Source organism: Hydrogenobaculum acidophilum (assembly GCF_054656715.1).
This window is the reverse complement of sequence record NZ_BAAHXP010000003.1, coordinates 1-56,134: the sequence shown is the minus strand read 5'-3', so window position 1 is coordinate 56,134 and position 56,134 is coordinate 1. Positions and strand designations below refer to the sequence as shown.

The 56,134-nt window shown below is 36.1% G+C and carries 63 protein-coding genes and 4 tRNA genes (1 of these 67 cut by a window edge); 15 read left to right on the top strand and 52 right to left on the bottom strand.

The genetic code is table 11. The features are described 5' to 3' along the window. Positions 1-383, top strand: partial view of a chromosomal replication initiator protein DnaA gene (gene dnaA, locus ACYQZV_RS02620; RefSeq protein ID WP_459892902.1) — the final stretch only. 1,045 nt of this gene lie to the left of the window's left edge; the window shows 383 of its 1,428 coding nt (coding positions 1,046-1,428); its start codon lies off the left edge, out of view; its stop codon occupies positions 381-383. Here the strand turns inward: dnaA and ACYQZV_RS02615 are convergent. Continuing rightward, positions 376-1,179, bottom strand: coding sequence for a sulfite exporter TauE/SafE family protein (locus ACYQZV_RS02615; RefSeq protein ID WP_459892900.1), 804 nt, complete (start codon positions 1,177-1,179; stop codon positions 376-378). The two genes, dnaA and ACYQZV_RS02615, sit on opposite strands and share 8 nt — an antisense overlap. Then, positions 1,176-1,511 (bottom strand): methionine--tRNA ligase subunit beta, encoded by a 336-nt coding sequence (gene metG, locus ACYQZV_RS02610; RefSeq protein ID WP_459892899.1) that lies wholly within the window; start codon positions 1,509-1,511, stop codon positions 1,176-1,178. The genes ACYQZV_RS02615 and metG overlap by 4 nt, the downstream gene beginning before the upstream one ends. Before the next feature lie 56 nt (positions 1,512-1,567). On the opposite strand from metG, the gene glgA reads away from it, so the two are divergent. From glgA to cdaA, 3 genes are read left to right on the top strand one after another with little or no spacing between them, the layout of a single operon-like run. Next, on the top strand, positions 1,568-3,016 hold the full coding sequence (gene glgA / locus ACYQZV_RS02605) for a glycogen synthase GlgA (protein ID WP_459892897.1): 1,449 nt from the start codon (positions 1,568-1,570) through the stop codon (positions 3,014-3,016). Beyond that, positions 3,016-4,203, top strand: a complete 1,188-nt coding sequence (gene folP, locus ACYQZV_RS02600; RefSeq protein ID WP_459892895.1) for a dihydropteroate synthase — start codon at positions 3,016-3,018, stop codon at positions 4,201-4,203. Before glgA ends, folP begins: the two co-directional genes overlap by 1 nt. Beyond that, positions 4,196-4,942 carry a diadenylate cyclase CdaA gene (cdaA, locus tag ACYQZV_RS02595; protein ID WP_459892893.1) on the top strand — a complete coding sequence of 249 codons (747 nt, stop codon included), beginning with the start codon at positions 4,196-4,198 and terminating at the stop codon, positions 4,940-4,942. The genes folP and cdaA overlap by 8 nt, the downstream gene beginning before the upstream one ends. Here the strand turns inward: cdaA and ACYQZV_RS02590 are convergent. The 7 genes from ACYQZV_RS02590 to ACYQZV_RS02560 form a co-directional block, all read right to left on the bottom strand. Further along, positions 4,939-6,321: a TolC family protein gene (locus tag ACYQZV_RS02590; RefSeq protein ID WP_459892891.1), complete on the bottom strand. Its 1,383-nt coding sequence runs from the start codon at positions 6,319-6,321 to the stop codon at positions 4,939-4,941. The two genes, cdaA and ACYQZV_RS02590, sit on opposite strands and share 4 nt — an antisense overlap. 1 nt (position 6,322) lies before the next feature. Continuing rightward, on the bottom strand, positions 6,323-7,408 hold the full coding sequence (locus tag ACYQZV_RS02585) for an HlyD family secretion protein (RefSeq protein WP_459892889.1): 1,086 nt from the start codon (positions 7,406-7,408) through the stop codon (positions 6,323-6,325). Positions 7,409-7,417: 9 nt separating this feature from the next. Next, a complete protein-coding gene (locus ACYQZV_RS02580; RefSeq protein WP_459892887.1) occupies positions 7,418-8,125 on the bottom strand; it encodes an ABC transporter ATP-binding protein in 708 nt (235 codons plus the stop codon). 1 nt (position 8,126) lies between these two features. Beyond that, entirely contained in the window at positions 8,127-9,269 is a 1,143-nt protein-coding gene (locus ACYQZV_RS02575; protein WP_459892884.1) for an ABC transporter permease, read from the bottom strand. Between the two features lie 81 nt (positions 9,270-9,350). Next, positions 9,351-9,423, bottom strand: a tRNA-Ala gene (locus ACYQZV_RS02570). Positions 9,424-9,428: 5 nt separating this feature from the next. Next, a tRNA-Pro gene (locus tag ACYQZV_RS02565) sits at positions 9,429-9,501 on the bottom strand. 188 nt (positions 9,502-9,689) lie between these two features. Further along, entirely contained in the window at positions 9,690-10,175 is a 486-nt protein-coding gene (locus ACYQZV_RS02560) for a septal ring lytic transglycosylase RlpA family protein (protein ID WP_459892882.1), read from the bottom strand. Between the two features lie 272 nt (positions 10,176-10,447). On the opposite strand from ACYQZV_RS02560, the gene phoU reads away from it, so the two are divergent. Both phoU and ACYQZV_RS02550 read left to right on the top strand, forming a co-directional pair. Then, positions 10,448-11,110 carry a phosphate signaling complex protein PhoU gene (gene phoU, locus ACYQZV_RS02555; RefSeq protein ID WP_459892880.1) on the top strand — a complete coding sequence of 221 codons (663 nt, stop codon included), beginning with the start codon at positions 10,448-10,450 and terminating at the stop codon, positions 11,108-11,110. A gap of 235 nt (positions 11,111-11,345) precedes the next feature. After that, on the top strand, positions 11,346-12,866 hold the full coding sequence (locus ACYQZV_RS02550) for a sensor histidine kinase (RefSeq protein WP_459892878.1): 1,521 nt from the start codon (positions 11,346-11,348) through the stop codon (positions 12,864-12,866). A 67-nt stretch (positions 12,867-12,933) separates the two neighbouring features. Here the strand turns inward: ACYQZV_RS02550 and ACYQZV_RS02545 are convergent, their stop codons facing one another. From ACYQZV_RS02545 to nadA, 6 genes are all read right to left on the bottom strand, one after another. Next, positions 12,934-14,676 carry a pilus assembly PilX family protein gene (locus ACYQZV_RS02545; RefSeq protein WP_459892876.1) on the bottom strand — a complete coding sequence of 581 codons (1,743 nt, stop codon included), beginning with the start codon at positions 14,674-14,676 and terminating at the stop codon, positions 12,934-12,936. Between the two features lie 3 nt (positions 14,677-14,679). Next, on the bottom strand, positions 14,680-15,609 hold the full coding sequence (locus tag ACYQZV_RS02540) for a PilW family protein (protein WP_459892875.1): 930 nt from the start codon (positions 15,607-15,609) through the stop codon (positions 14,680-14,682). Between the two features lie 3 nt (positions 15,610-15,612). Next, entirely contained in the window at positions 15,613-16,008 is a 396-nt protein-coding gene (locus ACYQZV_RS02535; protein ID WP_459892873.1) for a prepilin-type N-terminal cleavage/methylation domain-containing protein, read from the bottom strand. A gap of 202 nt (positions 16,009-16,210) precedes the next feature. Beyond that, positions 16,211-16,465: a pilus assembly FimT family protein gene (locus tag ACYQZV_RS02530; protein ID WP_459892871.1), complete on the bottom strand. Its 255-nt coding sequence runs from the start codon at positions 16,463-16,465 to the stop codon at positions 16,211-16,213. A gap of 74 nt (positions 16,466-16,539) precedes the next feature. After that, on the bottom strand, positions 16,540-17,682 hold the full coding sequence (locus ACYQZV_RS02525; protein WP_459892869.1) for an MFS transporter: 1,143 nt from the start codon (positions 17,680-17,682) through the stop codon (positions 16,540-16,542). Then, on the bottom strand, positions 17,679-18,650 hold the full coding sequence (gene nadA / locus ACYQZV_RS02520) for a quinolinate synthase NadA (RefSeq protein ID WP_459892867.1): 972 nt from the start codon (positions 18,648-18,650) through the stop codon (positions 17,679-17,681). Before nadA ends, ACYQZV_RS02525 begins: the two co-directional genes overlap by 4 nt. Positions 18,651-18,760: 110 nt before the next feature. Between nadA and ACYQZV_RS02515 the strand changes: the two genes are divergently transcribed. Together ACYQZV_RS02515 and ACYQZV_RS02510 are read left to right on the top strand one after the other, a co-directional pair. Further along, complete coding sequence (locus tag ACYQZV_RS02515) at positions 18,761-19,699, top strand: ribose-phosphate diphosphokinase (protein ID WP_459892865.1); 939 nt, start codon at positions 18,761-18,763, stop codon at positions 19,697-19,699. Between the two features lie 18 nt (positions 19,700-19,717). Further along, positions 19,718-19,810 (top strand) — tRNA-Ser (locus tag ACYQZV_RS02510). A gap of 9 nt (positions 19,811-19,819) precedes the next feature. Here ACYQZV_RS02510 and ACYQZV_RS02505 read toward each other — a convergent pair. The 5 genes from ACYQZV_RS02505 to ACYQZV_RS02485 form a co-directional block, all read right to left on the bottom strand. Next, positions 19,820-20,539: a pseudouridine synthase gene (locus tag ACYQZV_RS02505; protein WP_459892863.1), complete on the bottom strand. Its 720-nt coding sequence runs from the start codon at positions 20,537-20,539 to the stop codon at positions 19,820-19,822. After that, positions 20,536-21,084, bottom strand: coding sequence for a GTP cyclohydrolase I FolE (folE, locus tag ACYQZV_RS02500; RefSeq protein ID WP_459892861.1), 549 nt, complete (start codon positions 21,082-21,084; stop codon positions 20,536-20,538). Before folE ends, ACYQZV_RS02505 begins: the two co-directional genes overlap by 4 nt. Positions 21,085-21,161: 77 nt before the next feature. Next, positions 21,162-21,959 carry a 3-methyl-2-oxobutanoate hydroxymethyltransferase gene (gene panB / locus ACYQZV_RS02495; RefSeq protein ID WP_459892858.1) on the bottom strand — a complete coding sequence of 266 codons (798 nt, stop codon included), beginning with the start codon at positions 21,957-21,959 and terminating at the stop codon, positions 21,162-21,164. Further along, on the bottom strand, positions 21,949-23,076 hold the full coding sequence (gene prfB, locus ACYQZV_RS02490) for a peptide chain release factor 2 (protein WP_459892856.1): 1,128 nt from the start codon (positions 23,074-23,076) through the stop codon (positions 21,949-21,951). Before prfB ends, panB begins: the two co-directional genes overlap by 11 nt. A gap of 1 nt (position 23,077) precedes the next feature. Further along, positions 23,078-23,290, bottom strand: coding sequence for a heavy-metal-associated domain-containing protein (locus tag ACYQZV_RS02485; protein WP_459892854.1), 213 nt, complete (start codon positions 23,288-23,290; stop codon positions 23,078-23,080). 124 nt (positions 23,291-23,414) lie between these two features. On the opposite strand from ACYQZV_RS02485, the gene dnaJ reads away from it, so the two are divergent. Further along, positions 23,415-24,572, top strand: a complete 1,158-nt coding sequence (gene dnaJ / locus ACYQZV_RS02480; RefSeq protein WP_459892852.1) for a molecular chaperone DnaJ — start codon at positions 23,415-23,417, stop codon at positions 24,570-24,572. Beyond that, positions 24,562-24,957 (top strand): MerR family transcriptional regulator, encoded by a 396-nt coding sequence (locus ACYQZV_RS02475; protein ID WP_459892850.1) that lies wholly within the window; start codon positions 24,562-24,564, stop codon positions 24,955-24,957. Before dnaJ ends, ACYQZV_RS02475 begins: the two co-directional genes overlap by 11 nt. On the opposite strand, the gene ACYQZV_RS02470 is transcribed toward ACYQZV_RS02475, so the two are convergent. From ACYQZV_RS02470 to ACYQZV_RS02445, 6 genes are read right to left on the bottom strand one after another with little or no spacing between them, the layout of a single operon-like run. Then, complete coding sequence (locus tag ACYQZV_RS02470) at positions 24,954-25,250, bottom strand: cupin domain-containing protein (protein ID WP_459892848.1); 297 nt, start codon at positions 25,248-25,250, stop codon at positions 24,954-24,956. The genes ACYQZV_RS02475 and ACYQZV_RS02470 overlap by 4 nt on opposite strands. Then, positions 25,243-26,628 (bottom strand): bifunctional UDP-N-acetylglucosamine diphosphorylase/glucosamine-1-phosphate N-acetyltransferase GlmU, encoded by a 1,386-nt coding sequence (glmU, locus tag ACYQZV_RS02465; protein WP_459892846.1) that lies wholly within the window; start codon positions 26,626-26,628, stop codon positions 25,243-25,245. The genes ACYQZV_RS02470 and glmU overlap by 8 nt, the downstream gene beginning before the upstream one ends. A gap of 9 nt (positions 26,629-26,637) precedes the next feature. Further along, the gene (locus ACYQZV_RS02460) at positions 26,638-27,543 is read right to left on the bottom strand and encodes an amino acid--tRNA ligase-related protein (protein WP_459892844.1); all 906 of its coding nucleotides are present in this window, start codon (positions 27,541-27,543) and stop codon (positions 26,638-26,640) included. Further along, positions 27,540-28,190, bottom strand: a complete 651-nt coding sequence (queC, locus tag ACYQZV_RS02455) for a 7-cyano-7-deazaguanine synthase QueC (RefSeq protein WP_459892842.1) — start codon at positions 28,188-28,190, stop codon at positions 27,540-27,542. Before queC ends, ACYQZV_RS02460 begins: the two co-directional genes overlap by 4 nt. A 1-nt stretch (position 28,191) precedes the next feature. After that, positions 28,192-29,817, bottom strand: coding sequence for a methyl-accepting chemotaxis protein (locus ACYQZV_RS02450; protein WP_459892840.1), 1,626 nt, complete (start codon positions 29,815-29,817; stop codon positions 28,192-28,194). Next, positions 29,807-30,694: a tetratricopeptide repeat protein gene (locus ACYQZV_RS02445; RefSeq protein WP_459892838.1), complete on the bottom strand. Its 888-nt coding sequence runs from the start codon at positions 30,692-30,694 to the stop codon at positions 29,807-29,809. Before ACYQZV_RS02445 ends, ACYQZV_RS02450 begins: the two co-directional genes overlap by 11 nt. An 82-nt stretch (positions 30,695-30,776) precedes the next feature. On the opposite strand from ACYQZV_RS02445, the gene ACYQZV_RS02440 reads away from it, so the two are divergent. Continuing rightward, positions 30,777-31,193, top strand: coding sequence for a putative metalloprotease CJM1_0395 family protein (locus tag ACYQZV_RS02440; RefSeq protein WP_459892836.1), 417 nt, complete (start codon positions 30,777-30,779; stop codon positions 31,191-31,193). Here ACYQZV_RS02440 and ACYQZV_RS02435 read toward each other — a convergent pair. The 23 genes from ACYQZV_RS02435 to ACYQZV_RS02325 all read right to left on the bottom strand — a co-directional run bounded on the left by ACYQZV_RS02435 (position 31,184) and on the right by ACYQZV_RS02325 (position 50,455). Continuing rightward, positions 31,184-32,008, bottom strand: a complete 825-nt coding sequence (locus ACYQZV_RS02435; RefSeq protein ID WP_459892834.1) for an alpha/beta hydrolase — start codon at positions 32,006-32,008, stop codon at positions 31,184-31,186. The genes ACYQZV_RS02440 and ACYQZV_RS02435 overlap by 10 nt on opposite strands. A gap of 1 nt (position 32,009) precedes the next feature. After that, positions 32,010-33,371 (bottom strand): aspartate aminotransferase family protein, encoded by a 1,362-nt coding sequence (locus ACYQZV_RS02430; protein WP_459892832.1) that lies wholly within the window; start codon positions 33,369-33,371, stop codon positions 32,010-32,012. After that, positions 33,319-34,011, bottom strand: coding sequence for an MtnX-like HAD-IB family phosphatase (locus ACYQZV_RS02425; protein WP_459893110.1), 693 nt, complete (start codon positions 34,009-34,011; stop codon positions 33,319-33,321). The genes ACYQZV_RS02430 and ACYQZV_RS02425 overlap by 53 nt, the downstream gene beginning before the upstream one ends. Beyond that, positions 34,008-34,514 (bottom strand): thiol peroxidase, encoded by a 507-nt coding sequence (tpx, locus tag ACYQZV_RS02420; RefSeq protein ID WP_459892830.1) that lies wholly within the window; start codon positions 34,512-34,514, stop codon positions 34,008-34,010. Before tpx ends, ACYQZV_RS02425 begins: the two co-directional genes overlap by 4 nt. A gap of 76 nt (positions 34,515-34,590) precedes the next feature. Further along, complete coding sequence (locus ACYQZV_RS02415; protein WP_459892828.1) at positions 34,591-35,490, bottom strand: 5'-3' exonuclease; 900 nt, start codon at positions 35,488-35,490, stop codon at positions 34,591-34,593. Continuing rightward, positions 35,490-35,984, bottom strand: a complete 495-nt coding sequence (locus ACYQZV_RS02410) for a bifunctional nuclease family protein (protein ID WP_459892826.1) — start codon at positions 35,982-35,984, stop codon at positions 35,490-35,492. The genes ACYQZV_RS02415 and ACYQZV_RS02410 overlap by 1 nt, the downstream gene beginning before the upstream one ends. A gap of 131 nt (positions 35,985-36,115) precedes the next feature. Beyond that, entirely contained in the window at positions 36,116-36,385 is a 270-nt protein-coding gene (locus ACYQZV_RS02405; protein ID WP_459892824.1) for a hypothetical protein, read from the bottom strand. Between the two features lie 3 nt (positions 36,386-36,388). Next, entirely contained in the window at positions 36,389-36,613 is a 225-nt protein-coding gene (locus ACYQZV_RS02400; protein WP_459892823.1) for a ferredoxin oxidoreductase, read from the bottom strand. Between the two features lie 9 nt (positions 36,614-36,622). Next, positions 36,623-37,303 (bottom strand): 2-oxoacid:ferredoxin oxidoreductase subunit gamma family protein, encoded by a 681-nt coding sequence (locus ACYQZV_RS02395; protein WP_459892821.1) that lies wholly within the window; start codon positions 37,301-37,303, stop codon positions 36,623-36,625. 9 nt (positions 37,304-37,312) lie between these two features. After that, the gene (locus tag ACYQZV_RS02390; protein ID WP_459892819.1) at positions 37,313-38,179 is read right to left on the bottom strand and encodes a thiamine pyrophosphate-dependent enzyme; all 867 of its coding nucleotides are present in this window, start codon (positions 38,177-38,179) and stop codon (positions 37,313-37,315) included. Positions 38,180-38,213: 34 nt separating this feature from the next. Continuing rightward, positions 38,214-39,383: a ferredoxin oxidoreductase gene (locus ACYQZV_RS02385; RefSeq protein WP_459892817.1), complete on the bottom strand. Its 1,170-nt coding sequence runs from the start codon at positions 39,381-39,383 to the stop codon at positions 38,214-38,216. An 18-nt stretch (positions 39,384-39,401) separates the two neighbouring features. After that, a complete protein-coding gene (locus ACYQZV_RS02380; RefSeq protein ID WP_459892815.1) occupies positions 39,402-40,115 on the bottom strand; it encodes a carbon monoxide dehydrogenase beta subunit family protein in 714 nt (237 codons plus the stop codon). A 193-nt stretch (positions 40,116-40,308) separates the two neighbouring features. Continuing rightward, on the bottom strand, positions 40,309-41,058 hold the full coding sequence (gene hypB / locus ACYQZV_RS02375) for a hydrogenase nickel incorporation protein HypB (RefSeq protein ID WP_459892814.1): 750 nt from the start codon (positions 41,056-41,058) through the stop codon (positions 40,309-40,311). Continuing rightward, positions 41,051-41,437, bottom strand: a complete 387-nt coding sequence (locus ACYQZV_RS02370) for a hydrogenase expression/formation protein (protein ID WP_459892812.1) — start codon at positions 41,435-41,437, stop codon at positions 41,051-41,053. The genes hypB and ACYQZV_RS02370 overlap by 8 nt, the downstream gene beginning before the upstream one ends. Then, the gene (hypF, locus tag ACYQZV_RS02365) at positions 41,437-43,638 is read right to left on the bottom strand and encodes a carbamoyltransferase HypF (protein WP_459892810.1); all 2,202 of its coding nucleotides are present in this window, start codon (positions 43,636-43,638) and stop codon (positions 41,437-41,439) included. The genes ACYQZV_RS02370 and hypF overlap by 1 nt, the downstream gene beginning before the upstream one ends. Next, entirely contained in the window at positions 43,635-43,979 is a 345-nt protein-coding gene (gene hypA / locus ACYQZV_RS02360) for a hydrogenase maturation nickel metallochaperone HypA (protein WP_459892808.1), read from the bottom strand. Before hypA ends, hypF begins: the two co-directional genes overlap by 4 nt. Before the next feature lies 1 nt (position 43,980). Beyond that, positions 43,981-44,967 (bottom strand): hydrogenase expression/formation protein HypE, encoded by a 987-nt coding sequence (hypE, locus tag ACYQZV_RS02355; protein ID WP_459892806.1) that lies wholly within the window; start codon positions 44,965-44,967, stop codon positions 43,981-43,983. Next, complete coding sequence (hypD, locus tag ACYQZV_RS02350; protein ID WP_459892804.1) at positions 44,958-46,052, bottom strand: hydrogenase formation protein HypD; 1,095 nt, start codon at positions 46,050-46,052, stop codon at positions 44,958-44,960. The genes hypE and hypD overlap by 10 nt, the downstream gene beginning before the upstream one ends. Further along, complete coding sequence (locus ACYQZV_RS02345) at positions 46,030-46,269, bottom strand: HypC/HybG/HupF family hydrogenase formation chaperone (RefSeq protein ID WP_459892802.1); 240 nt, start codon at positions 46,267-46,269, stop codon at positions 46,030-46,032. The genes hypD and ACYQZV_RS02345 overlap by 23 nt, the downstream gene beginning before the upstream one ends. 10 nt (positions 46,270-46,279) lie before the next feature. Then, complete coding sequence (locus tag ACYQZV_RS02340) at positions 46,280-46,783, bottom strand: HyaD/HybD family hydrogenase maturation endopeptidase (RefSeq protein WP_459892800.1); 504 nt, start codon at positions 46,781-46,783, stop codon at positions 46,280-46,282. An 8-nt stretch (positions 46,784-46,791) separates the two neighbouring features. Beyond that, positions 46,792-47,487 (bottom strand): Ni/Fe-hydrogenase, b-type cytochrome subunit, encoded by a 696-nt coding sequence (gene cybH, locus ACYQZV_RS02335; RefSeq protein ID WP_459892799.1) that lies wholly within the window; start codon positions 47,485-47,487, stop codon positions 46,792-46,794. After that, positions 47,480-49,381, bottom strand: a complete 1,902-nt coding sequence (locus tag ACYQZV_RS02330) for a nickel-dependent hydrogenase large subunit (RefSeq protein WP_459892797.1) — start codon at positions 49,379-49,381, stop codon at positions 47,480-47,482. The genes cybH and ACYQZV_RS02330 overlap by 8 nt, the downstream gene beginning before the upstream one ends. Before the next feature lie 3 nt (positions 49,382-49,384). Then, complete coding sequence (locus tag ACYQZV_RS02325; RefSeq protein WP_459892795.1) at positions 49,385-50,455, bottom strand: hydrogenase small subunit; 1,071 nt, start codon at positions 50,453-50,455, stop codon at positions 49,385-49,387. Positions 50,456-50,666: 211 nt separating this feature from the next. Here ACYQZV_RS02325 and ACYQZV_RS02320 point away from each other — a divergent pair, with 211 nt between their 5' ends. Beyond that, positions 50,667-52,046, top strand: a complete 1,380-nt coding sequence (locus tag ACYQZV_RS02320) for a porin (protein WP_459892793.1) — start codon at positions 50,667-50,669, stop codon at positions 52,044-52,046. A gap of 2 nt (positions 52,047-52,048) precedes the next feature. Here ACYQZV_RS02320 and ACYQZV_RS02315 read toward each other — a convergent pair whose 3' ends face one another. Beyond that, positions 52,049-52,579, bottom strand: coding sequence for a hypothetical protein (locus ACYQZV_RS02315; RefSeq protein WP_459892790.1), 531 nt, complete (start codon positions 52,577-52,579; stop codon positions 52,049-52,051). A 33-nt stretch (positions 52,580-52,612) separates the two neighbouring features. Here ACYQZV_RS02315 and ACYQZV_RS02310 point away from each other — a divergent pair, with 33 nt between their 5' ends. Both ACYQZV_RS02310 and lpxB read left to right on the top strand, forming a co-directional pair. Continuing rightward, positions 52,613-53,017, top strand: a complete 405-nt coding sequence (locus tag ACYQZV_RS02310; protein ID WP_459892788.1) for a hypothetical protein — start codon at positions 52,613-52,615, stop codon at positions 53,015-53,017. Beyond that, positions 53,010-54,086, top strand: coding sequence for a lipid-A-disaccharide synthase (lpxB, locus tag ACYQZV_RS02305; RefSeq protein WP_459892786.1), 1,077 nt, complete (start codon positions 53,010-53,012; stop codon positions 54,084-54,086). The genes ACYQZV_RS02310 and lpxB overlap by 8 nt, the downstream gene beginning before the upstream one ends. Here the strand turns inward: lpxB and ACYQZV_RS02300 are convergent. Then, positions 54,078-54,150 (bottom strand) — tRNA-Pro (locus tag ACYQZV_RS02300). The two genes, lpxB and ACYQZV_RS02300, sit on opposite strands and share 9 nt — an antisense overlap. A gap of 381 nt (positions 54,151-54,531) precedes the next feature. Between ACYQZV_RS02300 and ACYQZV_RS02295 the strand changes: the two genes are divergently transcribed. Beyond that, entirely contained in the window at positions 54,532-55,236 is a 705-nt protein-coding gene (locus ACYQZV_RS02295; protein ID WP_459892784.1) for an SDR family oxidoreductase, read from the top strand. Here the strand turns inward: ACYQZV_RS02295 and murI are convergent. After that, positions 55,226-56,005, bottom strand: a complete 780-nt coding sequence (gene murI / locus ACYQZV_RS02290; RefSeq protein ID WP_459892782.1) for a glutamate racemase — start codon at positions 56,003-56,005, stop codon at positions 55,226-55,228. The two genes, ACYQZV_RS02295 and murI, sit on opposite strands and share 11 nt — an antisense overlap. Positions 56,006-56,134 lie beyond the last annotated feature (129 nt).

Sequence of the window (56,134 nt, the reverse complement as noted above, 5' to 3'; positions counted from 1 at the left end):
TTCAAATAAAGGCAAAAGGCGGCTCAATACTAGAAGCTATAGATGAGCAGGGAAAAGACTTACCACAAAAACCTCTAAAAAATATAGATATTGATTTCATTAAAAAGGTCGTAGCTAGCTATTTTAACTTAAGTTTAGATGTTTTTAACAAAAGCCATAAAAACAAAAAATATGCCACCGCTAAACATATAGCCATATTCTTATCAAGAGAGTTTACTGACCTATCCCTTATGGATATAGCAAGGGCTTTTAACATAAAATCCCATTCTAGTGTAAGCCACTCCATAAAAAAAATAGAACAGGCTATAAAAGAAGATAAAACAGTCCAATATTCAGTGTCTTCCTTAAGAGAAATAGTAAAGACTAAAGCCAAAGCTATCTGATGTTTTTGTATATTATATATATGCCTACAAGTATTACCGCAAAAGCATAGAAAACTTTGAGGTTCTTAGCATTCAAACGTCGCGCTATTTTTACTCCTATAAATCCCCCAACAAATCCGCCTATCAGGTAACAAACAGCTATCAAAACACTTACCTCATTTTTCATGGCATATACAAGAGCAGTGGTAATACCAAACATACCCACAGATATCAAAGAAGTACCAATAGCCTTTATAGTGCTTAAGTTTGTGCTAAAAAGCAAAGCTGGCACTATTAAAAAACCACCACCTATACCAAAAAACCCAGATAATATACCCACAAAAAGACCAGACAAAGCTATAAGGAAAGGGTTACCGGATATGCTTTCTTTATGAAATTCCTTTTTCTCCTTTGTAGAAAGGACATAAAATGCTATAGCTATCATCATAAAACCAAAAGCCACGAGCAAATCCTTTCCCCTTAAGGAAGCTCCTGCGTAAGCCCCAAAGAATGAGCCTATTATCCCTGGAATTGCAAATATAAAACCTTCTTTTAAGCTTACGTTACCGTGTCTAAAGTGAAACAAAGAGTTTATAAAAGCGTTTATACCTACCGCCAAAGCAGTGCTACCTATGGCAAGGTGCTTAACTTTATTATCCAATTCAGGACTTAATTTTCCATTGTCAAGCCCAACAAAATAAAGAAGCAAAGGTACAGCCAATATAGAACCACCCCCACCAATAAGAGATAAAATAAGCCCCACAAACAACCCAGATACTATAGATAGTATGTACTGAAAAAGGGTTATATGTATCATCTTGCAAACGCACCATCCTTTACATCTTTATCTGGTACTATAAGAGAGAAAGACTCTCCATCTGATAAGGCTAGCACCATACCCTGGGATTCAAAGCCCATCATCTTTCTTGGTTTCAGATTATATACCACGAGGATTTTTTTGCCTACAAGTTCCTCTTTTGTATAATATTGCTTTATGCCTGCTAATATGATACGTTTTTCATCTCCTATTTTTACCTCTAATTTTAAAAGCTTATCAGACTTTGGCACTTCTTCTACATCCAACACAGTAGCCAAAGCTAACTTCACCTTTGCAAAATCTTCTATACCTATTAGCTCTACATTTTCCATAAAGATATTATATAAGATTTTTTTACCAAAGAGGTTTTGTATGGTAAAATTAAAATATGAACATATGTTTCATAGCCTCCGAATGCGATCCCTTGGTGAAAGTGGGTGGGTTGGGAGACGTTGTAAAATCCCTTGCTAAGGAGCTTATAACGCTTGGTCATCATGTTTCTATAATACTACCTTTTTACAAATCCATAAAAGTAACCAATGCAGAATTTATAAGCCAAAAGACGTTGAACCTTGGTGGAGTTTATTACAACTTTAATATATATAAAACAGTAGTAGAAAATATAGATATATTTTTGATACATCAAAAAAATTTTTTTGATAGGGAATACGTTTACGGCACACCAAAAGGCCCATACGAAGACAACTATCTTAGGTTTGCATTTTTTTCTTTAGCATCGCTGGAAACACTATCAAGCGTATGTGTAATCCCAGACATTATCCATATCCATGATTGGCATACAGCTCTGGTGGCGGTTTATAAAGACTTATATTTTAAATATCTTACCGAAACCGCTACAGTCTTCACCATACATAACATAGCTTTTCAAGGCATATTTCCAAACCACATACTACCTCAAATAGGTATACCCTGGGAACTTTTCAATCCAGAGGATTTGGAATTTTACAACCAAGTGAACTATCTAAAAGGTGGTATAGTACACTCTGATGTGATTACCACGGTGAGTAAAACACACGCAAAAGAGATTCAAACCAACATGGGATTTGGCTTAGAAGGTGTTTTAAGAGAAAAGAGATACGTTTTTGGGATTTTAAATGGAATAGATACAGAGCTTTGGAATCCAGCCACCGACAAACATTTATACCAAAACTATGATCAAAAAAGCTTTAAAGAAGGTAAAGAAAAAAATAAAATTTACATAAAAGAACTTTTTGGTCTTGAAACAAGCCACAAAAGACCGTTGGCTGTCTTTATAGCAAGACTTGCCAGACAAAAGGGTCTTGATTTAATAGAAAAAGCAATAGATGATGCTGTCAGCATAGGATACGATTTCATATTTTTAGGGTCTGGCGACTATTTTTACCAAGGACAAGTGCTTGATATGGTAAAAAGAAACATGGGACATGTGGCCGCCAGGATAGAGTACAACGACGTTTTATCAAGAAAGCTCTATGCCGGTGCCGATATGTTTCTTATGCCTTCTGAATACGAGCCTTGTGGCATAGGACAAATGATTGCCATGAGATACGGAAGCATACCGATAGTACACAAAACCGGAGGCCTTGCTGATACAGTTATTGATTATCATAAAGACAAAGAGCACGGTACAGGATTTTCTTTTGAAGATTACACCTACAAAGATTTACTTTATGCTCTTGCGAGAGCAATGATAGTTTATCAAACAAAAAATTACGAAGACAACAAAGAGTGGTATAACCTCGTTTTAAACGCCATAACCCAGGATTTTTCTTGGAGAAAAAGCGTTCAAGAGTATGTAAAAATATATAAAACTGCAAAGCTAATAAGAATGCACTAATGAAGATAACGCTTTTACAAAACTCAAAAGATGTTCATGTTTATATAAAAAGAAATATAAGATATAGCATCAAAACTGACGAAATATCAAAAATAGCACCTTCTTTAGCTATAAAGCTCGAAGGCACTTTAGAAGAGGATGTGGTAAAAAAATCAAAAGATTTTGGGGTTTTTTGCTACAACCAAGACAAATGGGCTTTTATAATAGGAAACAAATATTCTATTTTTGAGCTTTTAAAAGCCACAAAACCAAAAATATCAAAAGAAATTATAAAACATATTACAAACTTTGACAAAGAGCATAGATACAACATCTCATACAACAGCAAAGTATTGCATCTATCGGACTTAAGACCGCTTATAATGAGTGTGGTAAATTTAACAGAGGACTCTTTTTATGCACCTTCAAGAGTAAGCGAGAAAGATATATTAAAAAAAGTAGAAAAAATGATAGAAGAGGGTGCTGATATAATAGATTTAGGTCCCCAATCCACAAGACCGGGCGCAGAAGAGATATCTTCTCATAGTGAGGTTTTAAAGCTTTTAGAACCGTTAAAAGCAATAAGAAAAGAGTTTAAAAATATATGGATATCCATAGATACATACTTCTCCAACACCGCCAGAATATGCTTAGAAGAGGGTGCAGATATCATAAACGATATAAGCGGCGGGATGTTTGACGAAGACATGCTTAGGACTATAGCTATTTACAATTGCCCATATATTATAGGACATTCATCTTCTTACAAACCAAAGGATTGGCCAAAGATAGATTTTGAATATGAAGATATAACAATAGATATAATAAATCACTTTAAAAGCCAAGAAACTAAGCTTCTGGAGTTTGGATACAACCTATTCAACGGACTCATCATAGACCCATGTATTGGCTTTGCCAAAAAACCTGTTCACAACTTAGAGATTTTAAACGAGATAGAGGCTTTGAGAAGCTTAGATAGACCTATACTTATAGGCACATCGAGAAAATCTTTTATAGGCATTGTTATCAAGGAATTTTTGCAAAAAAAATCAATTCCTCCACCGGAAGATAGGCTCGTAGGAAGTTTGGGCTCTATAGCCCAAAGTATCGTTAAAAATGCTTGTAATATCGTAAGGGTACACGATGTAAAAGAGACCAAAGAATTTATAGCTATTCTAGATGCCGTAAGGAACTATCACTATGCGTGATATTTTTCAGTTTATAACTACAAAAGATTTAATAGATATAGCGTTGGTTTATTTTCTCGTATACGAAGTTATATACTATATGGCAAAATCAAGGGGAGGCCAGATATTAAAGGGCGTAATTGTAATAGCCATAATCTGGATGTTGTCTGAAGTCTTAGGACTTAAGACAATGTCTTTTATATTCGAGAAGCTCTGGACCTTAGGTATAGTAGTGCTTGTAATAATATTCCAACCTGAGATAAGAAGAGCGCTATCAAGATTGGGAGAAAGAACCAGCATCCAAAAAAATACTCAAGCCACTCAAAAAGCAATAGAGCGCATAGCCATGGCTTGCTCCTTTCTATCTCAAAGGCAAATAGGCGCTCTTATTGTAATAGAAAGAAACCAAAGCCTAGAAGATATCATAGACGGATGCTCCCACATAGACGCTATCGTATCTGTAGAACTTCTTATAACAATATTTTATCCTATGACACCCTTGCATGATGGAGCCGTTGTAATAAAAGAAGATAAGATAGTGTACGCTTCTTGTGTATTACCTTTATCAAAAAGTAAAGAGTTACCAAAAAAGTATGGTACAAGACATAGAGCTGCCGTAGGAATTACTGAAGAATCTGATGCTATAGCCATAGTGGTATCAGAAGAGACCGGAGATATATCTTTTATAAAAAGCGGGGTTATAACAAAAATGGAAAGTCCAGATATGCTAAAAGAATGCCTCGAAAAAGAATTAAGCTAATATCCCAATACGTTGTAAAGAGATGTAATATCCTGTATAAGTTTTAGTTTTTGATTTAGTATGTTTTCTTTAGATTCAATTAAATTTGTTTTATAATTTAACAAGCTTGGGTATGTTATAAGACCAGCTTTATAGTTTGCAAGAGCTATATTATATTGGTCTAGTGTATTTTTATATGTGTTTTCAAGGTTTTTATAGTTTATACTATCTATTTTATACTGAGCTATAGCGTCGTCTACTTCTTTAAAAGCATTCAAAACTGTCTGCCTATAGTTTAATATACTTTGAGCCAACTCTATCTTTGACGCTTTGTAAATACCTAAATTTTGATTCCAGTTTAGAATAGGAGTTAAGATATCAAGACCAAAATTCCATGCTATGCTTGGCTGCGTGATAAGTTCGTTCAGCTTCTGAGATTGATAACCATAGTTTGCTGTAAGGTCAAAAGATGGAAAAAAGTTTGCTAGAGCTATCTTTTTCTGATAGGCACTCGATATAACGTTATACATAGCCTCTTTCACATCGGGTCTTGTCGTCAATACCGTTGATGGAATAGCTTTTGGTATTGCAAAACTCTGAGGCATAGTACCGTATATTGAAAATTTAAAATCTTCCGGATATTCTCCCAAAAGGTACGCAAAGGCGTTTATCAACACCTTTCTTTGAGCTTTATAGGTTTCTAAAGTTTGCTCTAAGTTAAGTAGCGTATTGTTAGCTTGGTCTACGCTTTGATAAGAGGTAAGACCTGCCTTGTAGTTTGCTTTGGCAATCTCTAAATTCTTTTTGGCTACAGCTATTTCTTTTTCTAAAAGCCTGATGTAATGAGCATTTTCTACAATCTGGTAGTAGTTGTTTACGGTATTCATTACAAGGGCGTTTTTTATAGCCTTTGCTTCTTCTTTTGATATTTTTACATTTTCTTTGTAGTACCTGTAAGCATTTAGAGCTTTTGCAAAAAGGTCAATCTCGTAAGAGGCATTTACAGATAAATTGTAAGTGGTATAAGGAGGCACGTTGAAAAATCTTCCGGTAGGAGTACGTTTAGACAGCTTTTGTTTTGTGGCAGAAGCGTTTAAATTGAAACTGGGAAAAAGTACAGATGAATTTTCTAAAACATAAGCCTTTGAGAGTTCTATATTTTTAAGGGCAATAAGATAGCTTGTGTTGTTTTTAAGGGCTAAGTCTACGTAGTAATCCAAGGTTTTATCACCAAAGGTCTTCCACCAATCTTTGTAAAGATGTTGATTTTTTACATATTTTGAAAGCTTTTCTTTAAAAGAAGTTGGATACTTTATAGATAATGCGGTAGGTCTTGCGTAAAAAGCGCAAGAGCTAAATATAAAAGATACAAGGCTTAGCGCTAATATACCTTTTTTCATATCATTTGCCCTCTAAATATATATCCACAAGCTGCCCAGGATAGAGGTTTACGTTTTTGGGCTTTTTAAATCTAAATATTACTGGTAACACCCTTACATCTACTCTTTCGGTAGCTTGGTCTGATAACTCAATCTTTGGTGTAACATATGGCTCTACAGCCACAAACTTAAGAGGCACAGATATGTTGGTACCTCTTATAAACATAACTGCTTTTAAATCTTTTATAGGCGGAAGCTTTGCAAGGAGTATCTCATCTATGAAAGCTCTAACTTGAAGCTCGCCGTTTGAAGCTGCTCCAAGCCTTACTGGTGTATCATAAGATTTTGTATATGTATAATACACTCCGTTTGGAGAAACATAATCACCGTCAGCTACATTTAGTTCTAACACCGTACCGTCCACGGGTGCTTTTACAGTATATCTATGAAGAAGAGCCAACGCGCTTTCATAGGCATGCTTATCAGCTTTATAGAGTTGGTATTGGGTTTTTATGTCATAACTCCAAGCCCCAGCTTTTGTAAGTTCGTAGTTTTTAATAGCTACTTTAAGGTTTTCTTTTGCCTCTTTTAAGGCGTTTTTTGCATTGTCTAAATCTTGTTTAGATACTGATTTTGGATTTAGCTTGTAAGAGTTTAGGAGCTTTTCATAGTTTGATTTTGCATAATCTACTTGAGCCTTTGCATAATCCACTTGAGCCTTTGATACAGCTAAAACTTGAGGTCTTGGTTCGTGCAAAAGCTCTTGATATTTTATATAGTCTGCTTGCATTTGATGGTACAACTGTTTTACTGTTTGAGCTTGTACTTTATCATCTACTTGGAAAAGAGGCTGACCCTTTTTTACAAACTCCCCGTATTTTACGTACACAGCTGTAACATTACCAGATACTTCTGGATATACGTTTATACTCTCACCGCTAGCTTGCACTGGCTCGATGATACCATTGGCGTAAACACCATTTTTGAAAGGGTCTTTTGTCATATACACCGGCGGAGGAGGCTTTGGTGCAGAACCGTATACATGCGCACTTATAAGCCCGGCTATTATACCAAGGATTGCCAAAGCTATCAAAAGTTTTACTTTCATAACTCCTCCTTAATGAACTTCATCTAAAGAAGTTTCTTTTATCACACCATCTTCCATATGAACTATGCGTGTAGCATCTTCAAATATCCTACTGTCATGAGTTATCACCAATATGGTCCTATTTGGCGTAAGCATTCTCTCTTTTATAAGCTGCATAACTCTTTTACCAGTATCACCATCTAATGCAGCGGTAGGTTCATCTAAAGCAAGTATAGCTGGGTCTCCAGCTAAAGCTCTCGCTATGGCTACTCTTTGTTGTTCACCGCCTGAGAGCTTGTAAGCTGGAAGCTCATATTTTGACTCTGGCAATTGTGCCATTTGAAGTTTTTCTTTTGCTATTTCTAGGGCTTTGTTCCAGTTTTCACCCTTTAGAATAAGAGGTATAGCTACGTTTTCCACCACTTTTAACCTAGGGAAAAGGTGATAATCTTGAAACACAAAACCTATGTTATCCAATCTAAACCTTGCCAGTTGGTCTGTGTTTAAAGACCATATATCGGTATCTTTTACTATAACTTTACCCTCAGTTGGTCTTAAAACACCTGATATGAGACTTAAAAATGTAGTTTTACCAGACCCAGAAGGCCCTACTATATAAAGCATCTCACCGTAGTATATATCCAAACTTACATTTTTTACAGCACACACCTTTGTTTCACCCTCTCCAAAGCACTTTGTAAGGTTTTGAACTCTTATTGATATCCTTTTATCTTCCATTTTATCCCCTAAACACTTCAAAGGCCTCTACTTTTAATACCTTCCTTACTCCTAAAAAACTTGCAAACGCTGTGATGAAGACTACCATTACAAGAGCTGCAAGCATATTGCCATATCCAAGCATAGCTGCGTAGTTTGGAATTTTAAGATGCCCTAAAGCTATCATGGTAGAGGATAAAAGCACACCAACTCCGTATCCTATAAATCCCACAGTGATAGCTTGTAGCACTATTATATATACAAGTTCTTTTCTGGTAGCCCCTATTGCTTTTAAAGCTCCAAACTTTTCAAGATTTTCAAGTACAAACGTATAAAATGTTTGACCTGCTATAGAAAGCCCTACTATAAAACTTACAAGTGTCATAATAAGTACGTTCATACCAAAACCTGTTTTAAACATATAAAAATTAGAGTTAACCTTTGTAAACTCCTTGGAAGTAAGGGCCCTATAACCAATTTTGGCAATGGCTTTTTTTATATCAGGTATGTATTTTGGGCTTTTAATTTTAAGGAGCACATAAGATATTGTAAATCTTGTAGTAGGCAAATCCTCAGTAGCTCTTGTATATGTAGTATACAAAGTAGGATTTCCAAAAAGCCCGGACATAGGATTTTTAGCAAGTCCCACTATGACCCCTTTGTGGTCGTTTATTTCAAAGGTAGAACCAATATGCACATTGCCAAGTTTTTTAAGGTCAGCATCTTCTATGGCTATAAAAGCATAGCTTGAATATATATCGTTTATATTGCCTTTTATCATAATAGGTCTTCCCATCAAAGATACATCGTCAAGACCAACAATGTCAACGGCCTGATATCTTCCATTTGGAAGCTTAACAGTGCCAGCTCCTACATATATAGGAGCAGCGTAGAGAACACCTGGCAAACTTCTTGCATAATCAAGCACATAATCTGGAAGCGGTATGTTGTCTTTAGAGTTGTCTACACTTCTATCCATAACCCACATATCGGCACCAGTATCGTATATGGTAGAGCCTGATTTTGCTATAACACCAAAAAATACAGAGGTCATTTGAAGCATGAGAAACACTGCAAAACCAACGCCCATAATAAGGGTAAAAAATTTACCAGAATCCCCCGTTAGAAGTTTTATGGCTATGTTAGCAAGCCCTCTAAAGTTCATATTAGCTAAATTATATCATTGTTTATCTATTTTTCTATGATATATGACTGACGATTCAGTTAAAAATCTTCAAAATCTATTTGGAGATGAGGGGAGTCGAACCCCCGGCCTACGCCTTGCGATGGCGTCGCTCTCCCAACTGAGCTACATCCCCTAATATCGGGGTGACAGGACTTGAACCTGCGACCCCAGGCTCCCGAAGCCTGTGCTCTACCACCTGAGCTACACCCCGTAGAATATAATTATAAGCTATTATTGGATTAAGAAAATGCTAGGATTTCATAAAAGCATCTAATCCAGACACTAAAGCTTCTGGACTTCTGACGAATGATATACTAGATTCTACCATTCTAATAGTCAGAGGGAGCCGGTTGGCAATTACAATTAACCTCATAAACAATAGCCTCAATATTGCCGGGCTTACGAGTCTCTTGATGTCCTTATAATATCTTTTATTACATCAAATCTTTTTCTATATGCATAAGAACAGCTTAAGGGCATTATCCTTACCCTTGCCACTCCCTGCGTTAGTATACCTATGGCTTTAGCTGCTCCGTAAGAAAGATCTAAAGATCTCCCTCTGACATATGGGCCTCTATCCACTATCTTGACTACTACGGCTTTGTGGTTTCTAGGATTTTCTATGAAAAGCATTGTGCCAAAGGGTAGTGTTTTAGAAGCAGCAAAGTAAAGGTCGTGGTTGTAAACCTTTCCATCGGCGGTATAAACATGTCTTGCATGTCCATACCATGATACGTAAACTGTTTTAGAATAACAGTTCCTCTGGACTGTGTTGGCTTTAACTTCTGAGCCTACGCCAAGAATCAGGAAAGCGCTAAATATTAGCGCTATATGTTTCCTCATTCCTGGAAGTAAGCTCATGAGAATACCCAAACGGTTTCTCATGATAATTACCTCCTAAAAAATTTTTAATATCGCTAACTCATGGGTATAAGGTTAACATTTTTTAATTGTACTTGTCAAGAGCAATGCTATTTTTTAGTATTTAAGATTATATCAACACATAGTTTTTTATATAATTATTAAACTACTTTTATACTATACTTCAACATATATTACACAATACAATGTTTAATTAAAGTTTTATTTTATGTTTTATTAAAAGCCAAATACAAAAATTAACGAAATCTTAACAAAAAGGTTATAATATTTAATGTATGAAGTTTTTTGAAGAACTAGAGGAGACGAAAAAAGAACTCATAAATATGGCTTCTATGGTGCAAAACGCCATAGAAAAAGCTATGAAATCTTTGTTAGACCAAAACGTAGATTTGGCAGAAGAGGTTATCAAAGGAGATGACGATATAGATTTAATGGAAGTTAAAATAGAGCAAGATTGCATAAGGATGGTAGCCCTTTATCAGCCAGAAGCCAGCGACCTTAGGTTTGTGATGGGAGTGTATAAGATAGTATCAGACCTTGAGCGTATGGCAGATGAAGCTGAAAATGTAGCTCAGCGCTCTATACTTCTTTCTCAAGAACCACCTTTAAAACCTTATATAAACCTTACTATGATGTCTGATATAGCAAAAGAAATGGTGAGCGATAGCGTTATAAGCTTTTTACAAAAAGATATAGAGCTTGCTAAAAAAGTTATTCAAAGAGATGATATGGTAGATGAGCTTTACCATCAGCTTGAAAGAGAGCTTATAACATATGTGATGGAAGACCAAAGAAATATAAAAAGAGCCATATCTTTAGAGATGGTGGCTAGACATTTTGAAAGGATAGCTGACCACGCTGAAAACGTAGCAGAAATGGCTATATATCTGGTGCAAGGTGAGATGGTTAAACATAAGCACATTCAAGAAAAAAGTTAATTTAGTTTTAGGGCTTTTAGTATTATTAATAGTCTTAGCTTCAAACATAGGCTTTGTACTAAATTTAAAGCATAATCCCGCTATAAATATATACGCCTTTTTAGCTATTATCAATATAAACCTTTTTGCTCTTTTACTAGCTATTGTTATTATCTTTAGAAAATTTATAAAACTATATTACGAAACCAAGAAAAAAACTCTACGCACAAAAATAACTACTATAATACTCCTTTACATGTTTTTGCCAATATTTCTTATGATGTTTGCCTCAAGTTTTGTAATAGTAGAAAGTGTTAAAACTTTTATAAGCGATAAAACCAAGCTTGTTTTAAGAACGTCTATAAAACTTTCCAAAGAAATTGAGCAAAGCCAATATGAAAAAGCTATTCTTTATAGAAATTTTTTGAGTAGGCTAATCTTCTATGAAGACCCTTATTCTCTTGTAAATCACTTCAACATAAGGGCAGTGCATGAAGTATCAGATTGCAACAACCCTATAGTGGAAAATCAAAAATCTTACAGCATATGTGTAATGAGAGGAGACAAAGCGTATGTATTTGTGGTAGGCAAAGATGCCAAACTTGAAAAGTCTTCGAAAGCCTTAAACCGTTTTGCCAAAGAGTTTATTGTGCTTGTAAAAACAAGAGATATCTTAAACGGAAACTATGTGGCTTTTATCGTGATATTAGCTCTTATGGTGGTGCTTTTTACCGTTTGGTTTGGGATATTTTTAGCCCGTCATATATCAGAGCCCATTGAAGAGCTATCAGAAGCTGCTAAGACTTTGGCAAAAGGTGAGCTTGATACCAAACTACCCACAGCAAAAACAAAAGACGAACTATCAGATTTGATTCAGGCTTTTCAATACATGAAAGAAAATCTTAAAAAGCTTTATCAAGACCTTATAAAAGAAAAAGACCAGTTAAACAAGCTCCTAGACAACATCCCAATAGGTGTGGCTTACGTGGATAAAGATTACAACATAATAAAAGTAAACAAAGCCTATTTGGATATGTTTGGAAACACCGACATAAAGAATTTAGATTTTAAAGATAAAAGCATAAAACAAGACATTGTAGAACTATCAGAAAATGAAAAAATCCTCATCTTTGAAGATGTAAGTCCTATGGTAAACGCTCAAAGGCTATCTGTATGGAAAGAAACCGCCCAAAGGGTAGCTCACGAGTTAAAAAATCCGCTTACTCCCATAAAATTAAACATAGAGAGGCTTTTAAGAATATCTAAAAACAATCCAGAAAAGCTTCAAGACACTATAAACGCCGTTGGAGACATAGTATTAAAAGAAATAGACAAAATACTAAAACTTCTTCAAGATTTTAAAGATTTTTCAAATATAGATATGCTAAACAAATCCACACAATCTATAAAAAATGCTATATTAGAAGCAGTAGAGCTATACAAACCCTACAATATAGAATTTGAAATAACAGGAGACAACACACTAGAGTTTGATAAAGAAAAAATAAAGATAGTATTCATAAACCTCATTCAAAACAGCATAGAATCTAAAAGCACAAAGATAAAGATAGAGATAAAACCCACTCAAATTATCTATCAAGACAACGGCGAAGGCATAAAAGACCTTTCAAAAATCTTTTTACCCTACTATTCTAGCAAGCCTACCGGTACCGGACTTGGACTTAGCATCGTAAAAGCCATAATACAAAAACACGGTTGGAGTATAGAAGTGCTTCCCTCAAACCAAGGAGCTTTGTTTGTGATTAGTACGCTGTAAGCTCTGTTTGTATCATCTGGGTGTAAGGTTGAGGATTATCCAAAACACATTGAACTGGTTGTACAAACTAAAACTCGTTACTAAGGGCGTTTATGGCGTTTTTGCTAAATTGAAATTTGGTGTTATTGTCAAACTTTATCTGAAGAGATAAATTGGGTGGAAAATTTCTTACTAAAAAGCCATTAACAGTAGCGCCACTACTCCAAATATAATTTACATCTTCACCAAAGTATATGCCTGTAAAAGACTCGCTACCACCCAACACCACAGAGTTGTTGTTTACAAGAAGAGAAGGTGCTTGATTGTTGTTTATATCGTTACCAAAAGACACATTTTCAGAAAATTGTTCTCCATAGTCTGTCCATCCACATTGATAAATGTTGTTGTTACAATCATTTTTAGATTGCGTACCATTTGTAGGTGGTAAATTTGCTTGAAAAGAATCAGCATAAAGATATACAAGGCTATTGGCAAAATAGTTGCTCGAGCTATCGTTAAATATAATTTGTCTTGTAAATAACTCAGTATTTTTTAGATACAAATCCACAATTTGAGAAGCATTATCTCCAACAAGACCTATTTGGGGTATATTGTTACCTTCGTTTGAGTTATCGTAGCCTTGTATAATTACATCATTTTTCAAATAAGTATATGGATCATTATAACCGTTTGGGTTTGGGTTTGGGTTTGTATATGTAGTAGTTGGCACACCGTGGTTCAATGGTGCGTTTCCATTGTATGTATATGTTATGTTACTATCAGTAATTAACCTTGTATTAAAAAGTCCATCGCTTATCGTAATAGGTGTGTTTGCGTAAATTGTAAGATTATAATTTGGTATTCCGTAGTTGTTGTTAGCGCTTGGCGTATTGCCGTTTACATTTTCTAATATTGTGCCGTTAGCATTTTGACTCAAAATGTATATAGTATATTGTACTCCTGAAGGCAATGTGCCATATATATCTACCCCAGATTGGTTTATATAACAAGATCCACTAAGGGTTAGATTGGCAAGATTTAGATTGTTATTTGCGTCTAAGGGGCAAGGTGTTGTTGCGGGCGGTGTATAAAAGGAATTTTCAACAGCGTTTGTAAGTATAACTTGATTGTATTGGTCTATAGTAAAATCTTTTATATTCGTATTTGGGTCTGTAGCAAATGTATCTTCCAAAGCGTTGTTAAGCCCGTAATCACAGTTATCTCTAATGGAGTTTTCGCAATCTACATTGAAAAACAAAGGTGTTAAATCTATAAACTTAACTCCATTTATAATAGCTGGGTTTCCGAAGATACGCTTACTTCCATTGTCCACTGGGCAAGAATAAGTGCGCGCCCCATTTAAATTTATCTTACCTGAAGCTATAAAAGCTGGGACATAACATCCTGTGCTTCTATCACATCCAGAAAGCCTCCCTCCTTTATACGTAGCGCTTACGCCCCCTCTTACAGTATAAAGCCCTAGCCCATAGTAAGACTGGATTATAGCGGTCTTTACAACTTTGGAACTCCCTACTTGTCCTGTGGACCTCACAAAACATATGTTTGAACTTCTTTGAATCTGTGTAGTATATGTGGCAAGTCCATCAGTGCCACTGTTGGTGGTGTTGTTGCAAAAACCAGAGGCTTGTATGCTATCCACAGCTTGGAGTAATCCAAACTCCGCCGCCTTGTCCGCAAGTTCATACTTTGAGGTAGCACCGGTGACTCTATTGTCTATAAGGCTTATATACATAGCGGTGGCACCTATCAAAGATATTATAAGCGTGAGTCCTAAAACCGTTACTATGGAAAAACCTCTACTATACTTCATAGGCTATCTCCCAAATATCCTTTGAGTTGTTATTACTGTATTGTTTTTACCCCTATAAGATATTTGTAATTTTACATATCCGTCTTGATAGGGGTTGTTTATTACTTGGAAAGAGTTTACTGGCATAAGGGCATATGGACCTTTATCGTTTCCACAAGGGGATTGGTCTGTGGTTTGGGCGTAAAGCCAAAGTTTTCCATCCTGAGGGTTGGTTTGGCAATAAAGATGTATCAAAGAAGGAGCCCTTATAAGCAAATCCCCATTTTGAAGCTGGGGCGTGGCGGTGGCACCATTGTTTGTTTGTACTTTTCCGTTTAAAGCTGTAACAGTTCTTGACATGTTGGCGTTGGAAAGCCCGGTAGTATTTATGCAATCAAGGTTATTTTGAGATAAGTTGGCAATTTGGAAAAACAATACAGTATTTTGATTTTGGTAATCTCTAAACCATATTCCTCCTCTTTTTACGAGATAGCAGTTGTTGTCTGATTGAGTGGTTAACCTACAACTTAAAACCGCCACAGTAGAAGGCGAGCTCACCCTTGAGACAAAACCCTCTCCTCCCATAGTCCCGTAAAAGTATACATCGTCGCATTGGGGATACTGAGTATTTTGCTGATAGCTAATACATATAGAGCTTGGTGGTGGAAACACAAAGTTACCATTTTCTTGGCAAGGTACAACCACGGTGCAATCGTTGTTGCCAGTGGGATCGTTGCAAGGAACGCCAGCACCCCACCTGTCGAAAAACCACTCTAACTGTGTCATACCAGAGTCTATGTAGTTCTTAGCATTTTGTATAGCCTCTGTATTGGCAAATACTTTATTGCTAGTAGAATACAAAAATCCCATCGCCACAAGGATAATAGCGCTAATAACTATAGCTACTAGCAACTCCGTAATAGTTAATCCTTTCTTATCTACAATAATTATCATATATTAACTCCCAAAATTACATGCTTCATCTTGTATAGAATAACTTTGACTTTGATAAGTAGCTATAGAGGTTATAGTTCCACATGCATTTTGACCAGAGCCTATAAATGGAGGTGGACTACTCGGAGGATTACCAACTATATTTACAGATACCAATAAACCGCCACAAGTGAGAGATAAACTTGTTACACTTGGATTCATCAATTTTGCTTCAAGACCGGAAGTGGCACTTTGAATAAGGCAAGAGTATATATAGTTATTCTTTGTCATAGCTGCATAAGATGTAATCATGCCAGAGATAATATAAATAGCCAAAGCAGTTATAGCTATTGAGACCAAAGCCTCCATAAGTGTAAAAGCTCTTGACTTTGCACTTACATTGAAGGACACTTTGCGCATGTTCCACCTCCTTTTTGCACAAACATCGCACCAAACTGTCCTATACATACTTCGTAGTAGTTGTTGGTTATAGTGTTATGCAAGCAATAATACCCAGGTTGATATAAAGCAAATCCTCGTGGGTCAAGTATGGTGTTGCTACCTTGCAGTTGATAGCTTGAATTTGATATATTTATCGTATCTATAGGAGTTCCACTGCAAGCTACACTTGTGCCGCTAGGTACGTGTTGCCTATGTTATATACCACAAGTTGATTAGTATTTGCACATATTCCCACATAAAAGCTATTTTCCATAGCTTGAAGCTTTGCTTGTTTTACGGTATATTCTATCCTATACGCATATTCTTGGAATTTGTATATGTTGTAAAAGTGCATAAAATTCATAATTGCTACAGCTGATAATATTAAGAATATGCCCACTACAACTATAGCTTCTAAAATAGTAAAACCCCTCATATAAAGAATTATAAACCTTTCATTAAAATAAATATTGATTTATGATTTATATTGTATTACAAATGTAATACGTTTTAAGACTTTATAGTAAATAAACGATTACTATATACATACCAAGCCATTGCAAGCAAAGCACTCAAAGCACTTTCTATCTTAAAAGCCAAATATAGGTTTATAAAATGTGATAGGATGCCTAACAAAACATTTGCAAATAAGGTAGCGTTTGCCACAGAAAATCCATATATTCCATAAGCTTTTGAGCGTTTTTTAATACCATATAGACTTACCAAACTCCTACCTATCACATCGTAGAAAGCGTTAAAAAGCCCAAATATCAAAAACCCTATATAAAAGTTCAAACTAGCGCTAAATTGAGCTAGTGAAAGTATTAAAAGCGTTATACTAAACAAAGCATGCTTATTTTTGACACTATCGTAAAGCTTTCCAACAGGTATACCAAAAAGAGTGTATATCAAGTTAAACAGCACATAACCAAAAGAGATATCAAGAAAAGATAAGTGTTTGGCTTTTCCTATTAAAATATAAAAAGCGTAGCTAAAATTTGTACTAAGGCATAAGAATATCACAAAAGAAAATATGTAAAAATCTTTTGATATTGCATCTTCTTTTTTGGTGAGCTTTAAATCTCTTTGAGGCTCAAAGACAAAAAATAGCGGTAAGATTGCTAGAAAAGCTGGTATAAGGGCTAGCATGATAAGATGTTTTATTGAGCTTTCAGTGGAACCAAACTTGTAGAAAAACCAAAGTACAAACAAACTTCCCACAAGAGCTCCAAGTGTATCGGCGGTTCTATGTATACCAAAGGCAAGACCTGTTTTTTCTTTTTGGACAGATAAAGAGAGTATAGCATCTCTTCCTGGGCTTCTTATAGCTTTTCCTACTCTATCTAAAGACCTTCCTAAAAGCACAAAAAACCATGTGTTTAAAACTATGCTTGATATGTACAAACTTTTCGATATAGCGGATGTGAGGTATCCTCCTATAATAAGGGGCTTTGCTTTTAGCTTATCCGCTAAATCTCCGCTAAAAATCCTTAAAAAGTTTGATAAAAACTCTGAAAGTCCTTCTATAAGACCTATGTCAAGGGTAGATGCTCCTAAAATTGTAAGAAGAAGGGGTAAAACTGGAAATATTATCTCAGAAGAAGCATCCGTTAGAAAACTAGTCAGGCTAAAAAGCCATATATTTTTGTTCATTTAGATAATTCTAGCATACGTTCTATAGGTTTTCTGGCTTTTATTATAATATCCTCTGGTAGTGTAACTTCATTTATCTCGTCTTTTAATGTAGTATAAAGGTTTGCAAGGGTTACCCCTTTCATGGTACAGCAATATACCGGCGAACCACAATAATGCATAGCTTCTGGAAATATGTAGGTCTTGCTTTGGTCTTTCTTTTGAAGTACGTATTTTAAGCCTACTTCTGTTATAACTATGATTTCTTTGTGAGGGGTTGTGGTAGCAAAATTTATAATCTGGCTGGTGCTTCCTATAAAATCCGCATGTTCTAAAACCTTTGGGTTGCACTCTGGGTGAGCTGCCACTACGGCGTTTGGATATTGCTCTTTTAAGGCTTTTAAATCAGATAATCCAAACTCATAATGAGGCGGGCAAAAACCTTTCCATATGATAATCTCTTTGTCTGGTACATTCTTTTTTACCCAGTTGCCAAGCCCCATATCTGGCACAAAAATTATGCGCTTTTCTTCTAATTTTGAAACTATCTTCACTGCGTTTGCAGAGGTGACACATATATCAGATATTGCTTTTACATCAGCAGATGTATTTACATAACTAACCACCGCTGCATCAGGATATTTTTCTTTTAACTCTAAAACCCCTTGGACTGTCGCCATATCAGCCATCGGGCAGCCAGACTCTGGGTTTGGATGAAGTACTTTTTTATCGGGGTTTAAAATTTTTGCAGTTTCACACATGAACCTTACACCGCAAAATACTATGATGTCTTTATCAGTTTGCTGGGCTTTTCTAGAAAGTTCCAAAGAATCCCCTACAAAATCTGCTAAGTCTTGCACCTCGGGTCTTTGATAGTAATGAGCCAATATCACAACGCTTTTTTTCGATTTTAATTCTTTAATCTTTTCTATATAATACTCGCTTGGCAGCTCTACCGTTATAGGCTTTTCAGTGGTTAAGGTATCCATAATAATAACCTACTCACATAAAAGTTTATTTACAATAACCTATCTCATAACCCTAAAATATAATTTTAGTTTATAATACTAAAATCCCAAAACTTTTATAGGAGTTTAAGATGAGCATACCTATTAAGCTTATAGCTGGTTCTTCAAATATGAAGTTAGCTCAAGAAATATCTGAGTATCTTGATATACCATTATCAAAAACGCTTTTAAGCAAATTCAGCGATGGTGAAATAAGAGTACAAATAGAAGAATCTATGAGAGGTGGAGATATATTTGTAATACAATCTTTATCAGCTCCTATAAACGACCATATCATGGAGCTTTTACTGTTGTTAGATGCTATTAAAAGAGCTTCTGCTTACAGGATAACTGCTGTAATACCTTACTTTGCCTACGCAAGACAAGACAGAAAAGATAAACCTCGTGTCCCTATAAGCGCTAGAGTTTTGGCTGATATGATAACAACAGCAGGAGCCCAAAGAGCCGTAATAGTAGACCTTCACTCTCCTCAAATCCAAGGGTTTTTCAACATTCCAGTAGATAATCTGTTAGCTCTTCCAGTATTGCATGATTATATAAAGTACAAAATAGACCCATCAAACGCGGTAGTGGTATCTCCAGACGCTGGTGGTGCCGAAAGGGCAAGACAGCTTGCCAACAAGTTAGGCTGTAACATAGCCATCATATACAAAAGAAGACCAGAGCCCAACAAAGCAGAAGTCTTTGATGTGATAGGAAATATAGAAGGTAAAGACGCCATTATAATAGATGACATTATAGACACAGCGGGTACTTTAGTGGCTGCTACAAACATGCTCATAAACAAAGGTGCAAAATCCGTTAGAGCCCTCACAACTCACGGCATATTTTCTGGACCCGCTTTAGAGCGTATAAACAACTCAATTTTAGATGAAGTAGTGGTAACAAATACCATATGCCAGCAAGGCAAAGACTCCAACAAGATAAACATGGTCAGTATAGCCCCAATAGTAGGTGAAGCTATAAAGCGTATATACGAAAACTCTTCAGTAAGTTCCTTATTTGTATGATATAATATAAAACTCTTAGGATGGGTGGCCGAGTGGTCGAAGGCGCACCGCTGGAAACGGTGTGAAGGGTGATGAGCTCTTCCGCGGGTTCGAATCCCGCCCCATCCGCCACTTAAACCATCATGCTTTATAGCCCAAGGCTTCAAATAGAAGTTTTATCTCGCTCTGCTTTAAGTGCCTCCACTTACCTTTTGGGAGATTACCAAGTGTTATAGGACCTATCGCTGTTCTTATAAGATGTTTTACGGGCTTTTTAAAAGCTAAGAAAAATCTTTTTACAAGATGGTTTTTCCCCTCGTGAAAAGTTATCTCTATATTTGCACCATTTTTAAACCTTTTTAAAAGCTTTAAACTATCAGGTTTTACAAATCCATCCTCTAATTTTACACCTCTTTTCATTTTTTCCAACATCTCGTCATCTATATCGCCTTTTACGGTGGCTATATACACTTTTGGTAGTTTGTATTTTGGATGTATTATTCTATTTGCCAATTCTCCATCGTTGGTAAGTATCAAAAGCCCTTCTACGTTGTAATCTAATCTCCCGGCTGGGTAAACTCTAACACCCACATCTTTTATAAGCTCTCTTATAGTGGGTTTTTCTTCCTTCTCCCCCAAAGACGTTAGATAACAACACGGTTTGTTCAATATTATATAAACAGGTTTTCGAGCTTTTACTATATGACCTTTAAACTCTACTATATCCTCATCTGGATTTACAACAGTACCAAGCTCTTTTACTACCTTATTGTTTACCTTGACGTAACCTTTTTGTATATATTCATCGGCCTTTCTTCTAGAGCATACCCCAGCTAAAGACAAAAATCTATTTAACCTCATCCTCTTATAAGTTTAAAAAACTCCTCCTTGGTTTTCATATCATTTAAAAAACTACCTCTCAAAGATGATGTTATGGTAGAATGTCCAGGAGACCTTACACCTCTCATAGACATACAAAGATGTTCAGCTTCTATAACTACCCCAACACCTAAAGGCTCTAGCTCTTTTTGAACTATATCCGCTATCTCTTCTGTAAGTCTTTCTTGGACCTGGGGTTTTAAAGCCATAGCCCTTACTGTTCTTACAAGTTTAGAGAGTCCACATATCTTTTTGTTTGGTATATAGGCTATATGAGCTTTGCCAAAAAATGGTAAAAGATGATGCTCGCACATACTATAAAAGGGTATATCTTTTACTATTATCATTTCAGAATAGTTGCTGTATTCTTCAAAAAGCTTAAAATCAAATGTCCTTTCTTTCTCAAATTCCTCCCACATTCTAGCAACCCTTTCTGGAGTTTCTTTTATACCCTCCCTTTCAGTATCTTCACCTATGCCTTCTAAGAAAAGTTTTATTCCTTCTATAATTTTAGCCTTGTCAATCATTTTAAAACCTCTCACTAAAATTTTTAGTAAATATATTTAATCTTAGTATCATTATCAATGGGTTTACTCATGAAATATCAATAGATATGTTCTTCTGATGGAAATACCTTCTCTTCCACCTCTTTTTTATAGCTTTTAACAGCGTCTAAAAATATTTGATAACCGTTTGTGTATCTTTTTACAAACTTTGGCTTCATAAAATCCACAAGACCAACGATGTCTTCAAAAACAAGCACCTGTCCATCGGTATCTGCACCTGCCCCTATTCCTATTGTAATTGCATTTTCTGATGTGAGCTCTCTTGCCAAAGCCCTTGGTATGCTTTCAAATACCACCATAAAAGCTCCAGCTTCTACAACGCTTTTAAAATCTTCCTTTATAATATTTTTCTCTTCTTCGGTTTTTCCCATAAATCTAAACTTTCCGATGGTGTTTATCCACTGAGGCGTAAAACCTATATGAGCGCATACTGGTATCCCTACCTTTGTAAGCTTTTCAATAAGGGGTGCAAAATAACTGCCACCTTCAATTTTTACAGCATCAGCCTTTGTCTCTTTTATTGCTAAACCACAGTTTTTTATAGCTTCTTCTACAGAGCTTTGATAACTCATAAAAGGCATATCCACTATGGTAAAAGTATTTGGCGCTCCTTTTTTTACCGCTTTAGCATGGTATATCATTTCCTCTAGTGTTACGCCCAAGGTGTTGGGTTCTCCTTTAAACACCATGCCAAGAGAATCTCCTACTAATATAGTATCAATCCCTGCTTCTTCACATATTTTAGCTGATATATAGCTACTTAGAGAAACCATCGTTATTTTTTGATGGTTTTTTTTCTTTTTAAATAAAAGCTCTATGTTTAGTTTATTGGTCATCTTCTTGGTTTTCAAAAGAAAGCTGATTTAAAGCCTTCTTTTTTAGGTAAGCTTCTATAAAGTTATCAATTTCACCATCCATAACAGCCTCTACATTGCCAGACTCTTCACCTGTTCTTAAATCTTTAACAAGCTGGGATGGTTGAAATATGTAAGAGCGTATCTTATAACCCCATCCTATATCTGTTTTTGGACCTTCTAAGCTTTTTTTCTTTTCTTCTATTTTCTGCAACTCTAATTGATACAGCCTAGCTTTTAGCATCTCCATAGCTTTTCTTCTGTTTTGAATTTGAGAACGCTCTTGTTGACAAGCCACCACTATGCCAGTGGGAATATGGGTTATCCTTACCGCGGTATCTGTCTTGTTTACATATTGACCACCAGCACCAGAAGCCCTATAGGTATCTATCCTGAGGTCTTCTTCCTTTATTTCTATATTTACATCTTCGCTCACCTCTGGGACCACAAGCACAGAGGCAAAGGACGTGTGTCTTCTGGCATTGGCATCAAAAGGCGATATTCTTACAAGCCTATGGACACCGTTTTCAGATTTTAAATAACCGTAAGCGTAAGGTCCTTTAATGTAAAGGGTGGCGCTTTTTATACCAGCTACATCGTCTGGATTTATATCTGTAAGTTGTACTTCATAACCATGTTTTTCAGCCCATCTTGTGTACATCCTAAGAAGCATGCTAGCCCAATCACAAGCTTCGGTCCCACCAGCACCAGCTTGTATGGTAAGATAAGCGTTGTTTATATCCATTTCATCAGAAAGATAAGTCTCTAGCTCAAACTTCTTTAAATCTTTTTCTACAGCTTCTAATTCTTCGCTTATTAAAAGCGTTGTGTCTAAATCTTCCTCTTTCAGTTCGCTTACCATTTCATCTAAGTCTTTTATACGGCTTTTAAGAGATATATATGTGTTTAACTTATCTTGAAGAGCTTTTCTTTTTTGGCTTATGCTTTTTGCTTTTTCTTGGTCAGACCAAAAATCTGGCGTTGACATCATTTGATCATACTTTTCTATTTCTTTTTTAATCTTTTCCTCGTCTACAGATGAAGATAGCTCTTCAAAACGCTTTTTTATATCAGAAAAATTGCTTGCTATTTCTATCATATTATTTAATATCTACTACTTTATATCCCCACTCTTCTATAGCCTTTTTGATATCTTGGTCCGAGAGCTTAGACTCATCGTATTCTACTTCAGAACACTTTTCATTTAACTTGGTATCATAGCTATTTACACCTTCCAAAGATCCAATAGCTCTATTTACTGTGCTTACGCAATGCATACATGTCATGCCTTCTATATAAAAAATTTTCCTCATATATATATATTATAATCTCAAAAGCCCAACAAGTATATAAAAATTATCATGGTTTTAAGATTTTATTATAAACATTGATATAAAGCACTTGACAATAATACACTAATATTTTATAATAATAAGTATGAAGAAAGACTACTACGAAATATTAGGGGTTAGTAGAAACGCAACGCAAGAGGAGATTAAAAAAGCCTACCGTAGACTGGCAAGAAAGTACCATCCAGACTTTAACAAAGAGCCAGGCGCTGAAGAGAAGTTTAAAGAAATAAATCAAGCTTACCAAGTGCTTTCCGATGAAAACAAGAGGAAAATTTACGACCAGTTTGGAGAAGAAGGATTATCAGCCAGCATGGGTCAACAAGGTGCCCAAGACTTCTGGACAAGAACAACCACAGACTTTAGCAACTTGGAAGATATACTAAAAGACTTCTTTGGTTTTGGGGATGTTTTCTCAGAGGATATATTTACAGGTGGTAAAAAATCAAGAACTTCTTCAAGGCAACAAAGACCCATAAACGGCGAAGATATAGTAAAAACCGTAGAGCTAACTTTAGAAGAAGCTTACACTGGCAAAAAAATAAATTTAGAGATAGAAAAAGGAGTCCCTTGTGATGTATGTGGTGGATATGGATACGACAAAAACACAGAAAAAGTATGTCCCACATGCAAGGGTACTGGCAGCATAAACCAAAGGGCCATGTTTTTCTCTATATCCACCACTTGCCCTCAGTGCGGTGGTAGTGGCTACGTAAGGGAAGCTTGTAAAAAATGCAAAGGGCAATCTTATATCTTTAGAAAAGAAGTCATTCCCGTAAATATACCACCGGGCGTTGATAATGGCTCAAAGTTGGTGGTAGATGGGCAAGGACACGCAGGATTGTTTGGTGGAAAACCGGGAAACTTATACGTCATAACCAAAATACTACCCCATGAAATATTTAAAAGAAAGGGTGATGATTTGTATGCGGATATAAATATAACATATCCAGAAGCTGTAATGGGTACTACTTTAGAAATAAAAGGCCTAAAAGGAGATACCATAACGGTAGAAATACCACCTGGTACAAAAGAAGGAGAAAAGATAACGATACCTGGAAAAGGCATGCCAAGACTAAAGGGTAGTGACTACGGCAACTTATATGTAATACCTCACATAGATGTACCGAAATTCAATATGCTTTCTAAGCTAATGGGAGATGGTAAAAAAGCAGAGAAACTCCTTAAGGATTTAGATAAGATTTTACCAAAACCTGAAAGGGTGGTGAAAAGCTATGAGCGCTGATAGAAGAGCTAAAGCTGTGTTTACAATAGGCACTGTAGCTAAGATGTACAAAATACATCCTCAAACACTTAGACTCTACGAAAGGGAAGGTCTTTTAAAACCCTCAAGGACAGAAGGCAACACAAGGCTCTATACAGAAGAGGACCTTGAGCAACTGGAATTTATACTTATGTTGGCAAGGGATTTGGGCGTAAATATAGCCGGCATAGACGTCATCCTCAATATGAAAAGACAAATGGAAGAGATGCAAAAAGGTATAGAGCTTTTAATAGATATAATAAAGAGATTAAGAACTGAAAACGTAAAACAAGAAGACGTAGATAAAGCGATAGTGCTTATGAGCGGTTTAAACAAAGGGGTAATCCAGATTACTAAAAAAACTTAACCCTTACTTCCACAAACGTATCTTACACCTTTTTCTGTCTTAGCCCAATGTGGAGTATCTGGTGCCAAAATTATTTTATCTCCTGGCAAAAGCTTGAAAACTTTATCTTTTACCCCTATTTCCACTTCACCAGACACCACCCATCTAACCTCTTCATGTTCGTGGGTATGCCAAGGATAGTATGTGCCTTTAGCATCTTCCCATGAATACACATCGTAGCCCTCTTCTTTAAGAGTATCTTTTATGGCTTGTTCGTCCTTTATATCGGTTCTTTCAAAGATAACTTCACTCATCCTTTACTTTTGATTTATCTTCAAGTATTTTTAAATCTGCCCTTTCTACAGCCAAAGCTTTTGGTGGCACATCCTTTGTAATGACAGAACCACCTGCTATAAAAGCGTAATCGCCTATATTTCTTGGAGCTATTATAAGGGAGTTGCTTCCTATAAAAGCATGATGTCCTATGTAAGTCTGATGCTTTTGTTTACCATCGAAGTTTGCTATGACAGTACCAGCTCCTACGTTTGTTTTTTTACCTATGTTTACATCTCCCAAGTAAGAAAGGTGCTTTGCCATCACATTTTCTTGAAGTTTTGCGTTTTTAAGCTCTACAAAGCTTCCCACGTGAGAGCCTTTACCTACAACAGAGTTATCTCTTATATGACACATGGGTCCCACAATGGCCCCTTCTTCTACAGTAGCGTTTTTTATATAGCTCATGGGTAGCACAGTGGCTCCTTCTTTCACGATAGCATTTTCCAAATAGCTACCGTTCATAACCTTAGCCTTTTTATGAACAACGGTATTGCCTTTTAAAACAACATTTGGAAATATCTCTACATCCAATTCTACTTTTACATCTGGTTCTATGTATACAGATTCCGGTGAATGTATGGTAACACCAGCCCTTGCCAAATTTTCCAATATCCTCATCTTCATCACGCTTTCTGCAAAGCTAAGCTCCCATCTGTCGTTCACACCAAAAATCTCCGTTATCTCGGAAGCCATGAAACTTCTACAAACAAAGCCAAGTTTCGTCATAATCTCTACAATGTCTGTAATGTAAAGTTCGTTGGTTTTTTCGCTAGGTCTTAGATGTTTTACAGCCTCTTTTAAATAAGGTACATAAAACATATAAAGACCGCCGTTTACTTCGTTTATTTGTTTTTCCTCATAAGTAGCTTCTTTTTCTTCTACTATTTTTATCACATCGCCCTTGCCATCTTTTACTATCCTTCCATAACCAGTAGGGTCTGGTAAAAAAGAAGACAACACCAAAGCCCCTACTTTTATCTTTTCATACTCTTCTACCATGTGCAAGAATCTTTGCATACCCTTTAGGGTGTCTGGTTTTACCAAAGGAGCGTCACCGTTTGCCACGAGGATGTAATCGCCCATATCTTCGAAAAATGCTTTAGCCGATAGCAAAGCATCCGCCGTCCCACCCTTTGGATTTGCCTGCTCGAAAAAAGATACGTTTTCACCCTTTAAAGCTTCCAAAACCGCTTCTTTCTTGTGGGATATAACAACACCTATATCCACTATATTAGCTTGCTTTATATACTCTAAAACATACCATATGATAGGCTTTCCGAGCATCTCATGCAACACTTTGTGTTTATCGCTTTTAAACCTAGTACCCAAACCAGCTGCTAATATTATCGCTTTCATAACTATATTTTAACCTAGTACACCCTTGCTTGTAGCGTAAAAGTAAAATAGCCTTTCTATGCCTATCGAATACCCTGCATAGGGAAAATCGTTGTGATAATCTTCTACAAGCTTTTCTTTATCGTTTATGGGCTTGTAGGAAGCGGCTTGCTCTACTATATATCTTATTTTATCCTTGCTTGTCTCTTCTATCCAGCCGTTGGCTATTTCAATGCCATCTATAAAAAGCTCAAAACGTTTTGATATATCACCATCACATCTTGAAAGTATGCCCATTTTACAGGGAAAATCCACCAAAAACTCTATCTGGCTTTTGCCAAGATGCTCTTGCATTTGCACCATTATCTTATCCACTAAATCTTCCCATGTGTCTTTATCATCAAAGTCATAACCAAAAGATATAAGGTTGTTTTTAAATATATCTTCATCCTCTGAAAATATAACCCCTATATACTCTTCAAAGGCTTTCTCAAAAGAAGTTAGCTTTGGTGTGGTAGAGATATGTTTTATCTTTTCTCCTAAAAGCTCAAAAACAAGCTCTGATATCTCTTTTATAATGTCTATATTTTCTACATTATAGCACTCTAGCATCGTAAACTCTATATTGTTTAAATGCCCACACTCGTTGTCTCTAAACACTTTTGCTATTTGAAATATATTTGATTTATAGGTTTTTAAAAGGGCTTTCATAAATCTTTCTGGGGATGTGTGAAGATATGCTTTTTCTTTTTTGCCACAGTAAGTTATATCTATTTCCACAGGTTTTATATATTTCTCTAAATTTGGCTCGTCTTGAATGTATGGTGTAAAAACCTCTGTATAGCCTCTTTTTTTGTAAAAGCCTCTTATTTTATCTATAAATTCTTCATAGAGTTTTGGGGCTTTTAACGGTAAAGAAAAAATATCTTCTATCATAAAACACCATCTAAAGCTTCTTTTCTTTGAATACAAGTGGCACACTTTCCACAAGGGGGTTCCGTGCCTTCGTAGCAGCTGTAAGTTTTATCAAAAGGTACACCAAGAGATTTACCAAGTATAGCTATATCTTTTTTAGAAAAGCCTAAAAACGGGGCATAAACATGAATTCTTTTCTTGGTTTTCACCACGAAAGAAGACCCAGCATTTATGGCAGCTTCGGCAGACGATATAAACTCAGGCCTACAATCTGGATACGGAGCATCTACAGCGTGGACTGCTATACCTATGTTTTCTATACCAACCTCATCGGCAATACCAGAGGCAATAGCTAAAAACGTTAGATTTCTCATTGGCACATACGTTATAGGCACATCGGTAGGATAAGCTTCCTTTGGTATATCTTGATTGGAACCACTCAAAAGAGCAGAGTTAAACTTTATCTCTTTGTAATGAGGAATTTTTACAACAAAATGTTCTTTTACCTTTGCCATTTCTCCAAGTATCTTAGCATACTTTAGCTCTACCACATGTTTTTGACCGTAATCAAAAGATATAGCGTATACGTTATCAAACTTTGTTTTTGCTTCCCATAAGAGGGTGGCGGAGTCCATACCACCAGATAAAAGCACTAAAATATCAGCCATATCAATCCACCTTAAACTTTTTAAGCGTATTTCCTAAAACAGCGCTGGCGTTTGCCATCTCTTCTATACTATCAGATAAATCTGTTATAATCTTGTTTATATTAGAAGATATATTCTTTAACGTATTTATAGAGTTCTGAATTTCTTTTATTGTCTGAGCTTGTTCTTCTGGGGCATTGGCTATTTTATCAGATATCTCAGCGGAGGATTTAGATATTAAAAGTATGTTTTCATATTGCTTTACAAGATTTTCCATCTGTTCAGCACCCACTTTGATAGCATCCGCTATTGATATGGTAATGTTTGATATGTTTTTGGCAAAACCACCAGTTCTTTCTGCTAACTTTTTTACTTCATCTGCCACTACAGCAAAACCCCTTCCCTGTTCTCCTACCCTTGCAGCTTCTATTGCAGCGTTTAACGCCAAAAGGTTAGTCTGCTCTGCTATAAAAAGAATATTTTCCGTGATAACATCTATTTGTTTTCCCATCTGCTCTATGTTTCTTACAGCTTCTTGGGCTTTTATAAGCTCTTTTTTGCCTATCTCTAAACTATCTATCACTTCTTTTGTGATGTTTTTAGCCTCTTGGGTATTTTCCGCTATTGAGTTTATAGCTATAGACGTTTGGTCCGTAGCGTTTTTAATATGCTCTACTTGGTCTTTTAAAGTTGATTTTGACTCGTCTAAATCCATGCTGATACCAAATATTTGGGCTTGTATCTCAGCCATATGACCTACGCTATTTTCTATATTTTTAAAAGCGTCTTTTAACTTATCCATAGATATATTTACAAAGTCTACGAGATCTTTTACATCGCCTTTAGATTCTAAGGTTATCTTTTTGGTTAAATCGCCTTCTGATATATTGTAGAAAACATCTTTAATACTTGATATAGCTTTATTTATCTCATCTATAAATATAGCCAAAGACCTTGCAATAATCTGGATTTCACCTTTAAATTTACTTGCGTCAAAGGATACACTCAAGTCCATTTTATCAGTAGTTTCTTTTATTAGATTTTCTAAATCCTCTACATCCTTTTGTATGCTGTTTTCCATAAAATAATTGAAAACAACCAAAAATACAACAACGCCCATTATAGCAAAAAATATGTACTTTGTTATAGAGTTTATATGGTCTTTAATGTATAACTCTTTTTGGGATATAGAGGATGCTTTAGCCTTTATAAGCATATCAAAGCGTTTTCTCAATGGAACCCATATCTTGCTCTGAACATTTATACTTTGCCCTATATAATAATTTTGATTGTTAGTATTTATATTGTTTACTACTTCATTTGTAAAAGCTATAAAATTGTTTAGATAAGATTTTAGCGCTTCATCTTTTATTAGCTTCATTTTAGCGTTTATATTTTTCAAAGCGTTGTTGTACATATTGTGGGCTTTTTGGTCAGAAGGGTTAAGCATTATTGTAGTATAAGCGTTTTTTAGCGTTAGTACATCTGTTAAAAGCTTGTATAGGTCAACCTCTGAATGAGATACCTCTATGTAAGTATTTACGTTTTGTTTTATGTTGTTATCTAATATATAAAGAATGCCTTGAGCCACAAAAGCTCCCAAAATCATAAAAATTTGTATAATCCATAGCTTGGCTTTAATACTCATTGGCTATCTCTTCTGAGGATATATTTTTTTGTATAGACTTTGCCAAACCTTCCGCACCTATTTGATTCGCCAGCGTCAAAGCTTTTTGATAATAGAGTATAGCTTTGTCCCTTTTGTCTTTATTATCGTAATACCAACCCATATACTGATATCCCACCGCTTCCCAGTATTTGTTACCATTTACTAAACCTAAGCCTTTTTGTATACATTGTTTCGCATCTTTAAAATCTAAAAGCTTAAGATACAAAACACCCATATTTAGATAAGTAGCACCCTCATGAACTTTATCTCCTTTTTCGTTAAAAGCTTGAGAAGATCTCGCATAATACTGAAGAGCCTTATGAGGATGATTTAGGTCTTCGTAGCAAAGGGCTATGTTGTTTAATATTGTGGGACTGTTAGAATCTTGTTTTAAAGCTTTTTTATAAAAATTTATAGCGGAGTCGTAATAACCCTCTGAATAAAATATATGAGCTATGTTTGAAAGATTGTCCACAATACCCTTGCTATCTCCAAGAGATTTTGCCAGCTTATAAGCTTTTGTGTAATTTTCCAAAGCCTTTGCTTTGTTTCCCATCATATCGTAGCTAACACCAAGATAGTTGTAAAGTGCCTCTTGCTGGTAGCGAGTATTTGCATTTTTTTTAGCATTTTTCAAATAAGATATAGCATTTTTTGGTTCTCCTAAGGAAAGATAAGACATGGCGGCGCACATGTTGTAGTTAAAATCGTACTTGTTCCATTTAAGAGAGCTTTTTGCTAGCTCTATAGCCTTTTTATAGTTTTTTGATTGAAACAAGTTTATACATTGCTCTGCGCCAGCGTAGGAAATACCAATATATATAGCCAATAAGAATACAATTTTATATACCTTCATAAGAGTATTTTAACAGCAAACACATACGAATATTATGATTTTTCTTGCAGATAAAATATAAGTTTTACTTATAATAAATTTTATGATAGGGGCTATTAGCTTTCCTATTTTATCTAAAAGCGACAAACCTTCAAATCAAAGGAGTATACAAACTCAACAAGAGATAAATCAACTAAAAGCCATAGACCAAGACGTTAGAGCTCACGAGATGGCTCACAAGATAGCGGGTGGAGATTTAACAGGTCCAATAAACTATAAATATGTAGTGGGGCCAGACGGTAAAAAGTATGCAGTGGGTGGAGATGTAAGTATAGATGTATCGCCTGGTCCTACACCGCAGGATACCATAAGAAAAATGCAAAGGGTAATAAAAGCCGCTTTAGCACCAATAGACCCATCAGCCCAAGATAGAGCCGTGGCAGCCCAAGCTCAAATGCTTTTAGAGCAAGCTCAAATCGAAATGCAAAAAGAAGGTTCACATATATCGGTTTATGCTTGATAAACTTCCATTTTCTGATGTTTCTTTTCTGACAAAGAATTAAAAAAGGCTATTGTCTCACTTGAAACCACATCCTTTTCGTTGTCCATAGTTATGATGTGATAGCTATTTGAAAGTTCTACAAATTTTTTAACTTTACTTGGAGCTTTTTCGTATATAAATCTTGCACCCTTTATGGAAGATAAGTCATCTTCTTTGGAATGTATAATGATAAACGGTGCTTTTAGAAGGTTGATACGCTTTTTTATATATTTAGCCATTCTTTTTAATTCTACTATCGTAGGCGCTGGTATCTTGTCGTAAGCTATAGCCTCGTTTTGTTCTAATTTCATCATATTTACAATCTTTTTTCTCATGGCTTCGTTTTTTATACCAAAGGGTTCTTTTTCTTTCCAATAGTATATGTGTTTTAGCGGTGTATAAAGCCCCAAAGGTAACAAAAATCTATACCAAGGTATAGCCCAGCCGTCTATTCCAATGGCAGGCGCCCAAGAGCCAACCCCGTCTATATCTGGAAATTCCATACCAAGCATAAGAGAAAGCATACCACCTACACAAAGCCCAGCCACAAACACTTCGCTGTATTTGGCTTTTAAATCAAGGTAAAAGTTTTTTGAAAAAGTGTAAAGCTCTTCCCATTTGGTTTTTTTCAACTCTTCCAAGCTAGAACAATGACCTGGTAAGACAGGAAAGTATACATCGTAATTTGCCTTGGAAAAATCCCTAGCTACCCATCTTAACTCCAGAGGAGTACCAGTAAGCCCATGAAGAAGTAAAACAGCTTTTTCATTGTTGTTTCTTATAGAAAATTCCATATTATATCACCCTCTTAAAAAGCTGATCCAAGAGTTCTATAGCCATGTATATCTCTTCATCCGTTATCTCTAACGATGGAGCCAACGTAAATACATTTTTGTAGTATCCACCCACATCCAATACAAGACCGTATTTTTTACCCTTATAATCAAGATCTCCCCTTAGCCCTTCTTCCAATATTTTATCCGTCAAAGCCTTTGAAGGTGTAAAACCATCGCTTCCACAAACCTCTATCCTAAGGGCAAGTCCTATACCGTCTACATCCCCTATATTTTTATATTTTTTCTTTAAAAGCTCTAAACCCTCCAAAAACTTCTTACCTTTTTGTCTTACCATGCTTTCGTAGTCTTTTTCTTCTAAAATATTCATTACCTCAACTCCTGCTCTTACTCCTATGGGATTTGAAGAGAAGGTAGAGTGTGTAGAGCCAGCAGGCCAAACTTTTGGGTTTATAAGCTCTTCTTTTGCCCAAAGCCCCGATAAAGGGTTCATGCCGTTGGTTAAAGATTTACCAAACACAATGATATCCGGTTTAACACCATAGTGCTCTATACTCCAAAGCTTACCAGTCCTATAAAACCCCATTTGTATTTCATCGTCCACTAAAAGTATATTGGCTTGATCCAATATCTTTTTCAACCTTTTAAAGTATTCTGGCGGAGCTTTAACATATCCACCGGTACCTTGAACCGCTTCTACATAAAAGGCTGCGTATTCACATTCGTTGGTTTTTGGATTGTATATAGAATAATATTCTGATTCAAAAAGCTTTTCAAACTCCTTAACACAATAATAATCACAACTATCTAAGGTTTTACCGTATGGACATCTAAAACAGTAGGGAAAAGGTATAAAAAGCGCCCTATCTCCAAAGTGCCCAAACCTTTCTCTATACCTATAGCTAGACGTGATAGCGGTGGCACCTAAGGTCCTACCGTGATACCCACCCATAAAAGCAAAGTTTAGATTTTTCTTTTTATAGTTTCTTACGAGTTTTAAGCTATCCTCTATAGCTTGAGAACCACCTACGTTGAAATGGACTCTACCTTTTATGTTAAACCTTTTTAAATTGGCATCTACCAATTTTTTAGACAATATAACTTTTTCTTCAAATAAAAACTGAGAAGCAAGTTGCCCCATTTTATCCATTTGATTTTTTATGGCGTCGTTTATGCGCTTGTTTTTATATCCAAAGTTACAAGCGCTATACCACATTTGCAAGTCTAAGTATGGTATGTTTTCTTCATCGTAAAGATAAGAGCCTTCAGAAGCCTTGAAAATCTTTGGAGGATTTAGATAATGAACCGTATCACCCCAAGAACACACTTCGCTTTCTATAGCCAGTATATCCTCTTTCTTCATACAATTTCTCCAATACAAAAGGTAATTGATTTATTATATCCTCAAAATATGAAAAGCTAGTGAAATTACTAACATTTTGAGCTTTTAGAAAATTTAAAAGTTTACCTTTTGCAAATACAAAATCTGCATGTTTTATAGCACAAAAATCAGATACCCCATCTCCTACGTATATGTTTGTATCGGTTTTTAGTTTTTGTACCAAATCGCACTTACAAACACCAAGATTACAATCGTTTTTTGAATATCTATAAAGCGTTTTAAATTTGTTGTTTATAAAATAAAGATAATTTGCATATATACCATCTACTTTGTTTTTATAATCTCCCAATATTTTTTTTATAAAAAGCCTAAAACCATCGCTTACTATATACACCTTAGCGTTCAAATTGGATTTTACATAATCTAAAAAGGCAAAAAAGCTTTCGTCCATTTTAATGCTGTGTAAAAATTCTTCCAAATCTTTTTTGGTGATGTTTACCAAAGACATCTGAATATCTAAACATTCTTTAGAAGTTATTTTACCCTCTTGCCAAAGCTTCTCAGCCTCTTGCCATTCTTTAGAGGCGAAGCGCTCCAAGAGCGCGTCTACGGTATCTTGGAGCGTTATTGTACCGTCAAAATCACAAAAAAATGTTGTTATTTTAAACTCTCCAAAGCTTTTAACACTTCGTTGTAGTCTGGTTCTGATGTAATTTCTGGAACGAGTTGGAAATACTTTATGGTACCGTCTTTACCAACTATAAATATTGCCCTAGCCAAAAGCCCTTGCAACGGACCTTCTGTTATAAGTATTCCATAGGCTTTTCCAAAATCTTTATTTCTAAAATCAGATGCTACAGCTATATTTTCAACACCCTCGGTAGAACAGTATCTTTTAGAAGCAAAGGGTAAATCCATAGATACTACTGTAGTATCTACGTCCGTCATAGAACCTACCGCTTCGTTAAACTTACGAGTTTCTGTAGCACATACCGGTGTGTCCAAGGACGGTACAGCTATTATGAGTTGTACCTTGTCTTTAGCTCCACCTATCTTCTTGGTGGATAAATCAGTAAGAACTACTTCTACTTCAGGAGCCTTATCTCCTACTTTTATATCACCTGATAGTGATACATCGTTTCCTTTTAGTTTAGTTTTGAGCATGCTTTACCTCCTAAGGTTTTGCTTATAAAGGATAAGCGTTTTGGTCTTTATTACAATGATAATACACAGTTTTAATTTAGAAAAGCGTTTTTTGAACCCTTTTTTCTTTGATTTCTTCTTTAAATAATATGTTTAAATCTTTTATCAAGCTTTTCATATTAAAAGCCATGAAAAACTCTTCTGCTCTTTTTATATCTATATTGTATGATATCTTCATATCTTCTAAATCTATGCTTATCATCTTCAATATCTCTTGAGGGTCTAATTTTATAAGCTTATAAGATAGCTCTAAAGCTTCTTTTGAGGCTTCTTTGAAAGTGCTTTGTATATCATCCCAGTGCTTTAATATATTTTCTACAGACCCATATTTTTCTAAAAGCTCTAAAGCTTTTTTAGGACCTACACCTTTTATACCTTTTATGTTGTCTACAGCATCACCTATCAACGCCAAATAATCTGCAAGTTTTTTTGGTGGTACGCCAAACTTTTCTATCACAGCTTCTTCATCAAATACTTTATTTGTTATTGGGTTTACAACTATTATTTTTTTATCTTCTACAAGTTGCATCAAGTCCTTGTCTGGTGTATAGATTGTAAGATTTTTATCCCATTCTTTGGACTTGTAAGCAATATAAGCTATTATATCATCTGCTTCTAAGCCTTCTTTTTCTAAAAGCCTAATACCAAGGATATTTATAGCTTCCTTTATAAGCGGTATTTGAGAAACAAGCTCATTTGGGGTTTCTTTTCTAGTGGCTTTGTAATCTTTATAAATTTTATCCCTTATGGTAGGAGCAGGTAAGTCAAAAGCTATAGCAAAGTAATAAGGTTTTCTAGCTTTTAATATAGAAAAAACAGCCCTAATAAACCCATAAAAAGCACCTGTTTCTATACCATCTTCAGTTTTTAACGATGGTAGAGCATAATAGCTCCTATATAAAAAAGCCGAACCATCCAATATGTAAATAGTATCCATTAAGTATTTTTTTCAAAATCTTCTGGCTTTATATTTTCAATCCAGCTTCTTAAATCCTCTTCAGTTATATTTAAATCATCTTGAACTTCTATATCAGCGCTGCTGCTAAAAAGATCCTTATTAACATAAATAGGAGCATCAAATCTAAGAGCTATATTTATAGCATCGCTTGGCCTTGAATCTATAGTCAACTCCTCGCTAGGCAATCTTGTATTTTTTAAATGGATAGTAGCAATGTAAGTGTTGTTTTCCATAGAGTCTATGGTAACCATCTTTACACTATAGCCTGTAGCCATCAAAATGCTTTTAATAAGCTCGTATGTCATAGGTCTTGGAGAGTCCATCCCTTGCATATTCATAACTATGTTGTTAGCTTCAAAAACACCTATCCATATGGGCAAAGCCAAGCTGTCATCCTCTTTAGATTTAAGTATCACTATAGGCATCTGAGATATCGGATCTATCCCCATACCGCTAACGTAAACCTCTACCATCTTAAAAACCTCCTTATTGAAAATAATAGTTATTTTTTAGTAAAAATCAAGGGTGATGAAAAAAGATGTTTTAATGTAAGGCTACCCAGGAAAGGCAGCCTCTTTATATATTTGTACTTTATATATTTGTATTATTCTCCGCTATACTCTACAGAATCAATCTCTTCCATGAACTGTTCTGCTTGAAATATTACAAAGTTAGCTATTTCATCATCAGACTTATTAGAAAACTCTTCCATTATATCTATTGTTTTTTGGTGCTTAGCTCCATTTTCGGTGGTATAAGTTAGCTTTATACAGGGCGGGTTAACCCCTTCCTCACAAACCTCCATATCCAAAGATGGCTCAGAGAGCATCTCGGATACCTTAAAGATTATATTTTCTATCCTCTTCTTATCCATAATCTATTCCCCCGTTGTCATCATTACCATTTCTATACAATTTCTCTTAAGAAGGTCTGAACATACGTAAACACATATGGCACAACCTTTACACCTACTATAATTAACCCACGCTACATGCTTTTCTGAGTTGTACATAAGCGTATTAGGCTCTGGGCAAAACAACACACATTGCTTACAGTTGTATTTGGCGCATTCCGATTCTTTAACATCTGCCACGTAGTACATCTATGCCTCCTAAACAGTGATTTCTTCCAATACCCATCCGTTTTCTTCCGCTATCTTAAAGGCTTCTCTTATAACCTGCATATTCTTTTCCAACAACTCTACCTTCTTTTTAAACTTCTTTTCTATAGCACTGTCCAAAGAAGCCGTACCACCAGAGGCTACAAAGGTATTGCCCAAAAACCTTTCTTTTACAGCTTGCTCTATATACTCAAAATCCACCAACCTCGTTATACCAAAAAATAAACCAATCATAGCCATGTTTGTGGCAAGCTCTGTACCGGCTATATCTAAGGCTATTTTTGTAGCTGGGAAGTTGATTACTTTTGTATTGAGCTTTTCCAAAATAGCGTGGTCTTCCTCTGGTATTATATCAACGTCGGTATTTATAATAACTAAGCCATTGGGCTTCAAGCCAGAGTAAAAAGGCATCGTATAAGATTTTCCGTGTGTAATAACTTGCGGGTGATAAATCATTATAACGTTTGGATAAACCACTTCACCAACCTCGTATATGGGCTGGTCCGAAGCCCTAACATAAGCCTCAACAGGAGCCATACGCTTTTCAGAACCGAAAAATGGCACCAAAGAAGCGTATTTTCCAGCTGCAGACATTGCGTTACCTAAAATGTGAGCAGAGGTAACAACACCTTGACCACCAACACCAGCTATACGCATGTTGTATCTTTTCATATATCCTCCTTAGGCTTTTGCTTCAGCTAGCTTCTTTTCTTGTTCTTCCAAATACTCTTTAGCTTCATCTGTCATCCATTCGTAGAAACCAAAGTCATTCTTTTCTCTTTCTTTGGCATCTGCCAAAACCCTCTCTGTGGGTATTGAATATTCTATGTTGCATGATGTATAAACATGTATAAATGTAGGTCCAAGTTCTCTTGCAGCCAATATAGCTCTCTTGATGGTCTTGGCTATCCTCTTTGGATTTGTAGGAGCAAGCTTTGCCACATAAACACAACCAGCGGTCTTTGCCAACTCTACCGCATTTATTTTGTCAAACCTTTTACCTTTGGGGGCCATTTTAAGCTGAACTCCACGAGGAGACATACCGCTTTCTTGACCGCCGGTATTACCATACACTTCGTTGTCCACCATTATAGTTGTGAATTTTTCTCTTCTAAACCATGAATGCATAGTCATACCAAAACCTATATCTATGAGACCACCATCTCCAGCTATCACCACCACATCTTTTACCTTGTCTGGAAATCTTATGCTAAGGGCTCTTTTTAGGCCTGAAGCCACAGCGTTGGTATCTCCGTAGTTTCCATATATAAACGGCACAGCTGCTTGGGAAAGTGCTAACCTAGCGCATCCAGCAGTACCAAGCACTATGGTGTCTTCTGGTTTTGGTAAAGACGCATAAAATATTCTTACAAAGTAGGCCATATAACATCCAGCACACATTGGATGCTCTTCTACGAGCTCTTTAATCTGGTCTATTTGCTGTACATCTATCTGTTTGCCAAATTGACCGTATTTGACAAGGTCAACATAGTCCTTTGGCATATATTTCTCAAATCCAGGTGAGATTTTAACGTATTCTAAACCCATAAATTACCTCCTTACTTAAGTTTTTAACATAATATTAAACAAGCACCGTCTTGTCTTTCTTTATGCCAAGAGCAGCATATATCTCGTCCATTATAAGCTCTACTGGCAATGTCATACCACCATATACTCTAGGTCTACCTACAACATTATCGCTGTTTGGTATGTTGGCTTTTATTTCTTTAGCAAGCCATCCTACGATATTGTGTTCTGGAACTATGATAGCCTTGGCATTTTTTAACGTTTCCCTTACTTCTTTTGAAGGGAACGGCACTATAGATTTTATCTTTAAAAGCCCAACATTTAGCCCTTCCATTTGAGCATATCTTACGGCCTCTCTAGCTTGAGCTGCTGCACAACCAGAAGCTGCTACAAAAACTTCCGCATCTGGATTTATAACCTCTATTGGACCATTTAAATACTTATATATATACTTCATAGCCCTCATGTTTGAAGACCATACTTCTTGTTGCCATACTTGATGTATTAGATAACTCATGAAGTTGGATTTTTGAACAGGAGCATCTCTTTGTATTCTGGCTGGGGGTATTTCACAGTCAGTAGGTGGAACTGGCGCCTTATAAGGGTCTCTCGGTGGAAGCTTCATATCTTCAGGCGTCATATTTACATAACCCTTAGCGTGGGTTACAAAAAATCCCTCTGTGCAAACCGCTATCGGAAGGTAAACATCCACCATCTCTGATATAGCAAAAGAGGCTAAAGTAAAATCAAAAACATCTTGTTGATTTTCAGCGTGCAGTACAACCATTCCACAGTTTAAAAGATATGATATTTCTACATTGTCTGGCTGTATAGAAAGAGGAGCGTTTACAACCCTTGTGAGTACGCCTAAAACTGCAGGTATTCTATGCCCTGGCCATGAAGCTATTGCTTCTAACCCTCTCAAAAGCCCAGGCCCAGATGTGGCGGTAAAGGCTCTTGCTCCGCCCCTTACTGCACCTGCTATAGCCGACATAGCTCCGTATTCTTCTTCAGCCCTATAGTAATCTCTAAGATAACCTTGGGCCCATAAATCACCTACCAAGTGCATAGTTTCTGATTGTGGAGTGATTGGATATGCTATAGCTATATCTACGTTGGCCCTTTTTACAGCTTCTGCCATTGCTTGAGAGCCAGTTATAAATTTTCTCTCTCTTGGTGCTTCTAATAAAAGATAATCTGTTTCAACAACTTTTTGCTCTGGCATAATAAAAACCTCCAAAAATTATTCAGTTTCTTCTACGGTTTCACCCTTCCTTGGGTGCAACAAGTAAGCATAGTCTCCATAATCTGCTATGTTTAAAGTTTCAAAATGTTCTTTTGGTAGAGATGGATTTTCTGGTGGTAGTTTTGGCTCCCACTTTATACCTAGCTCTTCTCTTACCTTTATTATCATATCTCTAAACTCTAATATTTTTTCAGCATGCACATCCCTTATAGATACCATCGCGTCTTCATGACCCATTTCCGCGCAAAGAGCTATTGTAAAACAGTTTGTACCTGCTCTTATCATTCTAAGAGAAAGGTTTGCATAATGGCAATGTACCCCTACAAATATACAGGCTTCTATTCTATTGTGAAGTATCGTGAGGTTTGGATGATTAGGGTTTATCTCAGCTTCTGGGTCTATTTTAGGATACTTTGGTCTATAGTCTGGCATTGGTATTATACGGCAATTAGGTATTTCTTTTGCAAGCTCTAACACTGCTTGAGCTTTTTCTATAGCTGAGGCGTTGTAACCCCATAACACCAATGGTCCTGGAAATATTGTAGGATTTTTTTTAGTAAGCATAGCCAAAGCTGCTTCTCTCATGGCTGTTTCTTCGTCTACCCATTCACCATACAAAAGAGCTTTACCTGGAGGGGTTATTTGAACACCTTCAAAAACTGCAGGCGTAGGTACATAACCAGAGGGTCCTGGCGTGATAATCTTTGCCATAATATGGCTACCTCCTTGAGATGATGTTAAAAAGATATGCAAATAAATTTATTTGTCAAGATTATTACACATGATAAATAGCAATGATAAATTACACATTAGCATTATGAAATTGTATTTACTAACTTTCAAATACAAAAGCCATCTTATTAAAAATTTAATAAATACTCATTTATATGATATATATTATATTTTAAGCGAGAGCGTTTCTAAACATTTCCAATTTAAACTCTAAGTATTTAAGCCATTTTTCTAAATTTTCTTTAGTTTTAGCAGAAAGCGCTATTATGTCTGCCTGTGGATTTACTTCTTTTACATAGTTTTTAGCTTTTTGTATGTCAAAATCAAGATATTGAAGTAAATCTGTTTTGGTTATCACTACCACATTAGCACTTTTAAACATTACTGGATATTTAACAGGCTTATCTTCTCCTTCAGCAGTAGAAAAAAGCACCACATTCATATGAGACCCCACATCGTAAGCCGCCGGACAAACCAAATTACCAACGTTTTCTATAAAAACTATATCTAAATCCTCTATGCCAAGGTTGTGTATTCCTTCGTGCACCATAAAAGCATCAAGATGACAAGCTTGTCCTGTGGTAATCTGATAACTCTTTGCCCCTTTTTCTTTTATCCTTATAGCATCGTAGTTGGTTTCCAAATCTCCTTCTATAACACCTATTCTTATTTTATCTTTTAACTCTTCTATGGTGGCCTCTAAGAGCGATGTCTTACCAGAACCTGGAGAGCTCATCAAATTTATGCAAAATACACCGTGCTCTTCAAAGTGTCTTCTGTTTGACATAGCTTGCTTGTCGTTTTTATCTAAGATATTTTGAATTACCTCCACTACTTTTTTATCTTTTACATCTTGTTCGTGATGATGATGATGCTCTTCGTGATGGTGCCCTGTTATTGAACATCCGCAATCTTTACACATAGTCTTTACCTCCTGAAGTGTTTTCTAAATCTTTTAAAATATCCTTTAACCTTCTTATCGACTCTTCCATATCCTCTTTTGGAGCTTGTAGTATGAAAGGAAAAGAGTTTACCTCCAAAATCTCTAGTATTGGTTTTCTTTCAGCATCATGAACCACTCCAAGCCACACGCCTATAAGCGATGTTTCTTTAAAGGTAATGTATTCTCTTTTGGTTTTATACTCTATTTTTATGCTGCCTTCTCCCAAAACATCTAATAAAAATTCTTTGTCTTCCTCAGAAAGAGGTATCTTGTTTGTATAAATGATATGGTTTTCCCCGGTTTTTACAAAATCTTCAAGGGCTTTTGTTATCTCGTAAAGTATAGGTATAGCGTTCATCAACATAAAATACCTCCGTAAAATGCCTGTCCAAAGGATATACCACCGTCGCCGGTAGGGACCTTCTTATTGCAAAAGAGATTTATGCCATCAATAGATTTTAATTTTTTCATCAAAGGTCTGTTGTAAAATACCCCACCAGATACTACGACGTTTTTAGGTTTTAAGAGTCCAACAATTTTATTGACAATCTCAAACAATGTATTTATAAATTTTGAGCCCATCTTTTCTATATCTTTTTCTTCAAAGATTTCTCCAAAATCAATTGATATAGTATTTTCTTTTATCTCAAAAGCGTAAAAACTATTCTCCTCTTTGTATCTATCTTCTACCATCATAGCACCCTTGGCTTCGTAATCTATAAAATCAGTAAGCCCCATAAGATAAGAGACCATATCAAAAAGCCTTCCAACGGAGGAAGTCTTTGTAGTGTTTATATCGTTTTTCCACATCTTATAAAAGGCTTTTAGTTCACTAGATTGAAATCCAAGCTTTTCTACAATAGGATAGTTAAACGCTTTTTCTCCTAAAAGCTCAAAAGCCAAGCTTAACACTATCCTTCTTGGGTCTTTGATAGCTTTTTCGTTTCCAATAAGCTTGTAGGGTTTTATAAAAAATAATCTTTCTAAATTATAAGCGTTTCCCATAAAAAATTCCCCGCCCCAAATAGTCCCGTCTTCTCCATAACCAGTCCCATCCCAGGCTATGCCAAGCACCTTTTCATCGGCGGATATATTTTGTTCTGCTATCACAGAAAGTATGTGAGCTTTATGATGCTGAAGGCTGATGACGTTTGAAAATATAGATTTTGCATATATACTGCTAAAAAAGTTTGGATGCGTATCACACACCACCACATCTGGCTTTACATTGTAAAACCGCAAAAAATCCTCTACCGTATTTTTGTAATGCTCTATAGTTTCTACGCTTTCTAAATCTCCTATGTGAGGGCTAAGTATTAGTGTATTGTCTTTAAAGATACTTATAGTGGTTTTAAGAAAAGCACCCATTCCAAGAGAGATTGCTTTTGCATGAGTATTTACATATATCGGCTTTGGAGCGTAAGATCTTCCATACCTTATTATTACAACCTCTTCATCTATTATCTTTACGACAGGATCATCCACAGGTCTTTTTATATCTCTGTTATGCATAAAAAATCCATCCGCTACAGCACCAAGTATCCTTTTTGCCTCTTCGTTATCTTTACAAATAGGGATATCTGAAATGTTGCCAGAAGTAGCTACTATAGGAAAATCTATAAAATCAAAAAGCCTAAGATGTATGCCGGTGTATGCTAAAAATGCACCCACATTTAAAAGTCCTTTACAGGCTTCTTCAAAGTATTGGGGTTTTCTTTTTATAAGTACTATAGGTTTTTGAGCTGATGTTAAGGCTTTTAACTCATATTCTGTAGGTTCTAAATATTTTAAAGCTTCTCCTATAGATTTAAACATCACAGCAAAAGGCTTTGAAGAGCGTTTTTTTCTATTTCTTAGTTTTTTGACTGCCTCATCATCTAAAGCGTTGCAGATAAGATGAAATCCTCCAAGACCTTTTAAAGCAACTATTTTTGATTGTTTTAAATCTTGTGCCATCAACTCAAAAGCATCTTCGTAGTAAGTCTTGCCGTCTTTCTCATACCAGTAAACAGGGCCGCACTCTTTGCAAGATATGGCCTCTGCATGAAATCTTCTATTTTCTCTATCCTCATACTCTTTCTTACATTGCTCACACATAGGAAATATGTTCATAGTGGTATTCTTTCTATCGTAAGGGGTATCTAAAATTATGCTAAACCTAGGACCACAGTTTGTGCAGTTTATAAAAGGATATTTGTATCTTCTATCTTTAGGGTCGTTAAACTCTCTTAGGCAATCTTCACAAAGTCCCATATCAGGTGGTATACTAGGTATGATATCTTCTTTTGATATGGAATTTTCTATTTTAAAATCCTCAAAACCTACAAAATCAAGCACTTCAACATTTATATCTTCAATTTCTGAAAGAGGTGGTTTTTTAGCTTTTAGCAAGCTTACAAACTCTTTTATATCAACATTTTCTATCTCTATGATTACTCCGCTTGTAGTGTTTAAAACAAAGCCTTTTGCATTTAAGGATTTTGCCAAGTTGTAAACAAAAGGCCTAAAACCAACGCCTTGGACTATACCTTTTACCAAAAGCCTAAACCGTTTTTTCATACTTCAAGCTCTAAAGTCCTCAAAATAAGCTCATCTCCCTTTTTAAGCCTTACCTTAAAAGAGCCACAAGAGGGGCATTTCATAGAGTATCTTTCCAAAGAAATTTCTTTTTTGCAATCTTCACAGTATATAACTGGTTTTTGAAACTCTAAGATAAGCTCTGTGTTAGACAAGGCCGTATTTTCTTTAAAAGTATCAAAAGCCATCTTCAAAAGATGAGGCTCCACTCCAGACACTTCTCCTATCACTACGTATATCTTTGAGATAGAGCTTGCGTTGTAATCTCTTGCTATATCTTCCGCTTGACCTATTAGAGCTTGAACTATTGAAAACTCGTGCATGTTAACATATCCTAGGAAGCATCTCGCCGGGGGCTTCTTCTAAATATCTCGTGCTTCCATAAAGAGTTTTTATATAAGCACCCTCTTTGCCATCTTGTATAACCTCTCCTACAACTTTCGCGTTTTTGGTTAGTTTGTGGCTTTTAAGAATATCAAAAGCTTTTTCTACATCCTTTTTTGGGATAGCTATTAGGAAAGTACCTTCGCAAGCAAGAGAGTATGGCTCTATACCAAGGATTTCACAAAAGCCTCTAACGGACGGCTCTATAGGTATATCCTCTTCGCTTAGTAAAATCTCTACTTTTGAGCTTTTGGCAAACTCGTTTATCACGCTAGCAAGACCGCCTCTCGTTAAATCTCTCATGGCATGAATTTCTATATCCTCATTTAAAAGCGGTTCTATAGCCTCCCACAAAGAAGCACAATCTGAGCTTATTTCTATATCAAAGTCGTTTCTAAGAGCAAGGATAGTAGCACCGTGGTTGCCTATTGGTCCTGATACTATAATTATATCTCCCTTTTTCAAATTTGAAGAAGATATACCTTCTTTTACAACTTTTCCAATACCTGTGGCGTTTATGTATATTTTATCGCAAAAGCCTTTTGGAACTACCTTTGTATCAGCTGTTATTAGTTTTATCCCAGTTTTTGAAGCCTCCTCTTTTATAGATATCACTATGCGCTCAAGATCTTCAAAAGAAAGCCCTTCTTCTAATATAAAACCCATGCTCACATACAAAGGTTTTGCTCCCATCACAGATAAATCATTTACAACACCAGCCACGCTTAGCTTTCCTATGTCACCGCCTTTAAAAAATATGGGACTTACAGTGAAACTATCCGTAGTTATAGCTGTTTTACCCTCTATGTTTATAATGGTGGCATCATCACCTGTTAAAAGCTCATTTTTAAGATGTTTTAAAAATATCTTCTCTATAAGCTCTCTTGTTTCTTTGGCACCACCCCCATGAGATAGTTTTACATACATAATTCTACCTCTTGGTACTTATAATAAGCAGCGCAAGCCCCTTCAGAGGATACCATACAAGAACCGATAGGATTTTCTGGTGTACATAGATTCCCAAAAAGTTTACAGTCTGTGGGTTTTGAAACACCAGTTATAACCTTTGGACATATACAAAGAGGATGCTCTTTTGAAACAGGAAGTTTTATATCAAACACCCTTTCAGCGTCAAACATCTCATAATCTTTGTTTATTTTTAATGCACTTTTAGGAAGGGTTCCTATACCTCTCCAGTTGAAGTTTTCCCTCACTTCCAAAGTCTCTTCTATCAGCTTTTGAGCCTCTTTGTTTCCTTCCCTTGACACAGCTCTTGGATAGGCGTTTTCTACTTTTATTTCACCTTTTATATGTTGGTCTAAAAGCATGTTTACGGCTTTTAATATGTCAAAAGCTTCAAAACCAGATATAACTATAGATACATCAAACTCCTCATAGATTTTCATACCAGTTATAACACTAACGTGACCAGGTCCTATGATGCCATCTATATGAGAAATGCCGGAGTTTAATATATATCTTATGGCAGGCGGTGTCATAACATGGTTTGATACTACAAAAAGGTTTTTTATTTTATTTTCTTTAGCTTTTTTAAGAAGCACTGCTGTAGGTGGAGTAGTGGTTTCAAAGCCTATGGCAAAAAATATCACATTTTTATCTGTGTTTTTTATAGCAATATCAAAAGCTTCCAAACAAGAGTATACGCTTCTAACATCGTATCCCAAAGCCCTCATATCCAAAAGAGATTTTCTATAAGAGCCTGGCACTCTAAGTAAATCTCCGTAAGTTGTGAAAATAGTGTTTGGAAGTTTGGCAAGCTCTATAGCTAAGTCTATTCTATCCATAGAGGCCACACACACAGGACAACCAGGACCATGCACAAATTCTACATATCCCTTCAATAGTTTATCTATACCATATCTCATTATGCTGTGGGTATGACCCCCACAAAACTCCATAACTCTTATAGGTTTTCCAAGTTTTTCTATTTTTTGTATAATTTTATTTTTGGCTTTTAATACAACGTCCTTAGAGTTCAAATTCGTTTTCATATTCTAATGCCTCTTCGAAAAGCTTAAGACTTTCTAAAGCATCCTCTTCAGAAAGCACTTCTATGGCAAAGCCTACATGTAAAAGGACGTAATCTCCTACGCTGGGCTTTGGGTTTAAGAGCTCCAAAGATGCCTTTCTTCTAACGCCCATAGTATCAACTATAGCTATGTTGTTGTCTAATATCTCTACAATTTTAGATGGTATTGCAAGACACATAAAATCCTCCTCAAGAAGGTATTTTCTCTAAAACTTCTATACCAATGTGCTTTAGCTCTTGTAAAACTACTTTTATCAAATCTTCCATCTTTGAATAGGTTTTCTCGTGAAGCTCCAAAGACACCTCAAAACTAACTGGCTCTATACCAACAAGCACGAGATTTTCTTTGATAGGTTTTCCCATTACTTCTAAAAGCGCTAACACTTCGGAAAAACCCACTTCATGAGCAGAAAGCTTATGTTTAAAGTAATATCTTCTTACCTCTTCATTTTTAAAAGTATATATAGTACCTGGTGGTTTGCCACCCATCACAGCATCCACTACTATAAGGTTATCAACCCCATCTTGTAATATGTAAAGTATCTCAAGACCAAGTGTCCCAGCATCTATGATTTCTATAGAAGGATTAAAAGAATAGCGCCTTTCTATTTCCCTTACAACATGCACACCAACCCCTTCATCTTGCATAAGGATATTGCCTATGCCCATAAGTATCGTTCTTCGGTGTGGCATACTACTTATCATATATCTGTTATATCCGCTGGTGTATGTTCAAAAAATTTGTTGCCGTTTACCATAGAAGAAACTTCGCCATCTTTTTCCAATATATCTTCTCTTACAACCATATAAACATGTATCACCACAAAAAGCACTATAATCCACGCTACTATATGATGCCATCTATGTACTTGGTATTCACCGCCAAGCATCGGTATTATCCATCCGCAGAGCTTATCCCAAAACCCACCGGGGTTTGACCTACCATACATAGCAAACCCTGTTATTACTTCAAATATCAAAAGCAAGAAAAGTCCAAGATAAGCGCTTCTTGCTAAAGGATTTCTCACATATGGTCTATGGCTTTTGGTGATAAAAAGATAGTTTTTCAAAGTATCAAAGGCGTTTTCCCAGTACTCTTTCGTCCAAAACTTTGGAATTATAAGTCTATCGGCTTTTCTAAAAGGCATTATTAAAAACCTTAAAACAAGAGCAGACAAGAGAATGTATCCAAAGCTAAAATGTAAAAACCTTATATAGTTCATCGTAAGAGCGTGCAAATCCCCAAAAGTGGCGCTATACCCAACGTTTCCTATGAAAAACGGGTCTCCTATGTATATACCCGTTATAAAAAGCACGGATATAGCCAAAGCCCACACCCAGTGGGCTATTCTCAAAGATGGACTAAATAGATAATATTTTTTAGCTTCATCATTCATAGCAAGCCCCTCCTATATTGAAGGTGGTGATTTCTTCCCCTTTTGTGTTGTAAACATGCGTAGAGCAAGCAAGACAAGGGTCAAAAGAGTGTACAGTTCTTAGTATTTCAAGAGGTTCTTTTGCGATAAGCACTATGGTATCTTGCATGGCTCTTTCAAAAGCAGCCTGTTGGCCTTTTTCATCTCTTGGTGAGCCGTTCCAGGTGGTGGGCACCACCGCTTGGTAGTTTTCTATCTTTTCATCTTTTATGACACACCAATGCCCCAACGCTCCCCTTGGTGCTTCAGATATACCAACGCCCTTTGCATTTTTTGGCCATGTGGATGGTTCCCATTTTTCCATATTTGCCACAGAAGTATCGCCAGCTTTTATGTTGTCGTAGAGCTTTTTAAGAAAATAGTTAGATGCGTTGGCTCCAAGTTGACATTCTAAGGCTCTGGCAGCAGTTCTTCCGACGGTGGTGGGCATCCATACGTGAGGGGGCAAGTTTAGGGCTTTCGATACAAAATCTATCTGATTTACTACCATCTCATCCATCCAAGAGGGTTTTATATGTCCTTGTTTTACAGCGGTATAAGTAATTATATACCTTGCCAAAGGACCCACTTCCGCCGGCAGATTTCTCCAACGAGGCTCTTTTATCCAAGAGTATTTGCCGTTTTCATCTAAGTATTTCCAATGGGTTTTTGTGCCTTCTTTTGGCCCTGTGTAGTATGGGTCTGTAATACCGTTCCAAGGGTGAAGCCCTTCGTTGTTGTTTGGGTATTGGTACCATGAGTGAGTGACCCATTCTTGGATGATATTTGGGTCTGTGAGGTCTTTTTCGTTTAAGGGATAATACTTAGCTTTTTCCACTCCTTGGGAGAAGTTTTCCACTACACCGTTTGAATGATATAAAATCTTGTTAAAATAATCACCGTTTTTTATGCTTTTATAAGGCTCATCTGGATAATCTCCATATCCTAACACCCTATCCTTTGCCAAACCACCACCATAGGTCCAGCCCTTTTGTACATATATCTGGCCTATCGCAAGAAGGTCTATGAGATAGAATAAGTTTGCAGCTTCTGCTTGGGTATAAACAGCGTCTTCTACCACCGCTAAGCGTTCCATGTTTATAGGCGCGTTCATGTCATCCATTGAGATGGAGCAGTTCATACCACCCACTATATAGTGAGGATGTGGATTTTTCCCACCAAATATCACATGAGGGATTACAAGTTCTCTTTGGACATCAAGCATGTTAAGATAATGAGCTATGGCGATAAGATGCACCTCTGGGGGGAGCATTTTGTAATCTGGATGGTCCCACCAATTGGCGGCAAATATACCAAGCTGTCCGCTTTGGACTAAATTTTTTATCTTATCTTGAAAAGTCTTAAAATACCCTGGTGTTGCTTTCGGGAATTTTCTAGGGTAGGCGTTTCCCCCAAGAAAGTCTGTATAAAAAGATATAATACCACCGTAAGTTTGAAGTATTTGATTTTGCAATGAAGCAGTAGCTACTGGGTCAGCCTTTATAGCTTCTAAGGGGGATACCCAGTCAAGAGCGTGAAGGTGATAAAAGTGTACCAAATGGTCATGAGCGTACAAAGTCCCAAGCATGATATTTCTTATGTAGTTTGCATTTTTTGGTATCTCTATATCAAGAGCATCTTCTATATTTCTTACAGAAGCCAAAGCGTGTATAGTGGTACACACCCCACATATACGCTGAGTAAAAGCCCATACTTCCCTTGGGTCTCTATTTCTTACTATAAGCTCTATACCTCTCCACATCGTACCTGCCGATACAGCGTTTGTAACCTTGTGAGAGGACTCGTCCACCTCTATCTCTAACCTCAAATGTCCTTCAATACGTGTCACTGGGTCTATAACCACTCTTGTACTCATAAATCACTCCTCCTTTTTACCAGAGCGTATTTTACTGATAACTCCGTGAGCTATTGCTCCAGCTGCTGCAGCTCCTACTGCCACTGCTCCTATTTTATCTGCATTTGACTCTGTGCCAATAAACGGTATGTTTTGCTCTCGGGAATAAAAGTTTCCATTGTCCCAAAAACCATCCGCAGAGCATCCAATACACCCATGCCCAGATTGAATTGGATAAGAAAGACCGTTGTACCATCTTAGATTTCCACAGGAGTTGTAGGTAGTGGGGCCTCTACATCCCATCTTATAAAGACACCATCCTTTTTTTGCTCCTTCATCGTCAAACTGCTCCACAAACATACCTTCGTTGAAAAAAGGCCTCCTATAGCATGTATCGTGTATCCTATTCCCATAAAACATCTTGGGTCTTCCCTGAGAATCAAGGGGTGGTAATTTCCCAAAAAGCACCGTATACATTATGGTACCTGTCATTACCTCTGGTATTGGTGGGCATCCGGGTATTTTTACTATGGGTTTATCTGTGATTACCTTGTGGATAGGTACCGCTGTTGTGGGATTTGGCTTTGCCGCTTGTACACAACCCGAAGCAGCGCAAGAGCCCCAAGCGATTATTGCCTTAGCCCCTTCCGCGTATTTTTTAAGTTGCTCTAAAAATGGTTTCCCAGCCACTACACAATACATCCCATCATCACCCAAAGGTGGGTTCCCTTCAACAGCCAATATATATTCTCCGTGGTATTTTTTCATAATGTCATCCGCGTGCTTTTCCAAAGCCTCCCCACAAGCAGCCGATAGCGTATCATCATATTCTAAGGATATCATAGTAAGAAGTACATCAGAGGCAAGCGGTGTAGCAGACCTTATAAAAGATTCAGAGCAACATGTACATTCGAGCCCATGTACCCAAAGCACTGGCACCCTTGGTTTTGTTTCCATGGCTTCTACTACTTTTGGTATCATAGCCGGTGGAAGTCCCATGAGACCAGTGATTATAGCAGAGAATTTTAAAAACTCCCTCCTACTAACCCCATGTCTTTTAAGCGCTTCCCAAAAGGTTTCTTTTCCATCTATCATAAAAGCCTCCTTTTGAATAAATATTCATTAATTATACTAACACTTTAAATATTGCTTGTCAATGACTTCTTTTTATAAAAGCCATAAGACATATTTATAGATTTAGCTTGCCGCTGCCATAGAAGAACTTTCTGCCACTGCAAAGTCTTTGGCTGATGTAGCCCAAGAGCTTAAAATAGAGGTTTCTAAATTTAAGTTTTAGGATTTTAGTATGAAAAGGGTCATTTTTACTTTGGCCTTTAGTTTAATAACATCAAACTCCTACGGTGTTTTGTTAAAAGCCTCAAACAATAAATTTGCAGATGTAGGTCTAAAACTTAGCATATGGGCCCAAGATAACGGTAAAATTACCACTAACGACCACAAAAGCGTAAACTTTTCTGTGGAAAATGCGAGACTTTATTTTGCAGGAGAGCTTAATCAAGTGGTGCAGTTTGGCGCTAATATTGATTTCTCTGATAACAACCTTTTAACACCGGATGGGTCCGCAAGGTCCCACGATAAAATGCAATATACAATAGTAAAAGACGCCTTTATAAATTGTAGGTTTAAAAAATACTTTCAAGTTACTACTGGCTTTTTCTTAGACCCTTGGTCAAGGATTCCATTGGAAGATTTGTACTCTTTTATAATACCAATAGAAGATTACAACCCAGGAGTATCTGAAATAGATGTAGATGGTGCTAGGCTTTTACAAACAAATTATAAAGTAAATCCAAACTATCTTGATTATAGCGGTGTTTACAAGTTTAAACCTTTTATAAAACCGTTGGTTCCTTTGACATTTGGTTCTGATGTGGGAAACGCCTTTAGAGATATAGGTATAGCTGTATGGGGTGATGTGGCAAAGCATACGGCGTTAAAGTACTATATTGTGATAGGCAACGGAAGATACGACTATCAATATGGTAGCAACGCCAAAAGCAATCTGAAATACGGCTTTAGAATAGAGCTTACACCTACATTTTTAGGTTACAAAGGAGAACCAGACTACGTAGATAAGGATACTTTTTTTGGTAAAAGAAAAACGCTTACATTCTCCTTTGCTTATCAACAGCAAAGAATAGATTGTTCTGGTGCTTGGCTAAATAGCGCAAACGAGACTAATATATGCAACAATCAGGCATTTTCTACCACAGCAAGAGCTTATACGTTTGATGTGCTTTGGGAACAAAAGTTTGATGATTTTGTGCCAAACTTTCAAGCAGCCTGGCTTGACCAAAAGAATTTAGGTTTCTCAAAGGCTGGTAACAATATATCGCAGCTAGAAGCCAAAGGATACTACCTTCAAACACAGCTTTTATACGATAGATACGTTGGCATAGGAAAACCAGCCCTTGCGTTAAGATACGAAGAAGATGAAAACAAAAACTACTACATAAACCCAGCCAATGAAAACTCTTTCATAACCACAAAAGTATTTCTAACAGATATGTTTGTAAATTATTACATAGACAACGAAAACGCCAACGTGTCTTTTGGCGTTCAATTTGTAAACCCTGATGCAAACCTTAAAAGCGCCACTTCAAACGGAGAAAATACGCTAAGAGCTTTTAACGATTGGTCTTTGGTTTTTAGAACAGTATTTTGACGTCATAATCTTTTTAAATCTATATTTGCTTCTTTGGTCTCTATTCTTATAAGCCTCGGAAAACCCCCTGAATGATGGGCACTATCATACCATATAACAACTCTTTTTACGTTGTGGCTGTTTTTTACCTTAAAAAAGTATATTTCATTTTGAACGTTTTCTTCTGGTATTATAAGTATGTTTCCAACTTTTATAGGATTTCCAAGCTCGTAGTTTGAATTTGTAAGCATAGATATAAAAACCGGTATCCAAGCTTTTTTCTTCAGTATTTCGTCTTTGCTGTAAACACGTTTTTTACCGTTTACATCTTCTTCTAATGTATAGTTATCACCATTCTCTACAAATTTAAATTTATAGTTATAAAACACAGAGAACAAACCGCTTGTTTTACCTTCGCATTCTAAGTGTTGTGGGCTTTTAATATCAACTTCTACAACACCAGCGGAAAAGCCTATAAAGTTTGTGGCATATTTAACAAGGCTATCTCCATAGGAAAAGCCCAAAAACAAGAGTAAAATTATAAAAACCCTCATCAAAACCATCTAAATTCCATTATAATAGTATTTATGCCGATAGATGAAACTTATAGAAATATGGACTTATCAAAGCTTTTAGAGTTTAGAAACTACGTTGAACCCATCATAAAAAAAGAGATAGAAAATGCCGATGAAGATGACTTGGAATTTGGATACTCCTTTGAAAAATCATTGGATGACAAACTCTGGGAAAGCGCCGTAGAGCAAAACAACTACTACGATGTAAAAACGGAAGTTTTAGAGCACCACGACGGGGTTTATCTTAAAAGCACTTTTATAAACACTATAGAAAATATATCATCAGAGCGCTACGTAAATATAAGGTCTAACGCAAAAATAGAGATATCTTATAGATGTTTTGTAGATATAGATGACGTAAAAGCTATCATAGAAAAATCCAAAGATAAGTTTAAAATTACTTTAAAAAGTGGATGATTTATTTTTATCAGTAGGTGACTTATCGGCTGCTAACTACGTAGTAAATATTTTAAAACATCTTAAAGAAAAACCACAAACTCTAAACATATCTGGTATCACAGATAAAAGAATGGAAGAGCTCGGCGTAAAATCAATAGCAAATATAAAAGATTTAAATTTGGTGGGTATAGTAGAAGTCCTTCCAAAGATTTTTAAAATAAAAAAAATAATAAAACACTCTTTGGAAGCAGCAAACAATTCAAGATGGGTAATACTTTGCGATGCGCCTGGGTTTAACTTCCGTCTTATGAAAAACCTAAAACATAACAACATAATATATTTTATATCCCCTCAAGTATGGGCTTGGAAACCCCAAAGGATAAAAGAAATTGTAAATTATGTAAAACATCTTATAGTGATACTTCCTTTTGAATTAGATATATATAAACCTTATGAAAATAAGCATTTTAAAGTGCATTATTTTGGTCATCCTCTTCTTGACATTATAAAACCATCAAGCGTCCAAAAAGAAAACATAATAGCGATGCTGCCCGGTTCTAGAAACTCTGAGTTTAAAAGACATATCGGGCTTTTAGAAGAAGTAGCTTATTTTATTTATAAAAACTTTCACATGAAAAGCCTAATACCTGTAGCAAGCACGGTGGATTATCCCATTTACTCAAAAGATTACATAGAAACCACCAAAGAAAGCTCTTTAGATGTAATGAAAAAGGCAAAGTTTGGCATTATAGCCTCCGGAACGGCATCGTTAGAAGCCTCTCTCATAGGGCTTCCTCATGTAATATTTTATAGGCTAAACCCAATAACGCTCCATATAGCAAAGCATCTTGTAAAATCAAAATACATAGGTCTTCCAAATATCATAATGAACAAAGAAATAATCCCAGAGCTAATCCAACCTTCAAAAAAAGATATTGTAAAAAAAGTATCTTATTATTTAGAAAATCCAAAAAACTTAGAAGATATGAAAGAGAGTTTAAAGCTTTTAAGAGAAAAACTATCCCCAGAGAACGCTACACAAAAAATAGCAGACTTTATATACGATGTGATAATAAAATCGGGGTAGCAGGACTCGAACCTGCGACATTCGGCTCCCAAAGCCGACGCTCTACCACCTGAGCCACACCCCGTAGTACATACATTATAGCACAAATTTTAATTTTGTGTATGAGTTTGTATAAGTTGCTGTACATCGATAAGTATACCACAGGCTATAAGTATACCACAGACTAACACTCACACTTAAAAAATTATACAAAATCAATAAACCGTGGTAGACTTGTAAATCGTGGCAGACGTGTAAATCGTGGCAGACTTGTGAGCCGTGGTAGACTTGTAAATCGTGGCAGACTTGTTACCTCCTTTTTAATGCTGTGTGGCTTCTTCCTAAACTTTTAATCATAAAAACTTAGCTCCTTCATTTATAGGTTTATAGAAAATTTTGACAAAAGTAAGTGTCCATATGTATTTAAATTTGTACAACAACCGATAGCGGTATATATTATATTTATATGGCTATTATAATCACAGGGGCAAGAAGAATAGGGTTTTATGTGGCCAAGAGGCTTTTAGAAGAGGGTAAAGATGTGGCTGTCGTTTATAACAGCAAAAACCCTTGCGACGAGATGGATGGGATTTTTTGTATAAAAAGAGATTTGTCGAAAGATTCTTCTGGTATAGTGGATGTTGTATTTGAAAAGTTTGGTAAGCTAGAGGCTTTCATACATATGGCTTCACCTTATTCCAAAGTACCCGTAGATAATTTTAGTATAAAAGAGTATAGATATTACAACGCTGTTATAGTGGAGTCTTTTTTAAACATCAGCGTTGAAGCTTTTAAGGTGATGATGAAAAACAACGGGCATGTAAAAGGAAGCATTGTGGCTTTTGGAGACTGGGCTATAATGCATACGCCTTACAAAGATTACATGCCTTATTTTGTGGCAAAAGCCGGGCTTCACGGGGCAGTTTTGACCCTTGCAAAAGAGTTTGCTCCACATGTTTTGGTAAACGCTTTAGCTTTGGGGCCTGTTTTGAAACCTGATGATATGGAAGATGATGAGTGGCAGAAAATCATAAAAAACACACCTTTGAAAAAGGAAGTGAGTCTCGATGATATATACAGCGTTTTAAGGCTTTTCTTAGAGACTACTTCTATAACGGGTACAATACTGCCGGTGGATGGCGGAAGGCATATAAAGGGTGTTAACAGTTAAGAGAAAGCGTTTCTACGTTTATATACTTTAAATCATATTTTTTACCCATTATATACTCAACAAGCTTTGATGTATTTTCTGATATATCTGTAAAATAAAGTTCTGTATAGGCGTTTCCTTCGTTTTTTATGATATCTTTTGCGTAGGATACTATAGCATCTGAGGAGCTAACCAAGTTTATATGCGGTAAGAATTCCTTTATATCTTTTTCCAAAAGAGGGTAATGGGTACATCCAAGGATGATAGTGTCTATATCTTTTATATCTTTAAACTCTTTTAGATAAAACTCCACCGTTTTTTTTGAAATGTCTGTATTTATGAGTTTTTCTTCTACTATGGGTACAAAAAGCGGGCAGGCTTTTCCGTAAGTTTTTATATTAAAAGCCTCTAAACGCTCTTGATATTTGTTGCTGTTTATGGTGGCTGTGGTGCCTATAATACCTACGTGCTTTGTTTTTGAGCTTTTAACAGCTGCTTCAACGCCCGCTTCTATAACCCCAATTATAGGTATATCAAACGTCTCTTGAAGGACATCCATAGCGTTGGCACTTACGCTGTTACAAGCTATCAGTATCATATCCACATTTTGACTTATTAGGAAGTTTGCACTTTCTTTTGCATAAGTTATGATAGTTTCTTTTGACTTTATACCGTAAGGAACCCTTGCCGTATCTCCAAGGTATACGATATCCACTTTGTCGTAGGTATCTCTTACAGACTTTAAAACCGTGAGTCCACCTACCCCTGAGTCAAACATCCCTATTTTCATCTTAATATTATAAAGGTTTTTATTCTATATGAGTTCAGTAAATCGTACAAGTATACCACGGTTTACAAGTATACCACGCACCACAAGTATGCCACGGTTTACAAGTATACCACGGTTAAGCGATAAGTA

Excerpts from the sequence above, each read along its gene's own strand:
- hypA (WP_459892808.1), bottom strand. The coding sequence starts at position 43,979 with ATGCACGAGTTTTCAATAGTTCAAGCTCTAATAGGTCAAGCGGAAGAT.
- hypE (WP_459892806.1), bottom strand. The coding sequence starts at position 44,967 with ATGTATGTAAAACTATCTCATGGGGGTGGTGCCAAAGAAACAAGAGAG.
- ACYQZV_RS02370 (WP_459892812.1), bottom strand. The coding sequence starts at position 41,437 with ATGAACGCTATACCTATACTTTACGAGATAACAAAAGCCCTTGAAGAT.
- glgA (WP_459892897.1), top strand. The coding sequence starts at position 1,568 with ATGAACATATGTTTCATAGCCTCCGAATGCGATCCCTTGGTGAAAGTG.
- ACYQZV_RS02530 (WP_459892871.1), bottom strand. The coding sequence starts at position 16,465 with ATGAGGGGTTTTACTATTTTAGAAGCTATAGTTGTAGTGGGCATATTC.
- ACYQZV_RS02380 (WP_459892815.1), bottom strand. The coding sequence starts at position 40,115 with ATGGCAAAGATTATCACGCCAGGACCCTCTGGTTATGTACCTACGCCT.
- ACYQZV_RS02540 (WP_459892875.1), bottom strand. The coding sequence starts at position 15,609 with ATGATAATTATTGTAGATAAGAAAGGATTAACTATTACGGAGTTGCTA.
- ACYQZV_RS02615 (WP_459892900.1), bottom strand. The coding sequence starts at position 1,179 with ATGATACATATAACCCTTTTTCAGTACATACTATCTATAGTATCTGGG.
- ACYQZV_RS02475 (WP_459892850.1), top strand. The coding sequence starts at position 24,562 with ATGAGCGCTGATAGAAGAGCTAAAGCTGTGTTTACAATAGGCACTGTA.
- ACYQZV_RS02505 (WP_459892863.1), bottom strand. The coding sequence starts at position 20,539 with ATGAGGTTAAATAGATTTTTGTCTTTAGCTGGGGTATGCTCTAGAAGA.
- ACYQZV_RS02550 (WP_459892878.1), top strand. The coding sequence starts at position 11,346 with ATGTTTTTGCCAATATTTCTTATGATGTTTGCCTCAAGTTTTGTAATA.
- folP (WP_459892895.1), top strand. The coding sequence starts at position 3,016 with ATGAAGATAACGCTTTTACAAAACTCAAAAGATGTTCATGTTTATATA.
- ACYQZV_RS02515 (WP_459892865.1), top strand. The coding sequence starts at position 18,761 with ATGAGCATACCTATTAAGCTTATAGCTGGTTCTTCAAATATGAAGTTA.
- ACYQZV_RS02460 (WP_459892844.1), bottom strand. The coding sequence starts at position 27,543 with ATGATAGAAGATATTTTTTCTTTACCGTTAAAAGCCCCAAAACTCTAT.
- ACYQZV_RS02395 (WP_459892821.1), bottom strand. The coding sequence starts at position 37,303 with ATGAAAAGATACAACATGCGTATAGCTGGTGTTGGTGGTCAAGGTGTT.
- glmU (WP_459892846.1), bottom strand. The coding sequence starts at position 26,628 with ATGAAAGCGATAATATTAGCAGCTGGTTTGGGTACTAGGTTTAAAAGC.
- hypD (WP_459892804.1), bottom strand. The coding sequence starts at position 46,052 with ATGAAAACGAATTTGAACTCTAAGGACGTTGTATTAAAAGCCAAAAAT.
- ACYQZV_RS02470 (WP_459892848.1), bottom strand. The coding sequence starts at position 25,250 with ATGAGTGAAGTTATCTTTGAAAGAACCGATATAAAGGACGAACAAGCC.
- ACYQZV_RS02585 (WP_459892889.1), bottom strand. The coding sequence starts at position 7,408 with ATGAAAGTAAAACTTTTGATAGCTTTGGCAATCCTTGGTATAATAGCC.
- ACYQZV_RS02575 (WP_459892884.1), bottom strand. The coding sequence starts at position 9,269 with ATGAACTTTAGAGGGCTTGCTAACATAGCCATAAAACTTCTAACGGGG.
- ACYQZV_RS02415 (WP_459892828.1), bottom strand. The coding sequence starts at position 35,490 with ATGGATACTATTTACATATTGGATGGTTCGGCTTTTTTATATAGGAGC.
- metG (WP_459892899.1), bottom strand. The coding sequence starts at position 1,511 with ATGGAAAATGTAGAGCTAATAGGTATAGAAGATTTTGCAAAGGTGAAG.
- ACYQZV_RS02345 (WP_459892802.1), bottom strand. The coding sequence starts at position 46,269 with ATGTGTCTTGCAATACCATCTAAAATTGTAGAGATATTAGACAACAAC.
- ACYQZV_RS02340 (WP_459892800.1), bottom strand. The coding sequence starts at position 46,783 with ATGCCACACCGAAGAACGATACTTATGGGCATAGGCAATATCCTTATG.
- dnaJ (WP_459892852.1), top strand. The coding sequence starts at position 23,415 with ATGAAGAAAGACTACTACGAAATATTAGGGGTTAGTAGAAACGCAACG.
- ACYQZV_RS02560 (WP_459892882.1), bottom strand. The coding sequence starts at position 10,175 with ATGAGAAACCGTTTGGGTATTCTCATGAGCTTACTTCCAGGAATGAGG.
- ACYQZV_RS02295 (WP_459892784.1), top strand. The coding sequence starts at position 54,532 with ATGGCTATTATAATCACAGGGGCAAGAAGAATAGGGTTTTATGTGGCC.
- ACYQZV_RS02525 (WP_459892869.1), bottom strand. The coding sequence starts at position 17,682 with ATGAACAAAAATATATGGCTTTTTAGCCTGACTAGTTTTCTAACGGAT.
- ACYQZV_RS02445 (WP_459892838.1), bottom strand. The coding sequence starts at position 30,694 with ATGAAGGTATATAAAATTGTATTCTTATTGGCTATATATATTGGTATT.
- ACYQZV_RS02485 (WP_459892854.1), bottom strand. The coding sequence starts at position 23,290 with ATGAGGAAAATTTTTTATATAGAAGGCATGACATGTATGCATTGCGTA.
- cybH (WP_459892799.1), bottom strand. The coding sequence starts at position 47,487 with ATGAATGATGAAGCTAAAAAATATTATCTATTTAGTCCATCTTTGAGA.
- ACYQZV_RS02330 (WP_459892797.1), bottom strand. The coding sequence starts at position 49,381 with ATGAGTACAAGAGTGGTTATAGACCCAGTGACACGTATTGAAGGACAT.
- ACYQZV_RS02535 (WP_459892873.1), bottom strand. The coding sequence starts at position 16,008 with ATGCGCAAAGTGTCCTTCAATGTAAGTGCAAAGTCAAGAGCTTTTACA.
- ACYQZV_RS02580 (WP_459892887.1), bottom strand. The coding sequence starts at position 8,125 with ATGGAAGATAAAAGGATATCAATAAGAGTTCAAAACCTTACAAAGTGC.
- murI (WP_459892782.1), bottom strand. The coding sequence starts at position 56,005 with ATGAAAATAGGGATGTTTGACTCAGGGGTAGGTGGACTCACGGTTTTA.
- ACYQZV_RS02325 (WP_459892795.1), bottom strand. The coding sequence starts at position 50,455 with ATGATAGATGGAAAAGAAACCTTTTGGGAAGCGCTTAAAAGACATGGG.
- queC (WP_459892842.1), bottom strand. The coding sequence starts at position 28,190 with ATGGCTGATATTTTAGTGCTTTTATCTGGTGGTATGGACTCCGCCACC.
- ACYQZV_RS02440 (WP_459892836.1), top strand. The coding sequence starts at position 30,777 with ATGATAGGGGCTATTAGCTTTCCTATTTTATCTAAAAGCGACAAACCT.
- ACYQZV_RS02450 (WP_459892840.1), bottom strand. The coding sequence starts at position 29,817 with ATGAGTATTAAAGCCAAGCTATGGATTATACAAATTTTTATGATTTTG.
- ACYQZV_RS02405 (WP_459892824.1), bottom strand. The coding sequence starts at position 36,385 with ATGGATAAGAAGAGGATAGAAAATATAATCTTTAAGGTATCCGAGATG.
- folE (WP_459892861.1), bottom strand. The coding sequence starts at position 21,084 with ATGATTGACAAGGCTAAAATTATAGAAGGAATAAAACTTTTCTTAGAA.
- phoU (WP_459892880.1), top strand. The coding sequence starts at position 10,448 with ATGAAGTTTTTTGAAGAACTAGAGGAGACGAAAAAAGAACTCATAAAT.
- ACYQZV_RS02390 (WP_459892819.1), bottom strand. The coding sequence starts at position 38,179 with ATGGGTTTAGAATACGTTAAAATCTCACCTGGATTTGAGAAATATATG.
- ACYQZV_RS02435 (WP_459892834.1), bottom strand. The coding sequence starts at position 32,008 with ATGGAATTTTCTATAAGAAACAACAATGAAAAAGCTGTTTTACTTCTT.
- ACYQZV_RS02315 (WP_459892790.1), bottom strand. The coding sequence starts at position 52,579 with ATGAGGGTTTTTATAATTTTACTCTTGTTTTTGGGCTTTTCCTATGGA.
- hypB (WP_459892814.1), bottom strand. The coding sequence starts at position 41,058 with ATGTGTAAAGATTGCGGATGTTCAATAACAGGGCACCATCACGAAGAG.
- panB (WP_459892858.1), bottom strand. The coding sequence starts at position 21,959 with ATGACCAATAAACTAAACATAGAGCTTTTATTTAAAAAGAAAAAAAAC.
- ACYQZV_RS02310 (WP_459892788.1), top strand. The coding sequence starts at position 52,613 with ATGCCGATAGATGAAACTTATAGAAATATGGACTTATCAAAGCTTTTA.
- cdaA (WP_459892893.1), top strand. The coding sequence starts at position 4,196 with ATGCGTGATATTTTTCAGTTTATAACTACAAAAGATTTAATAGATATA.
- ACYQZV_RS02590 (WP_459892891.1), bottom strand. The coding sequence starts at position 6,321 with ATGAAAAAAGGTATATTAGCGCTAAGCCTTGTATCTTTTATATTTAGC.
- ACYQZV_RS02400 (WP_459892823.1), bottom strand. The coding sequence starts at position 36,613 with ATGTACTACGTGGCAGATGTTAAAGAATCGGAATGCGCCAAATACAAC.
- ACYQZV_RS02430 (WP_459892832.1), bottom strand. The coding sequence starts at position 33,371 with ATGAAGAAAGAGGATATACTGGCTATAGAAAGCGAAGTGTGTTCTTGG.
- ACYQZV_RS02545 (WP_459892876.1), bottom strand. The coding sequence starts at position 14,676 with ATGAAGTATAGTAGAGGTTTTTCCATAGTAACGGTTTTAGGACTCACG.
- ACYQZV_RS02385 (WP_459892817.1), bottom strand. The coding sequence starts at position 39,383 with ATGCCAGAGCAAAAAGTTGTTGAAACAGATTATCTTTTATTAGAAGCA.
- ACYQZV_RS02410 (WP_459892826.1), bottom strand. The coding sequence starts at position 35,984 with ATGGTAGAGGTTTACGTTAGCGGTATGGGGATAGATCCGATATCTCAG.
- prfB (WP_459892856.1), bottom strand. The coding sequence starts at position 23,076 with ATGATAGAAATAGCAAGCAATTTTTCTGATATAAAAAAGCGTTTTGAA.
- tpx (WP_459892830.1), bottom strand. The coding sequence starts at position 34,514 with ATGCTCAAAACTAAACTAAAAGGAAACGATGTATCACTATCAGGTGAT.
- hypF (WP_459892810.1), bottom strand. The coding sequence starts at position 43,638 with ATGAAAAAACGGTTTAGGCTTTTGGTAAAAGGTATAGTCCAAGGCGTT.
- nadA (WP_459892867.1), bottom strand. The coding sequence starts at position 18,650 with ATGGATACCTTAACCACTGAAAAGCCTATAACGGTAGAGCTGCCAAGC.
- ACYQZV_RS02320 (WP_459892793.1), top strand. The coding sequence starts at position 50,667 with ATGAAAAGGGTCATTTTTACTTTGGCCTTTAGTTTAATAACATCAAAC.